At 70.0% G+C, this 55,849-nt stretch carries 51 protein-coding genes and 1 tRNA gene (2 of these 52 cut by a window edge); 23 read left to right on the top strand and 29 right to left on the bottom strand.

Translation table 11 applies throughout. The annotated features are described in order from the left end of the window. From F8O03_RS15070 to F8O03_RS15040, 7 genes are all read right to left on the bottom strand, one after another. Positions 1-2,456, bottom strand: partial view of an Ig-like domain-containing protein gene (locus F8O03_RS15070; RefSeq protein ID WP_151424587.1) — the start only. The gene continues 2,899 nt to the left of window position 1, outside the view; 2,456 of the gene's 5,355 nt are visible here — the first part of the coding sequence; it begins with the start codon at positions 2,454-2,456; its stop codon lies off the left edge, out of view. A 158-nt stretch (positions 2,457-2,614) separates the two neighbouring features. Further along, positions 2,615-3,406 (bottom strand): FHA domain-containing protein, encoded by a 792-nt coding sequence (locus F8O03_RS15065; RefSeq protein ID WP_244296313.1) that lies wholly within the window; start codon positions 3,404-3,406, stop codon positions 2,615-2,617. 26 nt (positions 3,407-3,432) lie between these two features. Then, positions 3,433-5,196 (bottom strand): serine/threonine-protein kinase, encoded by a 1,764-nt coding sequence (locus F8O03_RS15060; protein WP_167516605.1) that lies wholly within the window; start codon positions 5,194-5,196, stop codon positions 3,433-3,435. 2 nt (positions 5,197-5,198) lie between these two features. After that, a complete protein-coding gene (locus tag F8O03_RS18290) occupies positions 5,199-6,941 on the bottom strand; it encodes an FHA domain-containing protein (RefSeq protein ID WP_244296312.1) in 1,743 nt (580 codons plus the stop codon). Between the two features lie 2 nt (positions 6,942-6,943). Further along, positions 6,944-7,834, bottom strand: a complete 891-nt coding sequence (locus F8O03_RS15050) for a PP2C family protein-serine/threonine phosphatase (protein WP_244296311.1) — start codon at positions 7,832-7,834, stop codon at positions 6,944-6,946. A 131-nt stretch (positions 7,835-7,965) separates the two neighbouring features. Beyond that, the gene (locus tag F8O03_RS15045) at positions 7,966-9,621 is read right to left on the bottom strand and encodes an ABC-F family ATP-binding cassette domain-containing protein (RefSeq protein WP_151424585.1); all 1,656 of its coding nucleotides are present in this window, start codon (positions 9,619-9,621) and stop codon (positions 7,966-7,968) included. A gap of 246 nt (positions 9,622-9,867) precedes the next feature. Continuing rightward, a tRNA-Glu gene (locus F8O03_RS15040) sits at positions 9,868-9,943 on the bottom strand. 173 nt (positions 9,944-10,116) lie between these two features. Between F8O03_RS15040 and F8O03_RS15035 the strand changes: the two genes are divergently transcribed. After that, positions 10,117-10,779 (top strand): MBL fold metallo-hydrolase, encoded by a 663-nt coding sequence (locus tag F8O03_RS15035; RefSeq protein ID WP_151424584.1) that lies wholly within the window; start codon positions 10,117-10,119, stop codon positions 10,777-10,779. Between the two features lie 64 nt (positions 10,780-10,843). Here the strand turns inward: F8O03_RS15035 and F8O03_RS15030 are convergent, their stop codons facing one another. The 4 genes from F8O03_RS15030 to F8O03_RS15015 form a co-directional block, all read right to left on the bottom strand. Continuing rightward, a complete protein-coding gene (locus F8O03_RS15030) occupies positions 10,844-11,122 on the bottom strand; it encodes a DUF7218 family protein (RefSeq protein WP_151424583.1) in 279 nt (92 codons plus the stop codon). Positions 11,123-11,192: 70 nt separating this feature from the next. Continuing rightward, positions 11,193-12,074 (bottom strand): SDR family oxidoreductase, encoded by an 882-nt coding sequence (locus tag F8O03_RS15025; protein WP_104311249.1) that lies wholly within the window; start codon positions 12,072-12,074, stop codon positions 11,193-11,195. A gap of 205 nt (positions 12,075-12,279) precedes the next feature. Continuing rightward, positions 12,280-13,500, bottom strand: a complete 1,221-nt coding sequence (locus tag F8O03_RS15020; RefSeq protein ID WP_151424582.1) for an MFS transporter — start codon at positions 13,498-13,500, stop codon at positions 12,280-12,282. Continuing rightward, complete coding sequence (locus F8O03_RS15015) at positions 13,497-13,931, bottom strand: Lrp/AsnC family transcriptional regulator (protein ID WP_104252441.1); 435 nt, start codon at positions 13,929-13,931, stop codon at positions 13,497-13,499. Before F8O03_RS15015 ends, F8O03_RS15020 begins: the two co-directional genes overlap by 4 nt. 79 nt (positions 13,932-14,010) lie before the next feature. On the opposite strand from F8O03_RS15015, the gene F8O03_RS15010 reads away from it, so the two are divergent. Together F8O03_RS15010 and F8O03_RS15005 are read left to right on the top strand one after the other, a co-directional pair. After that, the gene (locus F8O03_RS15010; RefSeq protein ID WP_208851879.1) at positions 14,011-14,922 is read left to right on the top strand and encodes an AzlC family ABC transporter permease; all 912 of its coding nucleotides are present in this window, start codon (positions 14,011-14,013) and stop codon (positions 14,920-14,922) included. Continuing rightward, entirely contained in the window at positions 14,915-15,238 is a 324-nt protein-coding gene (locus F8O03_RS15005; RefSeq protein ID WP_151424581.1) for a branched-chain amino acid transporter permease, read from the top strand. The genes F8O03_RS15010 and F8O03_RS15005 overlap by 8 nt, the downstream gene beginning before the upstream one ends. Before the next feature lie 251 nt (positions 15,239-15,489). Here F8O03_RS15005 and F8O03_RS15000 read toward each other — a convergent pair whose 3' ends face one another. Both F8O03_RS15000 and F8O03_RS18150 read right to left on the bottom strand, forming a co-directional pair. Further along, positions 15,490-16,389: a CPBP family glutamic-type intramembrane protease gene (locus F8O03_RS15000; protein ID WP_151424580.1), complete on the bottom strand. Its 900-nt coding sequence runs from the start codon at positions 16,387-16,389 to the stop codon at positions 15,490-15,492. 161 nt (positions 16,390-16,550) lie between these two features. Then, a complete protein-coding gene (locus tag F8O03_RS18150) occupies positions 16,551-16,697 on the bottom strand; it encodes a hypothetical protein (protein ID WP_167516604.1) in 147 nt (48 codons plus the stop codon). A 97-nt stretch (positions 16,698-16,794) separates the two neighbouring features. On the opposite strand from F8O03_RS18150, the gene yczR reads away from it, so the two are divergent. The 3 genes from yczR to F8O03_RS18145 all read left to right on the top strand — a co-directional run bounded on the left by yczR (position 16,795) and on the right by F8O03_RS18145 (position 19,319). After that, complete coding sequence (yczR, locus tag F8O03_RS14995; RefSeq protein WP_151424579.1) at positions 16,795-18,261, top strand: MocR-like transcription factor YczR; 1,467 nt, start codon at positions 16,795-16,797, stop codon at positions 18,259-18,261. A 3-nt stretch (positions 18,262-18,264) separates the two neighbouring features. Next, complete coding sequence (locus tag F8O03_RS14990) at positions 18,265-19,095, top strand: Cof-type HAD-IIB family hydrolase (protein WP_151424578.1); 831 nt, start codon at positions 18,265-18,267, stop codon at positions 19,093-19,095. A gap of 86 nt (positions 19,096-19,181) precedes the next feature. Continuing rightward, complete coding sequence (locus tag F8O03_RS18145) at positions 19,182-19,319, top strand: hypothetical protein (RefSeq protein WP_167516603.1); 138 nt, start codon at positions 19,182-19,184, stop codon at positions 19,317-19,319. Between the two features lie 476 nt (positions 19,320-19,795). Here the strand turns inward: F8O03_RS18145 and F8O03_RS14985 are convergent, their stop codons facing one another. Beyond that, positions 19,796-21,439 (bottom strand): HNH endonuclease signature motif containing protein, encoded by a 1,644-nt coding sequence (locus F8O03_RS14985; protein ID WP_167516602.1) that lies wholly within the window; start codon positions 21,437-21,439, stop codon positions 19,796-19,798. Positions 21,440-21,811: 372 nt separating this feature from the next. Here F8O03_RS14985 and F8O03_RS14980 point away from each other — a divergent pair, with 372 nt between their 5' ends. Beyond that, positions 21,812-22,432 (top strand): GNAT family N-acetyltransferase, encoded by a 621-nt coding sequence (locus F8O03_RS14980; RefSeq protein ID WP_151424576.1) that lies wholly within the window; start codon positions 21,812-21,814, stop codon positions 22,430-22,432. A gap of 218 nt (positions 22,433-22,650) precedes the next feature. Here the strand turns inward: F8O03_RS14980 and F8O03_RS18140 are convergent, their stop codons facing one another. Continuing rightward, complete coding sequence (locus tag F8O03_RS18140) at positions 22,651-22,800, bottom strand: hypothetical protein (RefSeq protein WP_167516601.1); 150 nt, start codon at positions 22,798-22,800, stop codon at positions 22,651-22,653. A 375-nt stretch (positions 22,801-23,175) separates the two neighbouring features. Further along, positions 23,176-23,463: a hypothetical protein gene (locus F8O03_RS14975; RefSeq protein WP_151424575.1), complete on the bottom strand. Its 288-nt coding sequence runs from the start codon at positions 23,461-23,463 to the stop codon at positions 23,176-23,178. Between the two features lie 105 nt (positions 23,464-23,568). Here F8O03_RS14975 and F8O03_RS14970 point away from each other — a divergent pair, with 105 nt between their 5' ends. Further along, positions 23,569-24,840, top strand: a complete 1,272-nt coding sequence (locus tag F8O03_RS14970) for a DUF445 domain-containing protein (protein ID WP_151424574.1) — start codon at positions 23,569-23,571, stop codon at positions 24,838-24,840. A 123-nt stretch (positions 24,841-24,963) separates the two neighbouring features. Here the strand turns inward: F8O03_RS14970 and F8O03_RS14965 are convergent, their stop codons facing one another. From F8O03_RS14965 to F8O03_RS14955, 3 genes are read right to left on the bottom strand one after another with little or no spacing between them, the layout of a single operon-like run. Continuing rightward, a complete protein-coding gene (locus tag F8O03_RS14965; protein ID WP_151424573.1) occupies positions 24,964-25,902 on the bottom strand; it encodes a TAXI family TRAP transporter solute-binding subunit in 939 nt (312 codons plus the stop codon). Beyond that, entirely contained in the window at positions 25,896-27,554 is a 1,659-nt protein-coding gene (locus tag F8O03_RS14960; RefSeq protein ID WP_151424572.1) for a sensor histidine kinase, read from the bottom strand. The genes F8O03_RS14965 and F8O03_RS14960 overlap by 7 nt, the downstream gene beginning before the upstream one ends. Continuing rightward, complete coding sequence (locus F8O03_RS14955) at positions 27,551-28,213, bottom strand: response regulator transcription factor (protein ID WP_151424571.1); 663 nt, start codon at positions 28,211-28,213, stop codon at positions 27,551-27,553. Before F8O03_RS14955 ends, F8O03_RS14960 begins: the two co-directional genes overlap by 4 nt. 192 nt (positions 28,214-28,405) lie before the next feature. Here F8O03_RS14955 and F8O03_RS14950 point away from each other — a divergent pair, with 192 nt between their 5' ends. Continuing rightward, a complete protein-coding gene (locus F8O03_RS14950; protein ID WP_244296310.1) occupies positions 28,406-29,782 on the top strand; it encodes an MFS transporter in 1,377 nt (458 codons plus the stop codon). A 180-nt stretch (positions 29,783-29,962) separates the two neighbouring features. Here F8O03_RS14950 and F8O03_RS14945 read toward each other — a convergent pair whose 3' ends face one another. Then, positions 29,963-30,748 (bottom strand): SDR family oxidoreductase, encoded by a 786-nt coding sequence (locus tag F8O03_RS14945; protein ID WP_151424569.1) that lies wholly within the window; start codon positions 30,746-30,748, stop codon positions 29,963-29,965. Between the two features lie 259 nt (positions 30,749-31,007). On the opposite strand from F8O03_RS14945, the gene F8O03_RS14940 reads away from it, so the two are divergent. Further along, positions 31,008-31,805, top strand: a complete 798-nt coding sequence (locus tag F8O03_RS14940) for an SDR family NAD(P)-dependent oxidoreductase (protein WP_151424568.1) — start codon at positions 31,008-31,010, stop codon at positions 31,803-31,805. A gap of 42 nt (positions 31,806-31,847) precedes the next feature. Here F8O03_RS14940 and F8O03_RS14935 read toward each other — a convergent pair whose 3' ends face one another. Together F8O03_RS14935 and F8O03_RS14930 are read right to left on the bottom strand one after the other, a co-directional pair. Continuing rightward, positions 31,848-33,200 carry a 6-phospho-beta-glucosidase gene (locus F8O03_RS14935; protein WP_151424567.1) on the bottom strand — a complete coding sequence of 451 codons (1,353 nt, stop codon included), beginning with the start codon at positions 33,198-33,200 and terminating at the stop codon, positions 31,848-31,850. After that, positions 33,197-33,946 carry a DeoR/GlpR family DNA-binding transcription regulator gene (locus F8O03_RS14930; RefSeq protein ID WP_151424566.1) on the bottom strand — a complete coding sequence of 250 codons (750 nt, stop codon included), beginning with the start codon at positions 33,944-33,946 and terminating at the stop codon, positions 33,197-33,199. The genes F8O03_RS14935 and F8O03_RS14930 overlap by 4 nt, the downstream gene beginning before the upstream one ends. Positions 33,947-34,069: 123 nt before the next feature. Between F8O03_RS14930 and F8O03_RS14925 the strand changes: the two genes are divergently transcribed. The 4 genes from F8O03_RS14925 (at position 34,070) to F8O03_RS14910 (ending at position 38,470) form a co-directional block, all read left to right on the top strand. After that, positions 34,070-35,254, top strand: coding sequence for a PfkB family carbohydrate kinase (locus F8O03_RS14925; protein ID WP_244296309.1), 1,185 nt, complete (start codon positions 34,070-34,072; stop codon positions 35,252-35,254). Between the two features lie 54 nt (positions 35,255-35,308). Beyond that, on the top strand, positions 35,309-36,667 hold the full coding sequence (locus F8O03_RS14920) for an ABC transporter substrate-binding protein (RefSeq protein WP_151424565.1): 1,359 nt from the start codon (positions 35,309-35,311) through the stop codon (positions 36,665-36,667). 73 nt (positions 36,668-36,740) lie between these two features. Further along, the gene (locus F8O03_RS14915) at positions 36,741-37,655 is read left to right on the top strand and encodes a carbohydrate ABC transporter permease (RefSeq protein ID WP_104252523.1); all 915 of its coding nucleotides are present in this window, start codon (positions 36,741-36,743) and stop codon (positions 37,653-37,655) included. Further along, positions 37,652-38,470 (top strand): carbohydrate ABC transporter permease, encoded by an 819-nt coding sequence (locus F8O03_RS14910; protein ID WP_151424564.1) that lies wholly within the window; start codon positions 37,652-37,654, stop codon positions 38,468-38,470. Before F8O03_RS14915 ends, F8O03_RS14910 begins: the two co-directional genes overlap by 4 nt. Here the strand turns inward: F8O03_RS14910 and F8O03_RS14905 are convergent. The 5 genes from F8O03_RS14905 to F8O03_RS14885 are packed head-to-tail and all read right to left on the bottom strand — an operon-like array spanning position 38,460 to position 43,672. Further along, positions 38,460-39,314: a citryl-CoA lyase gene (locus F8O03_RS14905; protein ID WP_151424563.1), complete on the bottom strand. Its 855-nt coding sequence runs from the start codon at positions 39,312-39,314 to the stop codon at positions 38,460-38,462. The genes F8O03_RS14910 and F8O03_RS14905 overlap by 11 nt on opposite strands. Beyond that, positions 39,311-40,525: a CaiB/BaiF CoA transferase family protein gene (locus F8O03_RS14900; protein WP_151424562.1), complete on the bottom strand. Its 1,215-nt coding sequence runs from the start codon at positions 40,523-40,525 to the stop codon at positions 39,311-39,313. The genes F8O03_RS14905 and F8O03_RS14900 overlap by 4 nt, the downstream gene beginning before the upstream one ends. Beyond that, entirely contained in the window at positions 40,522-42,039 is a 1,518-nt protein-coding gene (locus tag F8O03_RS14895) for a tripartite tricarboxylate transporter permease (RefSeq protein WP_151424561.1), read from the bottom strand. Before F8O03_RS14895 ends, F8O03_RS14900 begins: the two co-directional genes overlap by 4 nt. Then, positions 42,039-42,689, bottom strand: a complete 651-nt coding sequence (locus tag F8O03_RS14890) for a tripartite tricarboxylate transporter TctB family protein (RefSeq protein ID WP_151424560.1) — start codon at positions 42,687-42,689, stop codon at positions 42,039-42,041. Before F8O03_RS14890 ends, F8O03_RS14895 begins: the two co-directional genes overlap by 1 nt. Continuing rightward, a complete protein-coding gene (locus F8O03_RS14885; protein ID WP_244296308.1) occupies positions 42,686-43,672 on the bottom strand; it encodes a Bug family tripartite tricarboxylate transporter substrate binding protein in 987 nt (328 codons plus the stop codon). Before F8O03_RS14885 ends, F8O03_RS14890 begins: the two co-directional genes overlap by 4 nt. A gap of 104 nt (positions 43,673-43,776) precedes the next feature. On the opposite strand from F8O03_RS14885, the gene F8O03_RS14880 reads away from it, so the two are divergent. The 4 genes from F8O03_RS14880 to F8O03_RS14865 all read left to right on the top strand — a co-directional run bounded on the left by F8O03_RS14880 (position 43,777) and on the right by F8O03_RS14865 (position 47,475). Then, complete coding sequence (locus F8O03_RS14880) at positions 43,777-44,577, top strand: IclR family transcriptional regulator (RefSeq protein WP_151424559.1); 801 nt, start codon at positions 43,777-43,779, stop codon at positions 44,575-44,577. Between the two features lie 74 nt (positions 44,578-44,651). Next, positions 44,652-45,641, top strand: coding sequence for a hydroxyacid dehydrogenase (locus F8O03_RS14875; protein WP_151424558.1), 990 nt, complete (start codon positions 44,652-44,654; stop codon positions 45,639-45,641). After that, complete coding sequence (locus F8O03_RS14870; protein WP_151424557.1) at positions 45,638-46,339, top strand: RraA family protein; 702 nt, start codon at positions 45,638-45,640, stop codon at positions 46,337-46,339. The genes F8O03_RS14875 and F8O03_RS14870 overlap by 4 nt, the downstream gene beginning before the upstream one ends. A gap of 140 nt (positions 46,340-46,479) precedes the next feature. Then, positions 46,480-47,475, top strand: coding sequence for a zinc-binding metallopeptidase family protein (locus F8O03_RS14865; RefSeq protein ID WP_151424556.1), 996 nt, complete (start codon positions 46,480-46,482; stop codon positions 47,473-47,475). 12 nt (positions 47,476-47,487) lie between these two features. Here the strand turns inward: F8O03_RS14865 and F8O03_RS14860 are convergent, their stop codons facing one another. Continuing rightward, entirely contained in the window at positions 47,488-48,096 is a 609-nt protein-coding gene (locus F8O03_RS14860) for a class I SAM-dependent methyltransferase (RefSeq protein WP_151424555.1), read from the bottom strand. A 61-nt stretch (positions 48,097-48,157) separates the two neighbouring features. Further along, positions 48,158-48,820, bottom strand: coding sequence for a carbonic anhydrase (locus tag F8O03_RS14855; protein ID WP_104252511.1), 663 nt, complete (start codon positions 48,818-48,820; stop codon positions 48,158-48,160). 202 nt (positions 48,821-49,022) lie between these two features. Here F8O03_RS14855 and F8O03_RS14850 point away from each other — a divergent pair, with 202 nt between their 5' ends. From F8O03_RS14850 to F8O03_RS14830, 5 genes are all read left to right on the top strand, one after another. After that, entirely contained in the window at positions 49,023-50,258 is a 1,236-nt protein-coding gene (locus tag F8O03_RS14850) for an ROK family transcriptional regulator (RefSeq protein WP_151424554.1), read from the top strand. A gap of 150 nt (positions 50,259-50,408) precedes the next feature. Next, positions 50,409-51,770, top strand: a complete 1,362-nt coding sequence (locus F8O03_RS14845) for an extracellular solute-binding protein (RefSeq protein ID WP_151424553.1) — start codon at positions 50,409-50,411, stop codon at positions 51,768-51,770. Continuing rightward, entirely contained in the window at positions 51,770-52,714 is a 945-nt protein-coding gene (locus F8O03_RS14840) for a carbohydrate ABC transporter permease (protein ID WP_151424552.1), read from the top strand. The genes F8O03_RS14845 and F8O03_RS14840 overlap by 1 nt, the downstream gene beginning before the upstream one ends. A 113-nt stretch (positions 52,715-52,827) precedes the next feature. Further along, positions 52,828-53,634, top strand: coding sequence for a carbohydrate ABC transporter permease (locus F8O03_RS14835; protein ID WP_244296320.1), 807 nt, complete (start codon positions 52,828-52,830; stop codon positions 53,632-53,634). 42 nt (positions 53,635-53,676) lie between these two features. Continuing rightward, positions 53,677-55,849: the 5' portion of an alpha-mannosidase gene (locus tag F8O03_RS14830; protein ID WP_151424550.1), read on the top strand. 881 nt of this gene lie beyond the right edge of the window; only the first 2,173 of its 3,054 coding nucleotides appear in the window; the start codon lies at positions 53,677-53,679; its stop codon lies beyond the right edge, outside the window.

The raw sequence follows: 55,849 nt of genomic DNA, 5'->3' as shown, positions 1-55,849 counted from the left end.
ATCTGCGCCTCGTCCGGGTGCGAGTCGTTCTCGAGCACGGAGACGCTCGTGTAGTCGCCGGCGCGAACCCGCCTGGTGTCGTCGACGGCGACGGGAGGCTCGTGCGTCACGGCCGGCTCGACCGGGACGACGACGATGTAGCCGACGGACGTCGCCGTGCCGTCGGTGATCGTGTACGGCAGCTCGATGGCCTGCTGGATGGCCGCCTGCGAGGAGAGGCGGACGATCGTGTTGTCGATGAGCTCGACGGCGAGCCCCGCGATGCGCGCCTCATCCGTCGTCTCGACGCTCTGCACGGAGAGCACGCCAGTGCCCGTGGATACGTCGTTGCCCAGCACGTCGACAGCGTTCGACTGGCCGGGACGCAGGTAGGCGAGGTCGCGGACAGCGGTCACCTGCGCAGGCTCCGCCGCGGGTTCCTCGACGTCGAAGCGGATGATCCCGACCGAGGTGGCGGCGCCAGCCGTGACGGTGTACTGCACGTAGGCGGTCATCGCGGTCTCGGAGGTGAAGGTCACCGTGCCGAGGTCGGGGTTGAAGCCGGCCCCTCCGGTCGCCGTGCCGAGCTCCGCGATCTCCACCAGACCGAGGGCCTGCCCGTTGGGTGAGAGGTCGTTGACGAGTGGCTGCGCGGTGACGGTCTCGCCGACCACGCCGCTCGCGTAGTCGGGCGTCCCGATCGGGCCGAGCGTGCCTGGCGCCTCGACCCGGATGCGCAGCTCGCCGGCTGCCTGCGAGGAGCCGTCGGAGACGAGATAGGGCACAACCCGCTCCCCCAGCTCCGCACTGGCGGCCGTGAACGTGATGCGTCCGTCTGGCGTGAAGCCGATGGCGTCGCCGACGGGTGCCGTGGCCCCCTGCAGGAAGATGGGGTCGCCGTCCGGGTCGATCCAGTCGGGGATGACGTTGTAGGAGATCTTCTGGCCGGCCTCGACGGCGACCGTGCTGGTCCTGTTCGTCGTGGGGGCCTGGTTCTCGGCGTCAGCGGGCTGGATCCGGATCGTGAGCCGCGCCTCAGCGACGCCGCCCTGCCTGCCGTCGGTCGCCGTGTAGGTGAGCGTCTGCTCGCCGGAGGCCCCGTCGGCGGCTCGGAACTGGAGGGCTCGCCCGTCGTCGATGAGGCGCAGCTCGCCGAAGGACTCCGGCACGTCCCCCGCGAGTCCGGTGATCGTGAGGATGTCGCCGTCGACATCCGAGTCGTTGTCGAGCACCGTCAGGTACCCCGTGGATCCGGCGCGCACGCCGAAGACGTCGTCCACCAGGTCGGGAGGCGTGTTCACCTCGCCCCGCTCGGCGAGTGTCGCCTCGAACGACTCCTCGGTCGCCTCGTTCTCCCCCTCGACGCCGTCGGCATCCTCGGGCGGCACGAGCTCGTTCCAGTTCTCGACGAGCCGCATGTTCTCCTGCGGCAGCCACACCTGGCCCGTCGCGACGTCGTTGAGCGCGACGACGTTGCGGTTGACCCGGAAGAGGATCTCGCCGAGCGGTGGCGTCGACATCGACTGGACCCGCGGCTCGCCGTCACCGCACGCGACCATCGTCGCGGCGGCCTGCGCCCACGCCGCGTGCGTGCATCCGCCGACCACCGCGGGACGCGCGGTGCCATCCGGCGTGGCCAGGGAGCCGTCGATGCCGGCGGACACGCTGACCGGGTCGCCGCCGTCCAGGGGCACCCGAAGGGCTCCGTCGACGGTCGCGAACACGACCTCGGGGGCCGCCGCGCCAGGCAGCTGCACGCGGAGGGCCGTCTCGGGGACCGGCCTGGCCTCACCGTCGACCAGCAGCGAGCCAGCCTCGCGGTCGAAGACCACCGGCTGCTCCCCGACAGCGGTCAGCTCGTACGCGCCGGGGGAACCCGCGAGGGGTTCCCAGCTCTGCTCGGCCCCGAGGCCCTCCATGCGCAGGATCTGCTGCTTCTCGGGCGAGACTGCCAGCACGGTGCCGAGCGGCGTGACGACGACCTGCGCGTCCGGGCCGAGCTCCGCGACCGGCTCCGCGGTCGCCGCGTCGAAGGCGAGCGGCTGCGCGGCGTCGATGAGCCACAGCCTGCCGGTGGCCGGGCCGAGGAGCGCGATCACGCCGCCCCCATACGAGCTGCGACTGCCGGCCGGCGTCAGGATGCTCTCCCGCAGGTCGGTGAGCGCCGGGTCGACCCGTCCGAGGGAGCCGCTCGTCTGGTCGTGCAGGAATACGGTGTCGCCGTCCTGCAGGATGCCCACGTCCGCGGTGACGAGGCTCACGCTCGCGTCGAGCTCCTGGATCTGCGCGTTCAGGCGCCCCGCCCGCAGTTCCTGGCTGTTCGAGACCCAGACGTCGCTGCTCTCCACCTCGATCTCGGCGGCCGCGAACCCCTCGTGGAGGAGCGCGAACAGCAGGGGTGTTCCCACGAGGAGGGCGAGGACGAGCGTCATCGCGAGCTGGCGGCGTCCCCTCGGCCTCGGCGCTGTTCGGCGCATGCTTCCCCACCCCCAGCAGAGCTCCTCAGCGCCTCACGCAAGGCGCACGGACATCATTGTGCACGAGGAGCGGACGCGGGCGCGACCGAGAGTGCTCCCCTTCGTCCTCCTGAAGGAGGAGAGGCTCCCCCGGACGACTGTGGCGGTTCCCCCCGTTCTCAGCGGCGGTCGAGGATGTCGAGGTCCTCCGGAGTCACGAGACGCGTCGAGATGGCGTACTCGACGAGGCGCGCGCGGCGGTTGGACGCGAGCTTGCTTCGCCCGCCCCGCAGTCCCGAGACGCCGAACTTGTCGAGCTTGTCGCACACGTTGTCGAGCTTGCGGTTGAAGGTCGGGAGCGTCCACCCGAGGCGAGCGGCCGCATCCGCCGAGCTCGGGATGACGCCGCGCCCCGGAACGGAGTTGCGCAGCACGTCCTCCGCCAGCGCGAGGATCAGCTCGCGCTGCGTCTCCGTGAGGTGGATGACGGCCTGCGTCGTGTTGCCGGACGGGGACATGTTGACGTGGGACGTGTTGTAGAAATCCGACGCCGAGTGGATGGCGAAGTCGTACGTCGTCGAACCGGCCGTGAACATGACCTGCATGTGCTGGAAGACGACGGGCAGCTTCGCGCCGGGCGACAGCCAGGACTGCACCTGGCCAGAGTCATCGGTGACCGTGGCCGAGAGCACCGAGCCCACGTTGGAGAGCCACCACATGCCGAACTCGGCCTGGAGCACGAGGAACTGCCGGTGCAGGTACGGGTTCTCGTCGATGACGAGGTCCGCGTCGCGGCCGATCGTGAACGGCGTCGCCGGGTCCAGCTCGTACCATTCCCCCACGAACTCGACGCGCAGCGGTCCGAGTGGCGGCACCTCGCTGACGACTCGCTCGTCGCTGTCGGAGATCTCGACGGCCTCTTCCGGGATCTCGCTCGCGTCGACCGCAGAGGTGTACTTGCTTTCACTCATGGGTCCATCATGGCGGATCAGCGCGCTCATTGCGGATAGCAGACATCGAGCGGTTCCGGACTGACCTTCCCGCCGCGCCTCACCTCGACCTCGATGCAGGACTGGGCGCCTTCCGGCACTCCCGGGATCACAACCCATGTCTCACTTGTCGTCGCGCCGTCCTTGCCGTTCTCTCCGGCGGTCCAGTAGTAGACGTCGCCGGGCTGGGGGTCGGGGTTCGACCACGAGAAGGTGACGGCTCCGTCCGGGCTGCGAACGGCGACGGGGGCCACGAGCACGGGAGGGAAGCCACCCGCGTCGATCGACACGGGTGTGGCGGTGGCGCGGCCGATCTGCTCGTCCCCTGGCGTGAGCATCCACGCGATGGCGGCGGCAACGCCGATGACGACGACGAGGCCGCCCGCGATGAGACCGACGAGGGTGTTCCGCGACGGCCTGCGTCTGGATGCCGCCGCGTTGGCCTCGCTGACGCCCGCCAGCTCGGCGGCCATCGTCGCCTCGCCCCTCGCATCACCGAGCTGCTGGCTTCCGGATGCGCCCCCGAACGAGGGCGCGATCGGCGTTGGACCAGCGGAAGCATGGCCAGGTGTCGTGATGCGGCGGGCTGTCGTCGGGCCGGAGTCATCGCTCGCCTGCGCGCCCGCGTGCTCGACGCCCCGGGGCTTCCGGCCGGTCCGTGGGCCGCTGGCGGTCTCGTAACGGGCCGCGAACCCACCAGGCGACTGCTGCGCTGCGACCCGGACGACCGCGCGTGCGGAGGTCAGCTCGGCCTTGCTCGCGCGGGCCCCTTCGTGGACCTGCGCGTTGACCAGCGAGACGGGCCGCAGGCTCGTCGCATCCGCATCCCCACCCCCGGTCGCGATGGGAGCGGAGATCGTCATGTTGGGCACGTCGATCGCGGTCGGCGCGTAGTTCAGCTCGAGTTCGACCCGCTGCAGCGCGTACGCGAACTCGACCGCGCTCTGGTAGCGGTGGGCGGGGTTGCGGGCCATCGCCTTGTGGAGCACGCTCACGAGCGACCGGGGGACGTCACCGCGGTCGATGGGTGAGATGGATCCGCGCTCGATGCGGGAGATGAGGTCGAGCGTCGAGTTCTTCTGCCCGGGGCGTTCGAAGGGGGTGTGCCCTGCGACCAGCGAGTAGACGGTCGCGCCGAGCGAGAAGACCTCGCTGCGCACGTCGGGCTTCGGCTCGTCCTCGAACATCTCCGGCGGGGACCATGGCACCGACAGTCCGCCTCCCCCTGCCGGGGCGGACTCGACGAGGTCGCCGGCGTCTGCGAGCTCATCGTCGACGGCGGAGGAGATGCCGAAGTCGGTGAGCGCCGGCCAGCCGAAGTCGTTCGTGAGGATGTTCGCGGGTTTCACGTCGCGGTGCAGGATGCCGACCGCGTGTGCGGTCGCGACGGCGCTCGAGATGCGCACCCCCGTTCGCAGCACTTCCTCGACGGGGATCCGCTCACGCTTGTAGCGTTCGGAGAGGCTGAGGCCCGACGCGAACTCCATCACGAAGTAGGGGCGACCGTCGCCCGCGACGTCGGCCTGGAAGATCGTGACGATGTAGGGGTGCGACGACATCTGCGCCATGAGGTTGGCCTCGCCGATGAAGGCCTGCCTGCTCGTCTCGCCGAGGTCGTCGCCGCCCAGCAGCACCTTGACGGCGACGAGCCTTCGTGGGAACTGCTGCTCGTAGAGGAAGACGTCGGAGAAGCCGCCGGAACCTAAGTGCTTTCGGTAGAGGTAGCCGGGAATCTCGGGCGGCTCCGCTGGCGTCCGTCGCTGCCCGGCCACCGTCAGTGGCTCGCCGTCATGGACAGGTTGCGCACGGTCAGGAAGATGCCGCTGCCGAGGTCGATGACCGTGTTCGGCATGACCGCCGTCGGCTCACCGGCTCGCAGCCGCTGCGGGCCACGGCCCGGCATGACGACGTCCGTGCCGTTGCGCGAGTGCAGGTCGGTGACGACGATGACGCCACCCTCGACGCTCATCAGCACGTGGTTGCGGGAGATGTCGGTCGCGCCCGTGAGCTTGACGTGGTGGGGCTCGACGCCCCCGGTCTGCTCCGCCCCCATGCTCGGGGCCCTGCCGAGCACCAGCGGACCCGCGAGCGCGACCGTGCCGCCGGTGGACAGCTCGACGACGTAGGCGGGTGCGTTCGTCGGGGTGGGATGCGCGGCTGCAGGCGCGGGCGCGACCGGCGGGGCGGAGGGTGCTGGCGCGGCGAGCGGGGCGGGCCCGACCTGCGGCGCGGGCGGAGGGGTCGGCGGGGCGAACGTCGGGCCCGCGCTCTCCGGGTGCGTCTCGAACGACAGCGCCTGCGCGAGCACCGTCTCACCGAGTTCGCCGAGCCCGACCTGGCTGGCACGGTCGCGCCTGAGGTCCTGGATCGATCCCCCGGCGACCGTGAGGCCGTCGTGCTCCCCGCTGTCGGGGCGGTCGGGGCGGTCGGAGCGGTCGAGGTGTTCCGGGCGGCCGAGGCGGCCCGCCGAGGCGACGTGCTGGGGTGGGACCGACCCGAGCTGAGTCGCCGCCGGGTCGGCGTGGTCCTGGGGTTCCTGGCGCGCGGCTCGGCGCGCGGATGCCGCCTGGCGGATGCGGCTCGCTTCGTCGCTCAGGATCGTGCGGCCGTCGTGCTCGCCGATGAGGTCGGCCTGCGCTTCCGTGTCGAGGATCGGCACTGGGAACGTCTGCGCGTCACGATTCGAGGGGTCCGCGTCCTCGTTCGTCTCGGGCCCCGCCTCACCTTCGGCTGCCGCCTCACCTTCGGCAGCAGGCTCGGCTTCGGCAGCAGGCGTGCCGAGCGCGGCCGATTCGTCGCGGGACGGCGCGTCCTCCTCGGGTGGCAGCTCGAGAATCGTCGCCTCGGGGAACGCCTCGCCGGGATTCGCCTCCGCGGTGTGCGGGCGTGGGGCCCCTTCGAGCTGCGCCTCGAGCGCCAGCGAGTGCGGCTGCACTGCCTCCCCGGGGCCGACGGCGCCGTCGAGGTCGGGGTCGGCGGTCGTCTCCACGGACTGGAGGCTCGGAGCCGATGTCTCGGCGACTTCGTCGTCGTGGTCCGCGAACAGCAGCTGGATCGGCACCTCGTCGAGTCCGTGCCCGTCGTCTTCGACGGTGACCTCGACGCCGCGCGCGGCCGGCAGCACGGCCTCGACCCAGGTGAGCGCCTCCCGCGCGCTGATGACGGCCGGCCGCATCCCGACCCGTGGTGCGTTGGGCAGCTCGACAACACGCAGCGGTCCCCGCGCGAGGACCCGGAGGCCGTTGCCGTCGCGGATCAGGTACACGAACGGGGCGACCTCGCTGAGCGGGCCGCTGCCGAGCATGGCCCCGAGCACACTGTCGTACGAGAGGGCGCCGTCGGTGAACGCCAGGCGGGCCGCGTCGACGGCTCCCGGGGCCGCGGCGTCTTCTGCCGCGTCGAGGCCCGGATCCGCGCGCTGCGAGGATGCGAGCGGACGCGGGAGCAGCAGCGCGTGGCGGCGCTGACGAAAGATGACGGGAGCGTGTGCCGTGACCTCGTGGGGTGCCTCGGTCATCGTTACCTCGGCGTCGTGTCTTCGAAGCTGTCGTCGGCCGGCGGGGCCGCGATCGGCCCCGTCGTCACGGTGGGCGCAGCGGACGCCTGGTCGGCGTTCGCGTATTCGGAGTCGATGACGACGACGCTGACGTTGTCGCGTCCGCCGACCTCGACCGCCGTCTGCACGAGCGTCTCGGCGAGCGTCAGCTCGGGCTCCGGGTCGGAGTGGTACTCGAGCATGACCTGCGAGATCTGCTCGTCGCTGAGCTCCTTCGTGAGCCCATCCGAGCAGACGAGGAACACCTGATGTCCGTGCACCGGCATGAGCCAGATGTCGGCCTCCACGTCGCTCTCGGAGCCGACGGCGCGGGTGATGACGTTGCGGTCGGGGTGGATGAGCGCGTCTGCGGCTGAGATGAGCCCCATGGCGACCATCTCCTGCACGGCCGAGTGGTCGACGGTGACCTGCACGAGCGCGCGGCCGTTCCAGCCGTACACGCGCGAGTCGCCGACGTTGAAGATCATCCAGTGCAGCAGCTCTGCGCCGAGGTCGGCAAGGTCGACGAGGGCGATGCCGGAGAGCGTCGTGCCCGCGACCGCACCTGGGCCGTCTGCCTCGGTCACGAGGTCCTGGACCGCACGGTTCGCGCGGTCGATGGTGCGCAGCACGCGGTCCGGCGTCGCGGGCTCCTCGACCTGGAACTCCTCGTCGAAGGTCGCGACCACGGTCTGGCTCGCGCGGTCGCCGTACGCGTGACCGCCCATGCCGTCGGCGACGAAGAAGACGGGCATGCGCGCGAGCACGGAGTCCTCGTTGACCTGGCGCACACTTCCGACGTCGCTGGCGGCACTCACGCGCAGCGCGACGGCTTCCTCCGCGCGCGCGTACGACGAAGCCAGTTCAGTATTCACAAATAGCACCTCTGGAACTCTGCCCGGGTGGCCTGCCCCGAAGGCACACCTTGTACGCGTAGATCGCGCGTGCATCCATTGTGGCATTGCGGCGGCCCTGCTGCGAGACCCGCCGCGACGCCATCCCGGCCTCACGCCTCTCCGACGACGCTGCCTGCCGAGTCGAGGCTGAGCCGTCTGGTCACCTCGAGCCTCCCGAGGAACCGCTCGTCGTGGCTCACGACGATGAGCGCTCCCCGATAGTCGCCGAGTGCGGTGACGAGTTGCGCGGTCGATTCCCGGTCGAGGTTGTTGGTCGGCTCGTCCAGCAGCAGGAGCTGGGCGGAGGGGGTCGCGAGCAGGAGCCGAACGAGCGAGACACGGAAGCGCTCGCCGCCGGAGAGCGAGGCCACGGGCCGTTCGACGACAGCTCCCCGCAGCAGGAACCGGGCGAGCTGCGCTCTGAGCTCCTGCACGGAGGTCTCCGGCGCCGCCCGCTGCACGTTGTCGAGCACGCTCGCCTCGTCGTCCAGACCGTCGAGGCGCTGGCGCAGGTAGCCGACACGGGTGGTGGATGCTGTGACCCACGCTCCCCCGCGCGTGCTGATGCGGGCAGTCCCCTCGGCGCCGCCCGCATCCGCCGAGGTGGCGATCGCGTCGAGGAGCGTCGTCTTGCCCGACCCGTTCGGACCGGTGAGGGCGATGCGCTCCGGCCCCATGATCACGATCGGCCGCAGCTCGTCTGCCGCGTCCGGCACCTCGAGGGTCGCGAGCCGACGCGAGGACGCGACGTCGGGGTCCGGCAGCTGGACGCGGATGCTCGCGTCGTCCCTCACGCGCTCCTCCGCCCGGTCCACGGCGGCACGAGCATCCGCGAGGCGCGCCTCGTGCTCACCTCGGAGCTTTCCCGCGGACACCTGGGCGCGCGCCTTCTGCCCGTTCATGAGGATCTTCGGTGCCCGCTTGTTGGCTTGCGCCTTCCTCCCGGCTCGGAGGCTGCCGGCGATCTTCGCCTCGGCCTCCCGACGGTCCCGCTGCTCGGATCGGAGCGTGCCCTCGGCCGATCGGAGGGCCTGAGCGGCCGCCGTCCGCTCGCGTTCGAGCTGCTCGAGGTAGGTGCTGTATCCGCCGCCGGTGAGGCTGATGTCCCCTCGCCGGAGCTCGGCGATCTGGTCCACGTGCTCGAGCAGCTCCTCGTCGTGGCTGGCGATGACGAGCGTGCCACGCCACGTTTCGACAAGCGCGGTGAGCCTGTCGCGTGCCTCCCGATCGAGGTTGTTGCTGGGCTCATCGAGCAGCACGATGGGCGCACCGCCCAGGCGAAGGCCGGCCACGGCCACGAGCATGGCCTCACCGCCGGACAGGCCACCGACGGTGCGCGTCAGCATCGCTTCGTCGAGGCCGAGTCCTCGCAGCTCGGCCTCGGCGCGCACCTCGATGTCCCAGTCGTCCCCGAGCACGTCATACGCGGCCGTGTCGATGGAACCGCCCTCGATGGCGCGCAGGGCCGCGATCTTCTCGTCGACTCCCAGGAGGGCAGTGACCGGGAGGGCCGTGTCGAGCGTCAGCTGCTGCGGCAGGTAGGCGACATCCGCGTCCGCCCGGATCGTGCCACCCGTCGGAGCGAGCTGGCCCGCCAGGAGACGCAGGAGGGTCGACTTGCCGCTGCCGTTGCGGCCGACGAGGCCGGTCCTCCCCGGTGGGAAGGCACCAGTGAGCGAGTCGAGTGCCCGCGTCCCGTCCGGCCAGCTCAGGCTGAGGCGCTCGAAGGCGAGCGGGGTGATGGTGTGAGGTGTCGACGTAGACACGATGCTCCCTGGTGGTTCAGTGCGCGCACTGACACCGGAAGCCTCAGAAGGTGGGTTCGACGGTCGTCAGCGCACAGTGTGCGTTGCGGGGGCGTCGAGAATCCTCACCGGCCTGCCAATCTGTCGGGAACAGGAACCATCCCAACGTATCCCCGAGCCGGGTGTCCGTCAACCGGGCCCGGGTGCTGGAACCTTCGCCGCGCATGCAGAAAGCCCGGTTCGAGATGTCTCGAACCGGGCTTTCGTTGGTGATCCCAGCGGGATTCGAACCCGCGCTGCCGCCGTGAGAGGGCGGTGTCCTAGGCCGCTAAACGATGGGACCGTTTTGGCAACTCGGATATTCTGGCACACGGCGCGAAGACAATGCAAGTCGGGTTTCGGGTACGGCGCGTCGCGCGTCGTTCCGCGGGTCCTGTGCGGCCGACCAGACGCGGGTTGCTAGCGTTGTCGCATCGTCGCGCGTCCCACGGAGGCCGCATCTCATTAAGGGGAAACATGCGCCTCACCAAGCTCGAGCACGCCGCGCTTTCGATCGAGAAGAGCGGGTCGCGGCTCTTCATAGATCCGGGCAAGTTCACGACCCCGATCACCGAGGCGGCGGGCACGGTCGCCATCGTCATCACGCACGAGCATGACGACCACTGGACCCCGGAGCAGCTGACCCGCATCCTCGCCAGGAACCCGAAGACCCCGATCTTCACGACGCCCTCCGCGGCCGAGAAGATCATCGCCGCGGATCTTCCGGACATCGGTGAGGTCATCGACGTCTCGGCCGGCGAGTCGGTGCTGGTCGGCGGTTTCGATCTCGCGTTCTTCGGCGGCGAGCACGCCGTCATCCACAGCTCGATCCCCCGCATCGAGAACGTCGGCGTGCTCGTCGAGCACGGGGCGCTCTACTACGGGGGCGACGCCTACAGCGCGCCGGAGGGCGTCGACATCGACGTGCTGGCCGTGTGCGCGAACGCACCCTGGATGCGCATCGCCGAGTCGATGGACTACATCGAGCGGGTGCGCCCCAAGCGAGTGCTGCCCGTGCACGAGATGCTGCTCGCCAAGGTCGGGAAGACGCTGGCGACGACCCGGCTCCGCGAGTCGGCGGAGCGCGCTGGCGCCCTGCTCGTCGACCTCCAGCCGTTCGAGACGCTCGAACTCGACTGACGGCGGCCGCCCCGCTCGGGACGGGCTCTCGCGAGCTCATCCTCAGCGGGGCGGGCGAGTCTGCTCAGTGGTCGCGGAGCATTCCGATGAGCTCGTCCTTGCGCTTGTCCGAGTAGCCCGTGAGGTCCAGCTCCTTCGCGCGCTTCCTGAGGTCCGCGACGGTCCAGTCCTCGTACGATCCGGATTCGCCGCCCTTCTTCCCGACCTCACCCCGCCCCTTCTTGGCGGCGGCATTCGAGATGCGGGCGGCTTTCTCCTTCGAATTGCCCTCGTCGCGCAGCTTCTCGTAGAGCTCCTGGTCCTTCAGGCTCGGCTGGTCGTCGGCGTCCGAGTTCTTGGGCATGGTCCGCTCCTCTCGCTTCGATCCGGGTGGGATTATCCGGGTGGGATTGCCTGTGCGGCGTCCGTCGACGTCAGAGGTTCTTGCCGCCCGTGACGGCGATGATCGCTCCGGTCGTGTAGGTGGCGTCGTCGGACGCCAGGTAGACGTAGGCGCCAGCCAGCTCGGCTGGCTGACCGGCCCGCCCCAGTGGCGTGTCCTGGCCGAAGCTCGCGAGCTTCTCCTCGTCCCAGCCAGTCGCCGGGATGAGGGGCGTCCAGATGGGGCCAGGGGCGACGGCGTTGACGCGGACGCCCTTCGGACCGAACTCCTTCGCCATCGACTCGGTGAGCGACACGAGGGCCGCCTTCGTCATGGCGTAGTCGAACAGGCCATCGCTGGGCTCGTAGCCCTGCACCGACGACGAGAAGATGACGGATGCGCCGGGCGGCAGGTGCTCTTCCGCGGCTCGAAGCGTGTAGATGGGCGCCTCGAGGTTCGTCTCGATGACGCGACGGATCTCCTCCGTCGGCGTCTCGCCGATGCTCGTCCGGTCGCGCTGGTAGGCGGCGTTGAGGACAAGCAGGTCGATGCCTCCGAAGGCGGCGACGGTCGCGTGCACGATCTCGGAGCAGTACTGCTCGTTCCGGAGGTCCCCGGGTAGGAGGAGCCCGGTCTCGCCGGCCTCGTTGATGAGGCGCGCGGTCTCCTGCGCGTCCGCCTCCTCCTCGGGCAGGTACGAGATGGCGACCTTCGCGCCCTCTCGTGCGTAGGCGAGGGCGACGGCGCGGCCGATGCCGGAGTCGCCACCGGTGATGAGGGCGCGGCGGCCCTTGAGGCGCCCGTGGCCCGTGTAGCTGCTCTCCCCGTGATCGGGGGCTGGCGTGGTCTCGGTGGTGAGGCCTGGCTGCTGCTGCTCCTGGCCGGGGAAGCCGGAGTCGCTGAAACGGTTTCTGGGGTCGGTGAGAGCGGTCATCGTTCGCCTCCGTCTGATCGGTGGTTCGTGGTGATCCTGGGTCTGGCATCGACGCGGCGGTTCGCGGCGCGATGTACCGACGACGCTAGGGATCGAACGTTGACGTTCCCTGATCAGCAGGTGCGTGCGCGCTCAGTGCGCCGCGCATCCGCGCAGCGTCGCGATCGTCAGCGGATGGAGCAGCGGCGGGGCCCGGTGGCGGGCGTCACCGGGTGCGTCGCGCGCTGAACGCGACCAGGGCAGCGCATCCGCTCGCCACGACGGCGACGGTCACGAGCAGGGAGGTCAGGCCGAACGTCGGCGCGAGCGCGGAGAGAATGGCTGGGAGGGCGAAGCCGATGTAGGTGAGCGCGTAGTACAGGCCGGTGAGGCCCGCCAGGTTGCGGGCGCCCGCCATGGCCTGCACCTCCACGAGGCCGGTGAGCATGCAGATGCCGTACGCCCCGCCGAGGAGCACGCCGGCCGCACACGCGAGCAGCGGGGACTGGACGGCGACGTTGGCGGCGACGATGAGCGCCCCGACAGCGAGGAGCCCGAGGCCGACCGAGCCGGAGGCACCCCCGACGCGCGCGGCGATGCGCGGCACGCTGGGCTGGATGAGGAACCCGACCGTGAGCGTGACGAGCGTGAGGAGGGCGGCGAAGGCGATCTCCAGGCCCCCGAGCCGCTCGACGACGATGGCCGGCGAGACGGCGAACGCGAGCGCGGGAGCCGCGAAGACCCACGGCGCCATCGGCAGGATGACCGTGAGGAAGCGGCGGCGGTGCTCGGGGGCGATGGCCACGTCGACGATCGGCCGGGGCTGTCGCTTCTCGCCCGGTCGAAGCGATCGCGGGCCGGCGGTCTCGGTGCCGCGGGCGAGCGCGATGGCGGCGATGGCCGTGAGCGCGAGCTGCACGACGTACGGGGTCACGGTCGGCCAGGGCGCCCACTGCGCGACGAGGCCGGCGACGACGGCGCCGAGGAGGAACCCTCCGGTGATGGTGAGCGAGGCACGCCTCGCAGCGACGGCGGGTGGCACGGTGCCGCTCGAGAGCTCGCGGATCCAGGTCGTGCCGACGACCATCGCGAAGGCCACCGAGACGCCGGACAGCAGGCGCCCGAGCATCATCGCGGTCGGGCTCGCGCTGCCGAGCGCGAGCACAAGAGCGGCGACGACGCTCAGCGCAACCGAGGCGATCATGACCGGCTTGCGACCGAAGCGGTCGGAGAGGGAGCCTGCGATGAGGAAACCGGGGATGAGTCCCAGGATGTACGCGCCGAAGAAGAGGTCGACCTGCAGCGCCGAATAGCCCTCGACCTTGCGGTAGAGGAGCAGGAGCGGCGTGAACTGGTTGCCGCCCCAGGCCATCATGAGGACGGCGGGGGCCGCGGCGATCCAGGCCCGCTCGCGTCGTGGCGCGGGCGACGGGGACGCGGCGCTCACCCCTTGAGCACCTTCATCGTGAAGTGCGAGGTGACGCGGTGGACGCCGGGGAGCCGCCAGATCTTCTCGCGCAGCAGCTTCTCGAAGCTCTCGAGATCGGCCACCTCGACGCGGATCGCGTAGTCGGGCGAGCCGAACATGCGGCGCGCCTCGGTCACCTCGGTGAGCTCGACGGCCTGCGACTCGAACGCCTCCACCGTCGAGTGCGCCTGGCTCGTGAGGTCGACGTCGATGAGCACCTTGAAGGCCCGTCCCACCCTGTCCGGGTTGACCTCGGCGTGATAGCCGAGCAGCACGCCGTCTTCCTCCAGGCGCCGCACGCGGCGCAGGCAGGGCGCGGGAGTCAGCCCGACGCGCTGCGCGAGTTCGGCGTTCGTGAGTCGGGCGTTCGCTTGCAGTTCTCGCAGGATTGCGCGATCGATGGTGTCCACACCTGATTATTGCCGAATCTGACACCGCGAGGCTCCAATTCGCTCTCGGCGTGCGCGCCCGACGTGCCAAGATCTCCGCATGACCACCGCAGACGCCGGAGCACGCGACGCTTCCCCTCCTGGGCCCGCAAGGGCGAGGCCCGGGAATGCGGATGCCGTGGGCACGCGCGCGGGCACGGGCATGGCCGCGGGAGCGGGAACGGGATCAGGAGCGGGAACGGATGCGCGCGCCAACGCGGCCGCGAACCGGGCCACGAGCCTGACCCCAAGCTTGGAGGTCCCATCGACCCGCGGTGCGCGCATCAGGGCGGGGCTGCGCGACTCGGTCGCGGCGGGCCTCGGCGTGGTGCCGCTCGGTGTGGCCTTCGGGGTGCTGGTGATGCAGGCTGGGCTGCCCTGGTGGGTCGCGCCGTCACTGTCGGTGCTCGTCTACGCGGGGTCGATCGAGCTCCTGCTCGTGGGCCTCATCGCTGCTGGAACACCGATCGCGACCATGGCGCTCACGACCTTCTTCGTCAACTTCCGGCACGTGTTCTACGCGTTCTCGTTCCCGCTGCATCTGGTGCGCGGACGCCTCGCCCGTCTCTACTCGATCTGGGCGATGACCGACGAGGCCTACGCGATCGTGACGCCCATTCCGTCGGCGCAGCGCTCGGCGACTCGACTCCTCACCCTGCAGCTCGCACTCCAGACCTACTGGGTCGGCGGGGGCCTGGCCGGCGTGGCGCTCGCGAGCATCCTCCCGGGCGAGATCAAGGGCCTCGAGTTCTCGCTGTGCGCGCTCTTCACGGTCCTGGCTCTCGACGCGATCCGCTCCCGCGAGGACGTGCCCTCGCTGCTCATCGCGGGCTTGAGCGTCTCGCTCGGGTTGCTCTTCGTGCCGGGCGCTCCGCTCTTCGCGGCGCTCATCCTCTTCGCCGTGGCGCTCGCGGTCCGCGCTCTCGTGGCCGCGCGGCGCGACCGGGGCGAGGTGCAGGTGAGCGATGTTTGACGTGTGGTGGTTCGTCGGGGCGCTCGCCGTCTGCGGCGGCATCACGTTCGCACTGCGCGCGGTGCCGTTCGCGGCCCTCAAGCCGTTGCGCGACTCGAAGACCGTGCAGCGGCTTGCCGTGTGGATGCCCGCCGGGATCCTCGCGATCCTCGCCGTCGTCACCTTCAGCGACTTCGCCGTCGAGCCACGCACATCCCTGTGGGCGGCGATCGCGCTCGCTGTGACGATCGGCGTGCACCTCGGGTTCGGACGCAGGACACTGCTCAGCGTCGGGCTCGGGACGGCGACGTTCGTCGTGCTCGTGAACGTCTTCTAGCCGATCACCCGCGCGGCCGGCACTCCCGCTCGCGCCCCCTGGGTTATCTCGACCGTCGATTCACCGCCGTCCCTGATGCGCTGCGGCGCTGTGCGCTCGCGGAGCCGCCCGACTCGCGGCCGCCAGAATCGCGGCCGCCAGACTCGCGGCCATCCGGCTCGCGGCCGCCCGGCTCGCGGCCGCCCGGCTCGCGGCCGTCATACCGGGCTGCCGTCGCGCGTGGATGCCATCTCTCTCTTCTCGCAGCCTTCTCACCTGGCAGCGCTGTGGCGTCGTCGCAGCCAGCTGAAGGTGACGACCGAGATGGTCGCGTATCCGGCGAAGAAGAGCAGCATGCCGAGGTCGTCCATCTCGAATTGGACGCTGTCGCCGCCGAGCACGAGGCGGTTCATGGTGAGCCACCCGAGGTGGGCGCCGATGCTCGTCCAGACGGTGGCGGATGCGGTGGCGTCGCGCGCGCAGATCAGGAGGTATCCGAAGGCGGTCAGCATTGCGTAGTAGACGATGGGGTCCTCACCTGCTGGGGCCAGGAGGATCTGGTCGCCCGCCCCGCGAGCTGCCGCGAGGGCCCCTTGGAGCGTGAGGGCCAAGACCGGGACGACGAGGAATGTCGCGATGTTGAGGAGGGTCGCTGCGGCGGGCGGGAAGGCATCGCGGAGGTTCGTGAGCGCGTAGCCGCGGATCGCGAGCTCCTCCGGGATGGCTTCGAGGAGGAGCGCGACGACCGTGTTCGCCCCGAGGAACCCGCGGAGCCGCACAGGGTCGAGGGCGATAAGGCTGATGACGCCGGTGACGTCGAGCGCCAGGAGCATGGCGACGCCGGCAGCGACGAGGGTGCCGAGCCCGAGGGCGAACCCCGAGGCGTCGGCCCGGAGGCCCGTGAGCCCGATGCCAGTCAGGGATCGGCGGTCCCACCGGCGCCGCAGGAGCAGGACGGCACCGACGACGACGAGCGTGACGCAGCACGCCACGAGCACGCGGGACCCGAAGCCGCTCGCGGCGGTCGCATCGACGCCGAAGAGCAGCGCCGAGACCTCGGTGGAGAGCACGAGCCCGGTGGCCATGACGGCGGCAGCCACCAGGGCTCGCGCGATCGCGGCCCCTCGGCCGAGCGTCGCAACTCGCCGTTTCCCGCGCTCTTCGCCTGCCATGCCGCCTCCCCCAGCTTGCGGCCAGTGTATTGGTCGCGGCGCCGGGCCACGGGCTTCCGTCCCCGGCCCAGGTCGTGAGCGTCGGTCGAGGATTGGGCCGTGAGCGCGGGTCGTGCTTGTGGGCGCTAGCCGGGGGCGGCCGGGCCGTGAGCGCGGGTTGACTAGCTCGGCTGGCGGGAGTCGTAACTGGACTGCATCGGGCGCGCCCGGTACCCATCCCGCATCATGACGATGAGGGTGCCCGTCACCCCGGCCCCGGCGATGAGGGTCGCGATGATCCCGATGACGATGAGCGGGATGAGTTCCATGGGCCACCTCCGTGACGTAGGGCGAATCGTGCTGGTGAGCACATCCAATCGTCGTATTGGCCTGGCCGTCGCGGTCCACTTCCCGCATACTGGATCCATGGAGTCGACTTCTGGTTCTCGTATCTCTGCCCGCACCCTGCTGTCCTTGGCGGGTGAGCTGCGCGACGATTCGGCGGCGTACGAGGCTCTGGCCGAGCGCATCCGCCTGCTGATCGTCGACGGGCGCATTCCGGTCGGCACTCGCCTGCCGTCCGAGCGGGAGCTTGCGGTGCAGTCCGGCCGGAGCCGCACGACGATCGTGGCCGCGTATCAGTCGCTGCGCGACAGCGGGCACGTGCTGAGCCGCCAGGGGTCCGGGAGTCGTGTGACGCTCCCCCGGCTCGGTCGGCAGGACTACCGTCCGAGTGGGGAGGGTGAGAACTTCGGCGTGGACTTCGCGCGGGCGGTGCCGCCACCGGTCGAGGGTCTCGCTGAGATCATCGCGGACGCGTCGAGTTCGATGCCGCTCGCGCTGGCCGCCCCGGGTTTCGATCTCCTGGGGACGCTGTCGTTGCGGTCGGCGATCGCCGACCGGTACGCGGCGCGGGGGCTGCCCACGACGGCAGATCAGATCATCGTGACGATGGGGGCGCAGCACGCGATCTCGTTGACGGCGCACACGCTGCTCACGCGGTCGGATGTGGTGCTCGTGGAGTCGCCCACCTACCCGCACGCCTACGAGGCGATGCGGCGAGCGGGGGCGAGGCTCATCGCGACGCCGGTCACGACGGGCGGGTGGGAGATCGATCACCTGGTCGAGACGATCGAGCGCATGCGTCCGGCGCTCGCGTATCTGATCCCGGACTTCCATAATCCGACGGGGGCGTCGATGCGGCCGGAGGATCGCGTGCGCGTGACGGAGGCGGCGCGTGCGGCTGGCACGATTCTCGTCGTGGACGAGACGACCGCCGACCTGTCGATCGACCGGCCGTGGGACGACGGCCCGTTTGCTCGCCACGCGCGGGGGGCGTCCCCGTTCTCCGGTTCGGGGGTCGTGACGGTCGGGTCGCTCAGCAAGGCCGCTTGGGCGGGCCTCCGGATCGGCTGGATCCGGGCTGATGCGGCGCTGATTCGCCGGTTCGTGCAGGCGCGTCCCGCGGGTGATCTCGGGACGCCGCAGATCGAGCAGCTTCTCGCGGAGCGGATCGTGCGGGCCCTGCCAGAGCTGCTGCCGCGGCGCCGGGAGCAGATGCGCCGGCACCGGGACGCGCTGCACGAGGCGCTGAGCCTGCATCTCCCGGAGTGGCAGGTGCCTTTGCCTGATGGTGGCCTGTCGATGTGGGTGCATCTCGCGCAGTCGGCGAGCTCCGCCATGACGTCGTTGTCGGAGGCGCGAGGGTTGGCGCTGGTCGCTGGACCGAAGTTCTCGATCGATGGGAGCCTGGAGCGGTTCCTGCGGGTGCCGTTCACGGCGCCGATCGCTGATCTGGAAGCGGGCACTCGGATGCTTGCCGATGCGTGGGCGCAGCTGTCGGCGCGTGACGTCCGGTCGATGGCGGATACGCGTCTTCCTGAGATGGTGTAGTCCATGGTTCTCTTCATCAGCGACATCGACGGCACCCTGCTGAGCGCGCAGCGGACGCTCTCTCCCAGAACGATCGAGGCGATCGCGGCAGTTCGGGCCGCTGGCCACCGCTTCGTGCTCTGTTCGTCGCGGCCCCCGGAGTCGATGCGGGTGCTCGAGCGCCTGTACGGCGGTATCGGCTCCCCCCTGGTGGCGTTCAACGGCGGCTTGGTGCTTTCCGGGAGCGGTGAGGTGCAGCACAATGTGCCGATCTCGCCCGCGGATGCGCGGTTCGTCGCCGAGCACTGCGAGGCGTCCGGCTTGCATGCGAGCTTCTTCGCCGGTGAGCACTGGTACGCCTGGGGCGAGGATGAGTGGACCGAGCGGGAGCGCACGCACACATGGGTGCGACCGGAGGCCGCTTCGGCGTTGGAGTTCGTCGCGTCTGGGCAGGTGGACGCGACTCCTCCGCACAAGATCATGTGCATGGGCGATCCTGCGCTGGTGGATGCGCTCGAGGTGGCGCTTGGTGCGCATTCCGGTGTTGTGAGCTACCGGTCGAAGGACACTTACTTGGAGATCGCGAGCGCGGACTGCTCGAAGGGCACGGGCCTGCTCGCGGTTGCGCAGCAGCTGGGCGTTGGTCGTGAAGACCTGTACTACTTCGGCGACAACTACAACGACCTGCCGGCGTTCGAGGTGGTCGGCCACCCGATCGCGGTCGCGAACGCGCGCGCTGAGGCGCTCGCGGTGGTCGAGTCGGTGATTCCGAGCAACACTGATGATGGGGTTGCGGTCTTCCTGGAGGAGTGGCTCGCGGGGGCGCGGATTGACGCGGCGCGACCAGTCCACTGACCCCCGAGTGGACCGCGACACGCCCGGGCGGATGCGATTGGATATGCAATATCCGGCACCCGCCGGCAGATCACGGAGGTGGACCCATGGAACTTCTTGGTATTGGTATCGGGGTTGTGGCGGTTGTCGCCTTCGCCGCTGAGACTGTTCGCGCTGTCCGCAAGGACGGCTATGCGCAGCGCCCCACGCGCTTCGGCTACAACACTCGTCAGCCGCAGCTCTAGTCGCGCTGCTGCATCCCGCTCCGTGTGAGCGGAGTTGGACAGCAACCGGTGCCGCCCTGGTCTTCGTGATCTCGGCGGCACTTTCGCGTTGCCGCGCCGACTGTCTGATCTCCCGCACCAAGCCCGAAGAGACCCGAGCCTGCCCAGCGGGCGGCTTCAGGGGCTTCGGTTGTTCCGGGTCTTCGGTCGCTCCAGGTCTTCGGTCGCTCCGGGCCTTCGCTCGTTCCGGGCCTTCGCTCGTTCCGGGCCTTCGCTCGTTCCGGGCCTTCGCTCGTTCCGGGCCTTCGTTCGTTCCGGGTCTTCGTTCGTTCCGGGTCTTCGGTTGTTGAGGGTCATCGCGTGGCGCGGGGCTTCGCGTACTGAGGGTCATCGCGTGGCGCGGGGCTTCGCGTACTGAGGGTCATCGCGTGCGGGGCTTCGCGTGCTGAGGGCTTTCGCGTGCTGAGGGTTTTCGATTGTTGAGGGGCCTCGCTTGTTTAGGGTCTTCGGTTGATCTGTGGGCGCGCGGCTTGGGTGGTGGCGGTGGTGTTGGTGGTGTTGGTGGTGGTGTAGCCGCGGCGGCGGGTGGTTCGTCGTGGGGCGTGGTGTCCGAGGGCGGGGACGACGTGCCAGCGCCCGCTGCTGCTTTGGGTGAGGGCGAGCCGTCCGCGGTGGACTTCGTGGTGGTGGAAGGAGCACAGCAGGATGCCGTGTCTCGCGTCGGTGGGTCCGCCTTCGCTCCAGGGCGTGGCGTGGTGCACTTCGCACCAGCGCACGGGTGCGCTGCAGCCGGGCGCCCGGCATTGCCGGTCTCGGACGGCGATGGCGCGTCGTTGGGCGGTGGTGAAGAGACGTTGTTTGCGGCCGAGGTCAAGGATCTCCCCGGTTGAGCTGTCGCGGGTCGCGACGCGGATGAACCCGTCGCACATCAGCTGCGCCGCGACGCTCGACGGGACTGGTTCGCCGGTGCGCTCCAGGTGCGGGACCTCGTCGGGACGTTCCGCGGTTCCGGCGATGCCGGCCGTGGTGGTCACGATGATGACGGTGGGCGCTTCACCGCCGGTGCGGGGCGCGTCGGGGGATTCGGCGTAGGCGCGGACGACCATCGTGAGCGCGTCGATGCGCTGCTGCTCGATCGACCGGGGGTCTACCGACGGAACCTCAGCGTCCCCGTCAGCGTCCCCGTCCCCGTTCCCCTCTTGGCCTCGGCGTCCGCCTGCGGTTCCCACTCCAGCTCGTCCACGGCCGTCGCTGTCTCCGAGCGCGTTGATTGCGCCGCCGAAGCTGTGGCCGCCACTGTCGGCAACTGACGGGAAGCCATCGGCACCAAGGGCCGGGGCGAGGGGTTCCCCGCACTCGGACGCCGCCGGGAACTCCACCTTGCGTCGGGGTGAGAGCAGCGCGTCGAACACCGACAGCAGCTGCTCGCCCTGCTCGGGCGTCGCCACGAACTTCCCGGCGACCGCGCCGTCGCTGCGGCGAGAGATCCACAGGCCTCGCTCCTCCGCGATCTTGTCGGCCCGCGGCTCGTCACCATCCGGGTCCAAATACGACACCCACGTCGCCGCCTGCACCTCCAGCACCTTCGGCACCGCCGGCTGCTCGTCCTCCGGATTCACCCCGCACGCTGACGCGACCAGCTCCACCTCGGCCCGCTCGAGCTCGTCGACGTCCACGCGGTTCCCGGTGTGATCCAGGCCCTTCGTGATCGCGGACGCCTGCGCGATCGACATGACCGCCGACCCCACCGCCCGAGACACGGCCGGATACCTCGCCGGGATCGTCTCGCCCGTGACGCTCATCCGCTCCCGCGTCGCCGCCGCCACCCGCACCAGCGTCGACGCCTCGAACGGCCGCACCGCGAGCACCTGCTCCACCATCGCCGTCAGGTTCCGGAACCCCGACTTCCGCGCCACCGACTCCGCCCGCGGCGACTCATCCTCCCGCCGCAGCAACTCGCCAGCGACCTCCACCAACGCCGCATCCAGAACCCGCCGACGAGCCGCCAACTCCCGGAGCGCGACCACGACCTCCCCACCCGGAAGACCCGCCAGCTGACACCGCGCCTCGAGCAGCGCATCCACCACCGCCGTCTCCACTGACGACTGACGACGCGCCTCCTGCTCCGACTCCGATGCCACGATAACCTCCCCCAAGATCACCACCAGCCTAGCACTGGACCGGGTCAAGAACCAGGTCTTGACCAGGGATTGTGGAAAAACATCGAAACTAGTTTCTATCACCGTCGCGCTCGCAAAGATCCCCTGATCGCCAGAGTGATTCCGTCGGAGACCCGGTGATCGCGGTTCCTCCACAAGCCCTCCGACCGCGCGCGACCTACGCTGACAGGATGACCTTCACGCCACGCATCGTCGCCCACGAGTCGCTCACGCGTGCCGACCTCGCGGCCCTGCGGTCGCTCTTCGATCGCGAGTACTTTGACGAACACGGGACGTGGGATCCCGACCACCCATACGGCTACTCGCCTGCTTCCATGCACGCCATCGTCGACGATGCCGCCGGGACTGTCGTGGCACACGTCGGATTCCAGCCCCGAGAGATCACGGTCGGCGATTCCAGCACCGGTCGCGGGCACGGGAGGAGTCCTCGTCGACGCCCGATTTCGCGGCCGAGGGCTGGGCGACCTGGCCATGTCGACCGCGCAAGCAGCCATGCGAGCGAACCAGGCCCTCGAGTACGGCTATCTCGGTTGCCGAGAGGAGGTCGTCCCGTTCTACGAGCGCACCGGCTGGCACCGCATCCGCGTGACAGAGCAGAGCGTCTCGCGCACGCCCGCGACGAGACGCACGCCCACGCCGGACGGCACGCCACCGCCGAGCGGGACTCCCGCGCCACGCGGCGCTCCCGAGACGAGCGGGACTCCCGAGACGAGCGCGACCCCCGAGACGAGCGCGACCCCCGAGACGAGCGCGACTCCCGAGACGAGCGGCGCTCCCGAGACGAGCGGCGCTCCCGAGACGAGCGGGACTCCCGCAATGAGTGGCACGCCTGCGACGAGCGGCACTCCCGAGACGGACCTCGAGCACGGCGCACCCGTGCTCATCTACCCGCTGCGAGGCGACGTCCACGCCTGGCCGCCTGGCCCGGTCGATCTGCGGGGCCGACCCTGGTGAGTGCGCGCGGACTCGAGAGCTGCTCTCCGCTGAGCGTCCACCGCGTCAGAACGTCCGGACTCCCCCAGCCAGCGGACCGTGATGACAGCACGCCCGCACTCCCTCAGCCGGCGGGGCCGTGATGGAAGCACGCTCGGGCCCCCTCAGCCTGTGGGGCCGTGACGGCACCGCGCTCGGCTGCATCCGCCGCCGCCCCGCGGCCGCTGGTTGTCAGCTCGCTAGGACGACGAGCTCGGCCCTTCGCCGGCATCCCGCGCCGCCGCCTGCGTCTCGAGTTCGCGGAGGCGCTTGAGCCGGGCCCAGGGGACGAACCCGATCCACATGACGGATGCGATGGCTGCGCCCATGATCATCGACGAGATATCCATGTCATTCACCCTACGAACTGCGTCCTCGCCAGCGCATCGGCTGCACGACGGACGTCGCCCTCGCATGCTGATGCAGCCGCGCGGTCCGAGGGCGACGCGCTGACTGCTCGAACGCGCTGACTGCTCGAACGCGGTGATCGCTCGAACGCCGTGATCGCTTGATCGCCTCACCGCCGACGTGAGCGGCTCAGCTGAGCACCGCGCGACCGCCGCACGCCCACCGCACCCAGCACGCACCGCCGGGTCGCCCTGCAGAGGACTCCGCTCATCTCGCGAACACAGCTCGGCCACCACACAACGCCGCCCGGCCAACACACGGCACCGCCCTGCCACAACACAGCCCGGCCACCACACGACCCGGGCGCCGCACCTCCCCTACTCGCCGCCCCATCGCCGGTCGCTGCGGTCGAGAAGGACGTAGACCGTGCGGATGAACGCGACGAGCGCCCCGACCCCGCACACGCCGCTGACGGCGATGGACGCCCACAGCACCACGCCGAGCGTCTCCTGGTGATCCGTGCCGACGGCGAGCTGCGTGGAGGCGAGCGTCGAGACGACGGCGCTGAGCACCCCGATGAGGAGGAACACGGTCCACCACATGAACGATGTCGCGGCGGACCCGTCTGCGGCGGACTTGAACGTGCGCTGGTGGTGCGGGCTCATGCGTCCAGTCTGCCGATCTGGTGCAGTCGATGAATCCCCGGAGACCCACGCGAGACCTGGGTCGGCGCGCAGTCGTCGCGCGCCGCCGCGTGCGAGGATGACCGCATGTCGCGCACCCCGACCGAGCTCCTGAGTCCTGCCGATCAGGAACGCCGTCGCAGCCTTCGGGTCATGAAGGCGGTCGCGTTGGGCGCCTTGCTGTTCATGGCGGTCGTGTTCGTCGTCGCGTTCGCGCTGCAGCGGGATGTGCCCGCGTTCGCGTACGTGCGCGCGGCGGCCGAGGGCGGCATGGTCGGCGCCCTCGCCGACTGGTTCGCCGTGACGGCGCTGTTCCGGCATCCCCTCGGCATCCCGATCCCGCACACGGCGATCATCCCGAAGCGGAAGGACGAGATCGGGCGGACCCTCGGCGAGTTCGTCGAGACCGAGTTCCTGCGCGGCGACGTGGTGCGCGCGAAGCTGCAGGCCACGTCGATCGCGTCTCGCCTGGGCGAGTGGATCGAGCAGCCGGAGCATGCGGAGCGCATCGCATCTGAGGCGTCGGTCATGGCGACGGGCGTGCTCGAGGCGCTCAGCGACGACGACGTGCAGGGCCTCATCGAGGGCCTCGCCCGCGAGCACCTCGTGGAGCCGCAGTGGGCGCCGCCCCTCGGCGAGTGGATGTCGCGCGTCGTCGCGACGGGCGCGCACCGGGGTGCCGTCGACCTCGCCGCCGACAGCGCCGCCGCGTGGCTGGCCGCGAACCAGAGCGCGTTCGATGGCCTCGTCTCGAAGCGCCTCCCCTCGTGGGTGCCGTCGGTCGCGACGAGGCTCGTCGACACCACGGCCTACAACGAGGCCGTGAAGTTCGTGGCCGCCGTGCGGGCCGACGATGCGCATCCGGCCCGCGCCGCCATCGACGGCTACCTCGCGCGCCTCTCCGACCAGCTGCAGCACGACCCCGAGCTCATCGCCCGCTTCGAGGGCGCGAAGGGGAACATCTTCGACAGCCCCCGCATGCGCGAGCTGGCGGCCGAGGCCTGGAACGCCGCGAAGACCGGCCTTCTGCGCTCGCTCGCCGATCCCGAGAGCACCCTTCGCACGCGCGTCACGGCGGCGCTCGTCGACATCGGCCAGCGGCTGACGACGGATGCGCAGCTGCAGCAGCGTGTGAACACGTGGGTCATCGACGCGGCCGTGTTCCTGGTCGACCGGTATCGGCATGAGATCTCGTCGATCATCTCGGACACCGTGGCGAGCTGGGATGCCGAGGAGACGAGCGAGAAGATCGAGCTCATGGTGGGCCGCGACCTGCAGTACATCCGCCTCAACGGCACGATCGTCGGAGCGCTCGCCGGGGTCACGATCTTCACGGTCGCGCACGCCTTCCTGGGCTGAGCTCGAGCTCGAGCTCGAGCTCGAGCCGACCGTGCCACCCCCGCCCCACGCCGCCCCACGCCGCCCCACGCCGCCGCCCCGCTCAGCGAAGCGGCCGAAGCGGCCTCACCGTGGCCCCGCCGACTACCCGTACAGCTGCCGGTACCGGCGCTGAGCCGCGGGGTGCAGCTCGACCGGGCTCGTGTCGATGAGGTTCGAGGCGGTCAGATACTGCACGCCGAGCGAGCCGTCCGGCACCAGCTTCGCGGCGTCCCCGATCAGCACGTCGACCAGGGCGCGGGCGACCTCGTCTGGCAGGTCGGGGCGCGCGAGCAGGTAGTTGGAGACGCCGATGGCCGGCACCGCCTCAGCGCTCCCGTAGGTGCTCGCCGGCACTGCGGTGAGCGTGTAGACACCGGGATGCTCCGCGTCGAGGGACTCGAGCGCGCTCGTGAGGTCGAGCAGATCGACTGCCGCGTCGAGGTCCTGCACCGCTGGCAGCGGCAACCCGCCCGACCAGAAGATCGCGTCGACGGTGTCGGCCTCGATCGCGGCGATTGCCTCGTCGAGGTACAGCTCGGACACCACGACGGCCCGGTCCCCCTCGAGCAGGCCGAGGGAGTCGAGCACACGCCTGGCGGTCAACGCCGCCCCGGACTGCGGGGCCCCGACCGAGACGCGCCGCCCGGCGAGGTCCTCGACGCCACCGACCGGCCCATCCCTGCGCACGAAGCACTGCAGGTAGTTCTGATACACGCGCCCGATCGCGACCTTGTTCTGGGCGTCGGTCGCGGCCGCGTCGGCGAGCACGATGGCCAGCTCGGCGTCTCGCGCCTGCAGCAGGGCCAGGTTGGCGACGCTGCCGCCGGTCGTCACGACCTCGAGCCCCGTCGTGCCGTTCCTGTCGAGTGCGTCGCGAAGCAGCTCGCCGAACTGGACGTAGGTGCCGCCCTGCTCGCCGCACGCCATGCGGATGCGCGTCGGCGCCTGCCCGAGCGAGCACCCGGCGAGGGAGAGGGTCGCGGCCGCCGCCGCACCTGCGCCGACTCCCAGCAGGAAGCCACGCCTCGTGACGCTCACCACGCGCGCACCAGACGCACTCGTGCGCGGAGCCCGCCCTCGGGCGCGCGGTCGTAGCCGACCGAGGCGCGGTTGGCCCTCGCGAGCTCCCCGACGATCGCGAGGCCGAGTCCCGTGCCCGGCTTCCCCCGATGGTCGGGTGAGCGCCAGAACCTCGTGCCGAGCTGCGCGAGCTCGTCGTCGCGGACGCCGGGCCCGTCGTCGCTGATCTCGAGGAGCGCGTGCCCGACTGCACCGTCGAAACCGTCGAATCCGTCGAAGCCGACGGACTCGCCGAATCCGTCGAAGCCGGCGGACTCGCCGAAGCTCGCAATCCCGCTCCGGGGCTCGGACACCCCGTCGTCCGCGGCGCCCCTGAACCCTCCCCGCGCAGCAGGCGGACGCGGCCCGCCGACCGGGCTCTGCCCGTGCGCCTGAGCTTGAGCCTGAGCCGACACCGACACCGACGCCGACGCCGACGCCGACACCTGCCCGGACCCGCCCCCGCGCTCGGGCCCCTTGAGCACGAACCGCATCGTGACCGTCGCCCCGTTGCCCGCGTACTTCCGCGCGTTGTCGAGGAGCGTCTCGACGATCTCCTCGAGGTCGCTCTTCCGGCATGCCACGCGCACCTCGCGCTCGTCGACGACGCGCAGCCGCATCCCCTCGTCGTGGAACCGCTCCTCGTGGGGCGCCGCGAGCATGACCGCGGACGTGACGTGCTCGCGGGCAGCCCCGTCGGCGAACCCCGTCCTCCGCCCGCTGGCCTCCGCCGTCGCGCGATGCTCCGCGTTGGCGAGCACGAGCATCCGGTCGACGACGTGCTCGAGCCGGTCCAGGTCGCCGCCGACCGCCGCCAGCTCGGCCTCGTCGGCGTCATCTCGCGGCAGGGCGTCGATGCGCAGGCGGATCGCCGCGAGCGGGTTGCGCAGCTGGTGCGACGCCTCCGCGACGAACCCGCGCTGCTGTTCGAGGGCGTCCTCGACCCCCCGCGACATGCGGGCGAACGACGACGACAGGCGCCGCAGCTCGAGCGGTCCGGTCGCCGCCGCCAGGTCCGGCTCGCGCTGCTCCGCGAGCGCGTTCGCGGCGTCGTCCAACGCGCGCACGGGGCGAAGCACCCAGCTCGTCCAGAACTGCGACGCAGCGAAGAGCAGCAGGAGCAGCAGGAGGCCCGCGAGCGCGACGAGCGCCCACCACCCCGTGATCTCGGCTTTCGCCTCCGCCTGGTCCACCTCGAGCAGCACGGCACCGGACGCCGCGCTCGAGCCGTTCGCGAAGGGCTCCGCGACGAGGTGCGTGTCGGCGCTCCACGGGTAGATGGTCGGGATGGATCGCTGGGGCACGGTGCGCGACGCGGCGAGCACGAGCGACGCGGCACGCGCATCCATGTCGACATCACCGGTCGAGGCGACGAGCGCGCCCTCGCTGTCGACGACCATGGCCGCCTCGCCGTAGACCTCGGCGAACCGCTCGAGGTAGCGGATGAGGCCGGCGGCGTCGTCGCTCGCGACGGCCGTCTCTGCACGCTGCACGATCTGGTCCATGGACGTCGCCCGCTGCAGGGTGAGCTGCTGGGTTCGGTTCACGGCGATGCCCTCGCTTGCGGGGATGATGATGGCGATCACCGTGAGCAGACCGAAGAGCATGAGGGGCAGCAGCACCTGCAGCCTCATCGGGCTGGCTTCGTCTCGAGCCGGTAGCCGAAGCCGCGGATCGTCGTGATCGCGACGGCCGGGAGCTTCTGGCGCAGCTGCGCGAGGTGCACGTCGAAGGACCGTGAGGTCGCCGCGTAGGCATCGCCCCACACCTGGTCGAGCAGCTCCTGCCTGCTGACGGCGCGGCCGACGCGCTTGGCGAGCACGGCGAGCAGCTCGAACTCGGTCGGCGTCAGCGACACCTCCTCGTCACCGACCGCGACGCGTCGTGAGAGGAGTTCGATCCGGGCCTCGCCGACGTGCACCACCTCCGGCTCGGCCGTCGGGGCTCGACGTCTGGCAACGGCGTCGATGCGGGCGAGCAGCTCGTGCATGCGCACGGGCTTCACGAGGTAGTCGTCGGCGCCGAGCCCGAGGGCGCGCACCGTCGAGCGCTCGTCGCCGCGAGCCGTGACCACGATGACGGGCACCTGGCTGACCTGGCGCAGACGCCTGAGCACCTCGAGCCCGTCCATGTCCTCGAGGCCGAGGTCGAGCAGCACGAGGTCGACGTCGCGATGCTTGAGGAGCACGTCACTGCCCCTGGCGACCTGCTGGCAGGCGTGATCGGCGCGCCCGAGCACGGCCGCGAGGGCGGCGGAGACGGACGCGTCATCCTCGGCGACGAGCACACGCATACCCCCAATGGTAGGCGCGCGCCGACGGGAGCCGCCGACACAGGCGAACGAACGGCGCCCACGTAAAGGGAATGTAAGGATCCGCCCGCCGCCCCTTGCGCACTGTCGAGAGTGGTCGAGTACACCCACACCGAGGTGGGGCCGGGGCTCCACCCCGCGGTCAGCAGCAGATCAACGACGATGGAGAAGTCAATGACGACGACACAGCAGCCGGGCAGCCTTCGCCGCTCGGTTTCCAACACCCTGAAGGGCTCGGCCGGCAACCTCGTCGAGTGGTACGACGTCTACGTCTACTCGGTCTTCGCCTCCTACTTCGAGTTCCAGTTCTTCGACTCCGAGGACAAGAACTCGCAGATCTACATCTGGGCGATCTTCGCCGTCACGTTCCTCATGCGCCCCATCGGCGCCTGGTTCTTCGGGCGCTTCGCCGACCGGCACGGGCGTCGACTCGCTCTGACCGTCTCGGTGTCGATCATGGCCGGATGCTCGTTCATCATCGCGCTCACCCCGTCGGCCGAGGTCATCGGTGCGGGGGCGGCGATCATCCTCATCATGTGCCGCCTCGTGCAGGGCTTCGCGACGGGTGGCGAGTACGGCACGAGCGCCACGTACATGTCCGAGGCCGCCATCCGCGGACGCCGCGGCTTCCTGTCGTCGTTCCACTACGTGACGCTCGTCGGCGGTCACGTGCTCGCCCAGGCCACGCTGCTCGTCATGGTGCTGGCCATGCCGACCGAGGCGATCTCCGAGTGGGGCTGGCGCATCGCCTTCGGCATCGGCGGCGTCGCAGCCATCGTCGTCTTCTACCTGCGCCGCACGATGGACGAGTCGCTCAGCGAGTCGGCCATCGAGTCGGTCAAGGACGGCACGTCTCGCTCCTCGGGCTCGATGAAGGAGCTCATCCTGCACCAGTGGCGCCCGCTCCTCCTCTGCTTCCTCATCACGATGGGTGGCACGGTCGCGTTCTACACCTACTCGGTGACGGGGCCCGGCATCGTGAAGAAGGCGTTCGCGGGCGACGACGTCGTCTCCGGCACGATCCTGAACCTCATCGCGCTCACCGTGCTCATGCTGCTGCAGCCCATCGGCGGCTGGCTGTCCGACATCGTCGGCCGCAAGACGCTCCTCGTGTTCTTCGGCGCAGGCGGCGTGCTGTACACCTGGTTCCTGCTCACGTACCTGCCGCAGCAGACCAACGAGCTCGCCGCGTTCGGCATCCTCGTCGGCGGCTTCGTGATCCTCACCGGCTACACGTCCATCAACGCCGTCGTGAAGGCCGAGCTGTTCCCGACGCACATCCGCGCCCTCGGTGTCGGCTTCGGCTACGCCATGGCGAACTCGCTGTTCGGCGGCACCGCGCCGCTCCTCTACACGGCAGCGGGCGAGGCTCAGCAGGTGCCGCTCTTCATCATCTACGTCACCATCGCCATCGCCGCCTCCCTCGTCGTCTACGTGTTCTTCCTCAACAACAAGGGCGTGAACTGGCTCGACGACGAGAAGGCCATGCGCGCCAGGGACGACGAGCGCGACGGCAAGCGCGAAGACCGCGAGGTCGCCGGCATCCGCTGACCCGCAACGGGGTCGCACCCAGACGGAGAGTGCAGGCTCGTTGCGCAACGAGCCTGCATTCTTCGTCTGGATGCACCTTCGTATGGATGCACCTTCGCATGGCCGCAGGCGGATGCACGCGGGCGGGACGGATGCCGGGGCGAGCGTGAGCGGGGCACGGGCGGGGCGCGGGTGCGCGGGTCAGATGAGCGCGGGGCGGCGCGCGCTCTCGGCTCCCCCGTCGGCGTAGATGACCTGGCCGGTCACGTAGCCGTTGTCCTCGCTGGTGAGCCACGCGAGGAGGTTCGCGACGTGGCTCGGGTCGCCCGTCAGCTGCCCCTCAGGGACTGCCTCCTCACGCCCGAGCGCGGCGCGACTCTCGCATGTCTCGAGCGCGCCCGCGGTCATGGACATGAACGCGCGCCCCGGAGCCACGACGTTCAGGGCGATGCCCTCGCCACCCCATTCCGGCTGGGTCGCGGCGCGCCTCGCCCAGCGCGAGACGGACTGCTTCGACGTGGTGAAGAGCACGGACCAGCCGAGGGGCGTCACTGCCGATGCCAGCTCGTCCGCGTAGGCGAGGGCGGCGTCCTCGTCACCCGTCTCGATGAGGTCCAGCAGCTGGCCGTCGACCTCCTCGAGCGCGACGAGCGTGGCGACGACCGCGGCACGAGGAGCATCCGATAGCGCCAGCAGGGGCCGCAGGCCCTCGAGCGTGGCGACAGCCCCGAAGTGATTCACCGAGACCGTCTCCGAGGCGGGCCGCATGCGGTCTGCGATCGCGAGCGCACCGTCGACGATGCCCCCGCTGAGCTCGGTGGCCTGAGCGATGAGCTCTGCCCGGCCCTCGGCGCTCGTGAGGTCGACGTTGATGTCGGCTCCGGCGAGGTCGACGCCGATGACTCGGTGCCCGTCCTCCCTGAGCTTCAGCGCCGCCGCCTTGCCGATGCCGGTTGCCGAGCCTGTGACGACGTACGTGCGAGTCATGGGTGAGGGTCCTTCGCGCTGGGTGAGCCTTCGCTCAGTGACAGAGGAGCCGCAGAGCTACGCGGCGGACCGTGCCCAGGAACACAGTTCAGGAAAGCCGAGGCGTGGGCGCCGAGGGTGGCTCCAGCCTAGAACTGAGGCGAGTGTCCTCCTCGAATTTAGTCCACTTCAGTAGGCCGCCGAGCAATGCTCGGAGGTTGACGACGCATCGGGACCCCGCGCGCAGGCTTCGCCGGAAGCACCCCCGTACATTGGCCGCATGACTTCTCAGAAGCCTCCCCTCCGCTTCGGATCGCAGACCGTGCTCGTCACGGGCGCGAGCTCAGGCCTCGGTGCCGAGTTCGCGCGCCAGCTCGCGTCCCGCGGCAGCGATCTCGTGCTGGTCGCCCGCCGTGAGGCGAAGCTCGCGGACCTCGCGGACGAGCTGAGAAGACGGTACGGGGTGACCGTGACGACGATCGCCGCCGATCTCGGCGAGGTGGGGGCCGCATCCACGCTCAAGTCCGAGCTCGAACGCCGAGACGTGCACGTGACGAGCCTCATCAACAACGCCGGGTTCGGGACGAGCGGGGCCTTCCATGACGAGGACCCGGAACGCGTGCGCGAGGAGATCGCGCTCAACGTGGCGGCGCTCGTCGACCTCACGCAGGTGTTCATCGGGCAGCTCCGGGAGGGTGATGGCTTCCTCGTCAACGTCGCGAGCGTCGCCGGATACCAGCCGACGCCCGGTTTCGCGGTCTACGGGGCGACGAAGGCCTTCGTGCGGAGCTTCACCGAAGCGCTGTGGGCAGAATCCGCGAGCACCGGCCTGAGGGTCCTCGCACTTTCGCCTGGGCCGACCTCGACGGAGTTCTTCGACGTCGCGGGCGAGAGCATGGGCTCGGGACTGCCGCGCATGACGGCCAGCCGCGTCGTGGCGATCACGCTGCGCGCCCTCAGGAAGAGCGACCCGGGACCGTCGGTCGTCCCCGGTCCCACCAACACGGCGCTCACGATCGCGTCGAAGTTCGCGCCTCGCAAGCTGCTGCTGCGCGGGATGAACCGCGCGTCGCGATGACGGACCGCGAAGGCCCGGCAGCGCGACGCGGGTCGAGTGCGATCAGTGGAGGAGGCGCCCGATACTCGTGAAGTGCTGGCTGTAGCCGTCGACGAGCTTCCGCGCCACTGCGACCGAATCGACGAGCGGGTGCGCGGCGAAGCCACGCCAGGCGAGCTCGCGGGAGCCGCGAGTGGCTGCTTCGATCACGAGCTGCTCGGCTGCCTTCACCTGGGTCATGAGCCCGAGCATCTCCCCTTCGACGGGGGCGATCGGCCACGGATGCACGCCGTCGGCATCGACGACGCAGCCGACCTCGACCACCGCGTCCTCAGGCAGGGCGGGGACGAGTCCGCCGTTGCGCACATTGAGGATCATGGTCGCCGGCGTTCCCGACGAGAGGGCCGCCATCAGATCGAGGGCGACGCTCTCGTAGCCGCCTCCGGCGACATCCTCGACGTCGCGCTCCTCGCCCTCTTCGCGACTCTCGGCCATATAGCTCGCCTCGCGATCGTCACGGGTGCGCGTCCAGGACTCGAACGGGTCAGTGCCGGGGTTCGCGAAGAACGCACCCTGCTGCGCGTCGAGGTACTCGCCCCTCGTGGAAGCGGCGGCGCGGATGCTCTCGTTCGCTTCGCGGGTGAAGGAGTAGTAGTAGAGGTACTCGTTGGGCAACGCGCCGAGGGCCCGCACCCAGTCGAAGCCGAGGAGACGCGCCTCCTCGATCCGCTGCAGCGAGGCGTCGGAGGCGAGCAGCTCCGGCAGGCGCTCGACCCCGTCGACCTCGAGGGAGCGCAGCCAGCCGAGGTGGTTCAGCCCGACGTAGTCGAAGGCGACCTCGGAGGATGCGCTGGCACCGGGGCGCGGCGCTCCTGCCCCCGCGACGGCCGCGGCTCGCCGCAGCAGACCGATCGGGGTGTCGCAGATGCCGACGACGCGATCGCCGAGCACGCCGCGCATGGCTTCCGTGACGATGCCTGCCGGGTTGGTGAAGTTGATGACCCACGCCTCAGGCGCGACTCGACGGATCGTCTCCGCGAGCGAGACCATGAACGGGATCGTGCGCAGCGCGTAGGCGAGCCCGCCCGGGCCGACCGTCTCCTGCCCGAGCACGCCGAGCTCGAGGGCGATGCGCTCATCCGCCACCCGACCGGCTGTGCCGCCCACGCGGACGGCGCTGAAGACGAAGTCGGCGCCCTGCAGCGCCTCCTCGAGGTCGGTCGTCACCGTGATCCTCGGCGCGAAACGACGCTCGCTCGCGATGCGCTCGACGATCACGCGGATGATCGCGAGCCGCTCGGGTGAGATGTCGTAGAGGCTCAGCTCGTCGATGCGGACGGGGGCCTCGTCGGAGGCGACCGCCTCGAACACCTGGGGAACGCGGAACCCTCCGCCTCCGATGATCGTCAGCTTCACGAGAACATCACCTCTACTTCCGCCTCACGGAGCACGGCGAGCGTCGCCGGGTCCGCTTGTCTCTCCGTCACGACACCCGTGATCTCGCTGGCCCCGCAGACCCGCAGCAGCCCGACCCCGGGAAACTTGGTCGCATCCGCGAGCACGACGGTCCGCTGCGACGACGCGATCATCGCGAGCTTGACGGGAACCTCCGTCCCGGTCGTGTCCGAGACCGTGCCGTCCGGGCGGATGCCGCTGGTGCCGAGGAAGCAGACGGTGGCCCGGATCTGCGCGAGCGCCTGCTCGGTGAGCACGCCGACCATGGAGCTGTAGTTCTTCCGGACGACCCCGCCGAGCACGATGAGCTCGACCGTGTCGTCGTCGCGCAGCGCATCGACGACGGCGAGGCTCGAGGTGATGACGGTGATGCGTCGGCCGCGCAGCTCTCTCGCGAGGTGGGCCGTGGTCGTGCCGATGTCGATGAGGACGACGTCGCCGTCGCGCACCAGCTCGGCGGCTCGGGCCGCGATGGCGCCCTTCTCGGAGCTCTGGTGCGTCGCGACCTCGGCGAAGGGAACCCGGTCGGGCTCGACGCTGCCGCCGCCTCTGACACGACGGAGCAGGCCCTCCGCGCTGAGCGCGTTGAGGTCGCGGCGCACCGTCGACGGCGAGACCCCGAACTGCACGGCCAGCTGCTCGACGGTGACCTGCCCGTCTGCGCGCAGCGACTGCAGGATGCGAGCCTGGCGGGTCGTGGTGAGCATGCGAGGCATCGTAGCAGTCACGAGCGCGCAGCATTCAAGCGCGAGTGAGCACGACTTGACGCACGAACGATCACCGCGCAGGATGTGTGAGCAACACCGCTGTTGCACCCGAGAGGAGCCGCGATGGACTCCGCACGCGACCCCATGTCGCCCCCGATCCAGGCGCCCGCCCCGTTCCAGGCGCCACAAGCAGGAGCGACGGCGGATGCACGCTTCGACGTCGTGCTCGCCGGCTCCGTCTTCTTCGACATCGTCTTCACCGACCTGCATGGTGTGCCGAGCGCCGGCACCGAGGTGTGGGCAGACGGCATGGGGTCGACGCCGGGTGGCATCGCGAACCTGGCGGTCGCCGCCAGCCGTCTCGGGCTCACGACCTCCCTCGCGTCGGTCTTCGGCGACGACGTCTACGGGCGCTGGTGCTGGGAGCTCCTCGAGGAGCACGAGGGCATCGACCTGAGTCGCTCGCGCCGCTTCGAGAACTGGCACACCGCCGTCACCGTCTCGGTGGCGCAGCACGGCGACCGCAGCATGATCACCCACGGGCACCCGAGCCCGATCTCGAGCGACGCGCTGCTGAGCGACGGCATCTCGAGCCGCACCGCGCTCACCGAGCTGGGCGTCATGTCGAGCCTCGAGCAGGAGCCGTGGTGGCTGCGCGCTGCCGGCCAGGGCACCCGCATCTTCGCCGACGTCGGCTGGGACGACACGGGCGCGTGGGACCCGGCCGTCCTCGAACCGCTCTCCTCCTGCTACGCGTTCCTGCCGAACGAGCGAGAGGCAGTCGAGTACACGCGCACCGAGTCGCCGCTCGCCGCAGCCCGCGCGCTCGCCGCGCACGTGCCGTTCGTCGTCGTGACCTGCGGCAAGGACGGCGCGATCGGCATCGACTCCGCGACGGGCGAGGAGGTCCGGGTGCCGGCCGTGCCGGTTCGCGCGTACGACGCGACGGGGGCTGGAGACGTGTTCGGCGCATCCTTCGTGCTCGGGACGCTGCGCGACTGGCCGCTCGAGCAGCGCCTCACGTTCTCCGCGCTGTGCTCCGCGCTCGCCGTGCAGCAGTTCGGGGGCTCGCTCGCCGCACCCGGCTGGGGTGACATCGCTGACTGGTGGGAGGCGACGCGAGCTTCCGGCGATGCCGACCTCATCCGGCGCTACGGCTTCCTGCAGGATGTGCTTCCCCCCGAGCGTGCCGGCGCGGTGCGCCGTGCGGAGGCGACCTTCCGCCTCATCGACCATTTCCCTCCCGGAAGGCACACCATCTCGGGCGCGCAGGGTGCCGCCCCGCGCGACGAGCGTCCCGCCGGCTGACGCCCAAGCGATATCTTTACCCTCTGCTCCCCCGCTGCGATAGGAAGGCCCAACATGTACGAGAAGCACCGGAGAACCGCGGCGGCCGCAGGCGGCTTGGCGCTCGTCCTCGCACTGGCGGGCTGCGCGCCGGGCACCGGCCAGACGGACGGCCCGGCCGAGCCGGCAGGCGACATCAGCACCGACATCTCGCAGGTCGGGGACGTGACGCTCACCGTCTGGGACCAGGAGGTGCGCGGCGGGCAGAACGAGCAGATCGAGCAGTTGAACGCGGCGTTCGAGGAGCTGTATCCGAACGTGACGATCGAGCGGAACTCGCAGGCCTTCGACGACCTGGCGACGACGCTGCGCCTGGCGCTCACCGACGACAACGCGCCCGACGTCGTGCAGGCCAACAACGGCCGGAACACGATGGGGGCGTTCGTCGAGGCCGGGCAGCTGCGCCCGCTCGACGACTACGCGGAGGCGTACGGCTGGTTCGACCGCTACCAGGAGTCGATCCTGCAGTACTCGACGTACAGCGAGGACGCGAAGGTGTTCGGCGAGGGCAACCTGTACGGCCTCCCCCAGGTCGGCGAGGTCGTGGGCATCTTCTACTCGAAGGCGAAGCTCGACAAGCTCGGCATCGAGGTGCCCGGCACCTGGTCGGAGTTCGATGCAGCACTCGCGACAGCGAAGGCGGCGGGCGAGACGCCCATGCAGCTCGGCAACATCGAGCAGTGGCCGGCCGGGCACGTGTTCGGTCCGCTGCAGGGTGGCTACGTGGATGCGGAGACCGTCACGAACCTCGGGCTCGGCAACCCCGGCGCGAGCTGGACGACTCCGGAGAACGTGGAGGCGGCGTCCGCACTCAAGGGCTGGGTGGACGACGGCTACTTCAATGCTGGCGTGAACGGCACCGACTACGACGCGGCCTGGCAGGCGCTTGCCGAGGGCAACGGCGTCTTCCTCATCGGCGGCTCCTGGCTCGCGGCCGACCTCGAGGCGACCATGGGCGACGACCTCGGCTTCTTCGTGCCGAAGACGGATGATGGCGCGCTGGCGACGACCGGCGGCACCGGCCTCCCGTTCGCGATGACCTCGGCAGCCGACAACACCGATGTCGCCGCCGCGTACATCGACTTCCTGACGAGCGATGACGCCATGCAGATCCTCGCCGACACGGGCAACCTGCCCGTGAACAAGTCCGCTGAGCTCGCGCCGGAGTCTGGTGTCTTCGCCGACATCTACGGGGCGTTCGGCGAGGTCACCGAGTCGGGCAGCGTGCTCCCCTACCTGGACTACGCGACGCCGACCTTCGGCGACACGATCGGCCAGTCCCTGCAGGGGCTCATCGACGGACAGCTCACGCCAGAGCAGTTCACCGAGGCCCTCGAGACCGACTACGCGGCCTTCACTGCAGCGAACGAGTGAGCCGAGTGTCGTCGCAGCTGAGGAGCATCCGTCTGGGCCTGGCCGCGCGAGTGCGGCCCGAGCGTCTCCGCGGATGACGGTCGAGAACCCCACGGCGCGCAAGCGCCGCCCAGCGAGGGGTGCCAGCCGTGGCACCCCCGCCTGGGTGCCGTTCGCGTACCTCGCGCCCGCGTTCCTCCTCTACGGCACGTTCCTGCTGTTCCCACTCGGTCGGGCCGTGCAGTTCTCGTTTTTCGAGTGGGACGGGCTGGGCGCATCCACCTTCGTCGGCTTCGACAACTACGTGCAGATCGTGCAGGACGAGCGGCTGCGTGAGGCGTTCGGGCACGCGTTCGTGCTCATCTTCTTCTACGCGATCCTGCCGCTCGCGGTCGGGCTCATGCTCGCGGCCATCCTGACGCGCGCGAAGGTGCGGGGCCTCGGCTTCTTCCGCACCCTCATCTTCCTGCCGCAGGTCATCGCGATGGTCGTCGTCGCCGTCACGTGGCGGCAGATCTACGCGCCCGACGGACCGCTCAACGGGCTGCTGCGCCTCGTGGGGCTCGAGAGCTGGACGCGGGCGTGGCTCGGCGACTACACCTTCACCCTGCCAGCCGTGGGGCTCATCGGCTCGTGGGTGTCGCTCGGCCTCGTGACCGTGCTGCTCATGGCCGGCATGAGCCGCGTGCCGAAGGAGCTGTACGAGGCCGCGAGGCTCGACGGCGCGGGACCCGTGCGCGAGTTCTTCTCCATCACCCTGCCGTCGGTGCGTGGCGAGATCACGGTCGCCCTGACCCTCACGATCGTCGCCGCGCTCAAGACCTTCGACCTCATCTACGTCACCACGAGCGGCGGGCCCGGCACATCGACGACCGTGCCGAGCTTCGAGGTGTACCGGCGGGCGTTCGAGCTCGGCGAGGTCGGGGCCGCCACGGCAGTCGGCGCTGTGCTCACGCTCATCGTCTTCGCCATCAACTTCGTCGTGAACCGGATCGGGGACCGCGCATGAACGTCTCCGTCTTCGAGAAGGTCGCCAACTACCTGATCCTCGGCGTCTTCGGGCTCGTCATCCTCGGACCGATCAGCGTCATCGTGGCGCTCGCGTTCGGTCCGGAGAACGCGACCGTCGCCCAGGAGGGGCGCATCTTCCACTGGGAGAACTTCCCCACGGCCTGGGAGGTCGCCCGCTTCGGGCAGTACATGCTCACGTCGGTGGTCGTCGCGGCGATCGTGGTGGTCGTCGCCGTGCTCGCGTCCATCCTCGCCGGCTACGCGCTCGGCACCATGAAGTTCCGCGGCGCGACGTCGATCTTCTACCTGTTCCTCCTCGGCATCATGGTGCCGACGGAGGCGTTCATCGTGCCCCTCTACTTCGACCTGCGCACCGTCGGGCTGACGAACACGGTGTGGGGGGTCGCGTTCCCGCAGATCGCCATGTCGATCGCGTTCGGCACGTTCTGGATGCGCACCTACTTCCGCTCCTCGAGCCAGGCCCTCATCGACGCGGCCAAGCTCGACGGAGCCGGGTCCATGCGCATCCTGTGGCAGGTGCTCGTGCCGATCGGCCGGCCCGCCATCCTCACGCTGGTGCTGCTGACGTTCATGTGGACCTGGAACGAGTTCCTCATCCCCCTCGTGATGTCGCCCGACGGCAGCGTGCGCACGGCGCCTCTCGGCCTCGCCTTCTTCCAGGGCCAGTACACGCAGGGCACGGCGCTGCTCGCGGCGGGCGCCATCATGGTCGCGCTGCCCGTCGTGGTGCTCTACATCTTCCTGCAGCGCCACTTCATCCAGGGGATGCTCGAGGGGGCGGTCAGGGAGTAGCTGGCCGGTGTGCGCGGGGCACGGCGCGCGTCGCCTCGCCCGTGTAGTCGGCGAGCAGGGGCGGCGGCAGCGGGCCCTTGATGCGCTGGCCCGCCTGCTTCTCCTCCCAGGCGTGGGCGAGGATCCCCACGGAGCGCGACAGCACGAAGAGGCCCCTCGCGAGCTCCGGCTGGACGCCGAGCTCGGCGTACACGATGGCGGAGATGCCGTCGATGTTCATCGGGATGCGCCGCTCCCCCCGCTCGAGCGCGCGCTCGAGCGCCAGACCGGCGGCGAGGTAGCGACCCGAGATATCACCCCTCGCGACGGCCTCCTCGACGAGCCGCAGCAGCGGGTCGCGGCGCGGGTCGCGGGGGTGGAACCGGTGCCCGAAGCCCGGCACGAACGCGCCCCGGCCCTTGTGATCGGCGATCGCCTCGCGGGCGAGCTGCTCCAACGCGATCCCTTCGGACTCGTGCCGCTCGACGAGGTCGTTGAGCAGCTGGACGCACTGCTGGCCGGCACCGCCGTGCGTGTCGCCGAGCACGTTCACGCCGTTGGCGACGGCCGAGTTGAGGCCCACGCCGCAGGTCGCGGCCATGCGCGCGCTGGCGATCGACGGCGCCTGGGGGCCGTGGTCGACGCTCGCGACGAGCGTCGCCTCGAGGAGCTCGGACACGGCCCTCGTCGGGAGCGCCCCGGTCGTGAGGAGCCAGATCGTGCTCACGAACCCGACGTTGCCGATGACCTCCTCGATCGGGTAGCCGCGGAGCTCGATCTCCCCTGGGGCGATGCGGGTGACGCTGGTGCTCCACCATGCGGTCGCGTCGTCGACGGTGGGCTGGTGGCCGGTGGTGCTGCTCATACGGCTCGCTCCTCGTGAAGTGCTCGGATCTGCCCGTCGTCGTAGCCGAGCTCGTGCAGGATCTCGTCGGTGTGCTCGCCGAGCCCCGGTGGCGGGACGGTCGGGGCGCTCGGTCGGTCATCGAGGCGGATGCCGTTGCCGAGCACCCGCAGGGTCTCGCCGTCGCGCCCGGGGAAGGGCAGGTCGTGCACGAGCTCCCGGTCGACGATCTGCGGGCTGGCGAGCATCTCCGGAACGGTGAGGACGGCAGCCGCCGGCACGCCCCGTTCCGAGAGCAGGTCCTCCCAGTGCGGCGTGTCGTGCGCGCTCAGCGCCTGCTCGATCTCGCGCGTGAGCTCCGCCCGGAAGCGCTTGCGATCCTCCCGGTCCCGGAAGCGCGGGTCGTCGGCCAGCTCGGGTCGGCCGATCGCCGCGACGAGCGCGACGAACTGCTCCTGCTTGTTCGCTGCGATGTTGAGCGCCCCGGTCGCCGTCTGGAAGGTCCCGGACGGTGCGGCCGTGCCGTTGTCGTTGCCGAGGGCGCGTGGCACCTGGTCGGCGACGAGGTGGTTCGACACGACCCACCCCATTGCGGTGACGGCGGTCTCGAGCATCGACACGTCGATGCTCGAGCCCACCCCGGTGCGCTCGCGTCCGTGCAGTGCGGACGAGATCGCGAACGCGGCCGCGAGCCCGCCGAGTGTGTCGGCGATCGGGTAGCCGGCCCGGAGCGGGGAGGTCTCCGGGGTGCCGGTGACGCTCATCATCCCGGACCCGCCCTGGATGATCTGGTCGTAGGCGGGCTTGGAGCGCAGCGGTCCCGTCTGGCCGAAGCCGGAGATGGCGCAGTAGACGAGCCTGCTGTTGATGGCCCGCAGCGCATCCCAGCCGAAGCCGAGCCGCTCGAGCACGCCTGGCCGGAAGTTCTCGCAGAGCACGTCCGCCTCGGCGACCAGGCGCCGCATGACCTCCCGGCCTCCGTCCGACTTCAGGTCGAGCGTGATCGAGCGCTTCTGGGCGTTCTGCGCCAGGAAGGAGACCCCCATCAGGCTGCCGTTGAGCTCGGAGTCGGCGCCGAGCCTGCGGGCGAGGTCTCCCCCGTCCGGCACTTCGACCTTGATGACCTCCGCCCCCATGAGGGCGAGCTGGTAGCAGGCGTACGGCCCTGCCAGCACGTTGGTCATGTCGAGCACGCGGACTCCCGCGAGTGGGCCTGATGGGGTCTCGGTCATACCGTGACTTCCTTTCTCGCGGCGAGCTTCGCGCGGACGACCCGCACGATGACGAACGCCACGGTGAGTGCGAGGACGGAGTAGAGGGTGATCGTGATGGGGCTGTCGATGAGCACGCCGGGGTCGCCCTCGCTGACCGCCATCGCCCGGCGGAACTCGGTCTCGGCGAGCGGCCCGAGGATGATCGCGATGAGCATCGGGGCGACGGGCAGCCCGTAGCGCCGCATCGTGAATCCGATGAGCCCGATGACGACGACGAGCACGAGGTCGAGGATCTTGCCGCTCGTGGCGTAGACGCCGAGCATCGCGAAGAGCGTGATGCTCGCGTACAGGTAGTGGCGTGGGATCTTCAGCAGCTTCGCCCAGAGCGGCGCGAAGGGGAGGTTGAGGATGAGGAGCACGACCATGCCGATGAAGAAGCTCGCGAGCAGCGCCCAGACGAGTTCGCTGGAGCGCTCGAAGAGCAGCGGCCCTGGCTGGAGACCGTACTGCCGGAACGCCGCGAGGAGGATCGCCGCGGTGGCCGAGGTGGGCAGGCCGAGCGCGAGCAGCGCGCCCATGGCGGTTCCCGCTGTGGCGTTTCCAGCTGCTTCAGGGCCCGCGACACCCTGGATGGCGCCGAAGCCGAACATCGGCTTCTTGCGACGTTTGTCGAGCCGACGCTCGGCGCCGTACGAGAGGAACGTCGGCACCTCGGCGCCGCCGACGGGGATGATGCCGAAGGGGATGCCGATGGCGGTTCCGCGGAGCCAGGCCGGCAGCGCCTGACGCAGCTCGCGCAGCGACAGCCAGAGGCGTCCCTTCGACTGGATGAGACCGGTGTCGTCGGAGTAGCCGCGACGTCCCGCGACGGCGAAGACCTCGCCGAGCGCGAGCAGGCCGACCGTGATGACGACGATGTCGATGCCGTCGAAGAGCTCGGGGATGCCAGCCGTGAAGCGCGATGTGCCCGAGATCGAGTCGATGCCGACGACGGAGATGGCAAGGCCGAGGACGAGCGCCGCGAGACCGCGGATGATGGACTGCGTCACGACCGCCGAGATCGCGATGAACGCGAAGATGGCGAGTGCCAGGTACTCGGCTGGGCCGAACAGCGTCGCGAGTTCCGCGAGTCGAGGCGCGAAGAAGACGACGAGGATCGACGCGAGGATGCCGCCGATGAAGGCTCCGATGGCCGAGGTGGCGAGGGCCTGAGCCGCTCGTCCGTTCTTGGCCATGGCATGGCCTTCGATCGATCCGGCGATCGCCGTGCTGTTGCCTGGCGTGTTCATGAGGATGCCGGCGATCGAATCGCCGAAGAGCCCACCGAAGAGCACGCCAGCGAACATGATGAAGGCGCCGATGGGGTCGAGCGAGAACGTGACGGGGAGGAGGAGGGCGACGGCCATCGCCGAGCCGAGGCCGGGGAGGACCCCGACGGCCGTGCCGAGCACGGCGCCGATGAGGACCCAGAGCATGTTGATGGGGGTCAGGACCGTGAGGAACCCTTCCCCGAGGTTTGCGAGCGTATCCATCAGAGGACTCCTACGAAGATGCCGGGAGGAAGGTTGAGGCCGAGCCCGATCGAGAACGCGATCTGCACGATGGACGACATCGCGAGCGCGAGGAAGATGTCGAACACGGGTCGGCGGCTGCCGAGGGCCCTGGAGATGCCCCAGAAGAGGAAGGCGCCGGAGAGCAGCCAGCCGAGCGGGGTGAGCGCGGCGATGAAGACGATCGTCGTGCCGAGGGCGCCAAGCAGGGAGCGGATGTTGGTGCGCGGCCTGATGTGCTCGGCCGCGAGCTCCTTGTCCTGCACGATCGCGAGCTCGTCGCGGTCGAAGTCGGAGAGCTCCTCGACCTCTTGGTCGACGACCCTCTTCTCGCCTCGGAGCTCGGCCAGGTCCGGCTCTGCCACTCGCTCAGGTTCCGGATTGCGGATGACGTCGATGGCCAGGAAGGCCGCCACGATGAAGATCGCGACCGAGATGATTGCCGGGAACACCTGCGGGCCCGGCTGCGAGACGTTGCTCGGCACGGCCATCGTGACGGTGCCGATGACGAGGCCGATCCCCACGAGGGTGAGGATTCCGGGCACGACGAGTCCGGTGCGGCGGCGCCACCAGCCAGGGCTCGCGGTGGTGTCGTGCTGCGTCCACGCTGAGGTGGGGATGACGCCGGTCATAGTCCGAGCTCCTCGATGATCTGGTCGACTCTCGCCTGGTCTTCTTCGATGAAGGCGGCGAATTCGTCGCCCGTGAGCACTGCTGGCTCCCAGTTGTTGCGTTCGAGCGTGTCCTGCCATTCGGGAGTGGCGACCATCTCCTCGAAGATCGAGACGAGCTGGTCGCGTTCTGCGTCCGTGATGCCGGGAGGGGCGACGATGCCTCGCCAGTTGGGGAGGTGGACGTCGACGCCCTGGTCCATGAGGGAGGGGATGTCGATGCCGTCGACGGGCGCTTCCGCAGACACGGCGAGCGCGCGGAGGTTGCCCGCCTCGATCTGGTCGCTGAACTCGTTGTAGCCGCTGACGCCGACGGCGACGGTGTTCGAGAGCAGCGCGGTGAGCACCTCGCCGCCGCCCGCGTATGAGACGTAGTTGAGCTCGGCCGGGTCGATGCCGACATCCTCCGCGACGAGACCGGCGAGGAGATGGTCGGTGCCGCCGACGCCGCCACCGCCCACGGCGAGCGCGTGCGGGTCCGTCTTCCAGTCGGCGATGAAGTCATCCAGGGTCTCGTATGGCGAGTCCGCGGGCACGATGAACACCTCGTAGTCCTCGGCGAGCCGCACGATCGGCGTCGTGTCGGAGAGGTCGACGGCGGAGTCGTTGACGTTGATCGCGCCCATCATGACCGTCCCCGTCATCATGAGGTTGGTCGGGTCGGCCCCGAGGCCAACGAACTGCGACAGTCCGATGGTGCCTCCGGCGCCGGGCACGTTGACGACCTGGACGTTGTTGACGATCCCGTCTGCGCGCAGCGCCTGCTGCGCCTCGCGTGCCACACCGTCCCATCCACCGCCAGGCGCTGCCGGCGCCATGAACGTGAGCTTCGTACTCGGGTCGGTCCCGGTCGTCGAGTCGCTGGCGTCGAACGCCGCGATCCCGACGAGCACGGCGGTCGCGGCGATGCCGAGTCCGCCCATGAGCTTCCGTCTTGCTGTCACGATCACTCCCTTGTGATTGACTTGTCCACACAGCGGACACTTCTGTCCACCAGATGGTACGCTAGTGTGACCGGGCAAGCAAACGATCCGAAGCCGGAGACCCCATGACAAGCGCCGACGACGCACCCGCCCAGCGGTCAGAGCCGGGTGGCATCCGCGCCGTGAGCCGGGCCCTCGACGTGCTCGACTGCTTCGAGAACGAAGGCCAGTCACTCGCCGTCGCCGACATCGTCCGCCGCTGCGAGCTCCCGCGCACGACCGTGCTCCGCCTCGTCGATACCCTCGTGGGCGAGCGGATGCTGCAGCTGCTGCCCGACGGCCGCGTGAGCGTCGGCCCCCGCATGATCCGCTGGGGAGCCTTCGCGAAGGCAGCCTGGTCCGCCCCGGCCGCCACGCTCGACCGACTCCGGGAGCTTGCCGAGCAGACGGGTGAGACCGTGAGCCTCTACGTCCGCCGCGACCTCAAGCGCGTCGCCATCGCACAGGCGCCCGGCCGACACACGATCCGCCACGTCGTCCAGGTCGGCGACGAGCTGCCCATCTGGCTCGGCGCCGCATCGACAACCCTCCTCAGTGGAGAACGACCCGACGTCCTCGACGCGGTGCTCGCGCAGCTCGATGCCGACGAGGACATCGACGTCGACACCGCCGCGCTGCGCCGACGTGTGGACAAGATCCGCGAGCAGGGCTGGGGCCTCAGCCACGGCGAGCGGGAGTCCGGCAACAGCGGGCTAGCGATGCTCGTGCCCGAGAACCCGGACCGGCCGCACCTGCAGCCCGTCGTCGTGGTGCTCGGCGGACCCACGGCCAGATTCGTCGACGCTCGCATCCCCGAGTTCGTCGACGCGCTCCGCACCTGCGTGCGCGATGTGCCACGCACCGGGTTGCCGCCAGCCCTCGAATGACCTCGCGGTGCGGTCCGAGACCGCCCGCGCCCACAAGCCAAGCAGGACCTTGAACCGACGAAGGAGACGGTGCGATGAGCGCAACGGTGTTCGTGACGGCCCCACGACTCGGTCAGGCCGGGGTTCGAACCCTGGAGGACGCCGGAAGCAGGATCATCTACTTGCCTGACGGCGGCGGTCGCACCGAGGTCGAGGAGATCATGGCCAGCGAAGCGGTCGACGGGGTCATCTCCCGCACCGTCGAGCTGTCCGCCGCCGCCATCGAGGCCAGTCCGCGGCTCCGGGTCATCTCGAAGCACGGCGTCGGCGTCGGCAACATCGACGTCGACGCGGCGACCGCCCGTGGAATACCGGTGTTCACCACGCCGGGGGCCAACGCCCAATCGGTCGCCGAGCTCACGATCGCGCTCATGTTCAACGCCGCACGCCGAGTGTCCTGGATGGACGCGGAGATCCGAGCGGGACGCTGGAGCAGAGCCCAGGACGGGCGGCAGCTGGCGGGCGGGACGCTCGGCCTCGTCGGTGCAGGCCAGATCGGGCAGCGGGTCGCGCGCACCGCGGCGGCGACGGGGATGCGCGTGCTGGCCTTCGACCCGGGGTTCGGACTGGACTCCCCCGTCCCGGAGCTGGCCATGGTCGGCAGCCTCGAAGAGCTGCTCGGGCAGGCCGATGTGCTGAGCATCCACGTGCCGCTCAGCGAACGGACGCGCGGCCTCATCGGCGCCCCTCAGCTCGCCCTGCTGCCTGCGGATGCGATCGTGCTGAACACGGCACGCGGGGAGGTCATCGACGAGCCCGCCCTCGTCGAGGCGCTTCGCAGCGGCCAGCTCTTCGCTGCGGGCCTCGACACCACCTGGTCGGAGCCCATGGAGCCGGGCAACCCGCTGCTGGACTGCCCGAACGTGGTCGTCACGCCTCACGTCGGCGGCTCGACCCCGGCGGCCCTGGAGGCCATGGCACTGGCCGCCGCCCGGAACATCCTCGGCTGCCTCGAGGGCACTCCCCCGGACGCGCGGTCCTGCGTGAACCCCACCACTCTCTCGATCGAACGGAGCAACGCATGACCGAGCAGGACCCCACCGCGGCACCCGCCTGGCCGACCGGCTACTTCATCGGCGAGCGTGCACCCGACCTCCCGGCATCGCTGATCGACGCGTTCCGTGAGATCCCCGTCGCCGTCGCCGGCGACTGCCTCGGGCGCTCGGTCGGCGCGCTCGGCCTCCACGCCTACCATGGCGACGCGCCGCTCTCGGGGCAGGCCGTCACCGTGAAGATCCGGCCAGGCGACAACCTCATGGTCCACAAGGCCATGATGGATGCCCACGCGGGCGACGTCATCGTGATCGAAGGCGGCGGCGACCTCAGCCAGGCGGTCATCGGGGGGCTCATCCGCACGAGCGCCATCGCCAAGCGGCTCGGGGGCTTCGTCATCGACGGGGCCCTCCGCGACGTCGCCGAGTGGCGGGAGGGCGGCATGCCCGCCTACGCGCGCGGCCACACGCACCGCGGGCCCACGAAGGACGGGCCGGGCCAGATCAACGTGCCCGTGTCCATCGCGGGCCTCGTCGTGAACCCGGGCGACCTGGTGCTCGGGGACCTCGACGGCGTCCTCGCCGTTCCTGCGCAGCGAGCGGAGTCGCTCCTGCAGGACGCACGCAGGCACCTCGACCGCGAAGCACGCATCCGGAAGCACAACGAAGAAGGCACTGCCGATCCCGAGCGCTTCAACGCGCTCCTGCGACAGAAGGGCCTCCCTGTCTGACGCCGCACCCTGCCACGTGCCGCGACCGCGCCGCCCGAGCGTCGGCTTGTCAAGGGCCGGGACCTCCCACCCAGCCCCGCGTACAGTGATCCGTCGGTCGTCGCGGCACCCCCGAGCCGCGGCCCAGGAGAGGCTTCCCCGTGCGACGGTTCCACTGCGATGTGTGCGAGAACGAGGTCTTCTTCGACTCGGTGTCCTGCGAGCGCTGCTCGTCGAAGCTGGGCTACATGCTCAGCCTCGACGACGTGCTCGTCGAAGGTGGCGACGCGGCGGCCGACGCGGGCCTGCGGCGGTGCGGCAACGCCGAGCTCGCCGGATGCACGTGGCTGACGGCGCAGCCTGGCGGGCTGTGCGAGAGCTGCCAGCTCACCCGCACCCGGCCGAGCGACGCCGACGCGAAGGGGCTGCGCCTCTTCCCCATCGCCGAGGAATCGAAGCGCCACCTCGTCCGCGACCTCACCCGCCTCGGGTTCGCGACCCGCCCCGAGGAGAGCGGGGAGCCCGCGACCGTCGGCCAGGCACCCGTCTTCGACCTGCTCTCGAGCGTGTCAGAGAGCGTCACGATCGGCCACGCCAACGGCGTCATCACGATCGACCTCGCCGAGGGCGACGACAGCTACCGCGAGCAGGTGCGGCAGCGCCTCGCCGAGCCGTACCGCACGATGCTCGGGCACTTCCGCCACGAGAGCGGGCACTACTACGAGTGGCAGCTGGTCGAGCAGACCGACCGCATCGACGAGGCACGGGAGCTGTTCGGCGACGAGCGCGCCGACTACCAGGCCGAGATCGACCGGCACTACGACCAAGGCCCTCCCGAGGGGTGGCAGCGCGACTACCTGAGCAGCTACGCCACGATGCACCCCTACGAGGACTTCGCCGAGACGTGGGCCCACTACCTGCACATCCAGGACACGCTCGAGACGGCCGTGGCCTTCGAGCTGCTGCCCGCGCCGGAACCGGGCGCGTCGGCCCGCGACGTGGTCCTCGACAGCTGGATGCCGTTCGCGACGGCCATGAACGTCGTCAACCGCTCGCTCGGGCAGCGCGACCTCTACCCGTTCGTGCTGCCGGACACGGTCATCGAGAAGCTCGCGTTCATCCACTCGCTGCGCGAGCCCTCGAGCATCCCCGCCTGACCGGGGTCACCCTTAGGCGCCGGATGCGCGCGTCGCGACGATCGCGCCGTGCGGCCGGGCACCCGTATCCGTTCGGGCGTGCGCGTGCTCGATGATGAACCCGGCGTCGTCGAGCAGCCGCGCGAGGTCGGCGATGGGCCAGGTGAAGGCCGTCGCGACCTTGTGCCCGAACGGTTCGACGGCTGACCCCTCGAAGAAGCCGAGCAGCAGCCCGCCACCCGGGCGGATGCACCTCGCCAGTTCCGCGAAGGCGGCCGGCAGCCCGGACGGCTCCGTGTGGATGAGCGAGTACCAGACGAGCGCGCCGCCGAGGCTCGCCGACGGGACCCCGAGCGCCTCCGCCGTCCCCTGGCGATACGCGCAGTCGGGGTGCCGGTGCGCCGCGATGTCGACGAACTCCTGAACGGGGTCGATGCCCTCGATGTCGACGCCGAGCTCACGCAGCCACGCCGTCCAGTGCCCGGGACCGCAGCCGACGTCGAGCACCGGGCCGTCGATCGCGCTCGCCCACCGCTCGACGAGTGCACGATCTTCCGCCGCCGTCGCCGAGATGCTGCCGAGCAGGTCCGCGTACTCCCGCGCCCGACGCCCGTACGCCTCGAACGCCTGCTGTCCCCTCATTCCGTCGCTCCGGAGCGACCGCGGGAGGCGACTCGTGAGGCGCCGTCCATGGCGACGAGCCCTAGCGGGTGATGGTGAGCTGGCCGATCGCGGTCACGGGCGCGACGCGGCCGTCGGACAGCTCGTACTGGCAGCCGACGATGCTGAGCGCGCCGCTGGCGACGGCGTCACTGATGACGCGCGAGCTGCGCACAAGCGCGTTGATCGTCGAGTACAGGTGGCGGCGACCGACGGCATCCGCGTCGATCTGGGCTTCGTCGACGTACGGCGTCGACTGGTCGCTCGTGAACCACTCCTCCTGCACGGAGGGCTGGATGCGAGCGAGCTCGTCCTTGATGGCGGGCGTCACGTCGCGCGGGTGCGCAGTGGTCTGGTTGATGGCCGCCTTGACGGCACCGCAGGAGCCGTGCGCGAGCACCACGATGACCGCGACGCCGAGCTCGGCGACCGCGAACTCCATGGTGGCCGTCGTGTTCTCGTTGGCGATCTGCCCCATGTTGCGGGCGACGAAGAGGTCGCCGAGGCCGCAGTCGAAGAGGATCTCGGCGGCGACGCGCGAGTCGGAGCAGCCGAGGAACGCGGCGTTCGGCGCCTGGCTTCCCGAGATCTCGGTCCGTCGGGCCGCGCTCTGCTGCGGGTGCAGCAGGTCGCCCTTGATGAAGCGCTCGTTGCCCTGGACCAGGTCATCCCACGCCTGCTGGGGGGTGACTCTTGCTGCCGTCATCGTTGCTCCTTCGTGCTGAAACCTGTGACTGCCGGGGGTGCATCCGGTGCCGGATGCGCGAGCCACGTCTGGGGCGTGGCGCCGTCCAAGCGTACTCACCCTCGGGGCGCACGATCCTCCTGAGGAATCGCCAGCCGTCAACGATGCTCCGGAAAGTGTGAGAACGTCAGTTCCCAAGATCAGGGTCGATGGGAGGTGGCGCGTGCGCCGTGGACACAATCTGGGTGCGGTCGGCGAGTTCAACCAGGCCGTCATCCTCGACCTCATCCGCCGCGCACCGGACGGCCTGAGCCGGGTCGAGGTCGCGCAGGCCAGCGGCCTCTCCGCGCAGACCGCCTCGAACATCACGCGCCGCCTCATCGACGGCGGCCTCGTGCGCGAAGGCGAACGCCTCATCACGGGGCCGGGGAAGCCGCGCACGCTGCTGCGCCTCAACGCGTCGAGCCGGTACACCGTGGGCGTGCATCTCGACCCGACCGTGATCACCTACGCCCTCCTCGACCTCGCCGGTTCGGTCGTGGCAGATCATCGCGCACGCACGCCGACGGCACCGGACCCCGCTGGCGTCATCGCCGACATGGCGCACGAGATCTCGGCGATCCTCGAACGCCAGTCGATCCCCCGCGAGCAGGTGCTCGGCGTCGGCATCGCCGCCCCCGGCCCCCTCGACGCCTCCCGCGGCAACGTCCTCGACCCGCCGATGCTCGACGGCTGGGACGTCGTGCCGCTTCGGGATGCGCTCAGCCAGGCGACCGGCTTCCCGGTTGTCCTCGAGAAGGACGTCACTGCGGCCGCGATCGCCGAGCTCTGGGTCGACTCGGGCCCGCGGCGAGACAACTTCGCCTTCTTCTACTACGGCACGGGCATCGGCATCGGGCTCGTCATCAACCACGAGGTGCTGCGCGGCGCGAGCGACAACGCCGGCGACATGGGCCACATCATGGTGCAGGCGGATGGACCCGTCTGCTCGTGCGGGAGGCGCGGCTGCGTGGGCGACCTGGTCGTCCCGCACCGCATCGTGCAGCGGGCGCTCGCCGCGGGTCTGATCGCCGCCGACTCCCCCGTGGATCGCGCCGACTTCGACGACGTCGACCGCCTGTTCACGGAGTTCACGGTGCTCGCCATGCGGCACGACGCCGTCTCGCGAGAGATCGTCATGGGGGTCGCGACGCAGATCTCGCGAGCCATCGTCTCCATCGTGAACCTCCTCGACGTCGACACCATCGTCTTCGGCGGCCCGTTCTGGCGACGCATCGAGCCTGCCCTCCTCGGCGCCATCCGCCACCTCGTGAACACCGACCCGGCCCTCATCCCCAAGCACCCGATCCACATCGAGAACTCCGGCATCGGCGAGGACGTCGCCGCCATCGGGGCAGGCTGCCTCGTGCTCGATCAGAGCCTCGCGCCGCACACCTCCGCGCTGCTGATCTCGCGCTGACCGGCTCCGCCTCGTCCCCTCCGGCGCATGTTCGGGGGCTTGCAAGAATGTCTTGACACGAGTTAATCCAATCGGTTTACTTATGGCAGGCCGAAGGCCCGACACCGATGTCGGACCGCACGGAGAACGGTCGTGGAGCAAAGGAGCACCATGAAAAATCGCACACTCGGGGCCGTGGCAGTCGCCGCCGCCGCCGTGCTTGCACTCTCTGCCTGCGCTGAAGGTGACTCGGGCGGAGGCGACTCGAACACCCTCAAGGTCGCCTACCAGAAGTTCGGGCAGTTCACGCAGATGGACGACCACATGCAGAAGGTCAAGGCCGAATACGAGGCGGCCAACGAAGGCATGACCGTCGAGCTCATCCCGATCGAGGCGCAGGAAGCCGACTACTTCGCGAAGCTCGCCCTCATGAACCGCTCCCCCGCGACGGCTCCGGACGTCATGTACGAGGACACGTTCATGGTCAAGACCGACGTCGAGGCCGGCTACCTCGCTCCCCTCGACGACTACGTCGCCGACTGGGCCGACTGGGAGCAGTTCCCCGAGAACGCCCGTCAGGCTGGGCTCGGCGACGACGGCAAGGTCTACGGCATTCCGATGGGCACCGACACCCGCGCCCTCTGGTACAACCAGGACATCCTGAAGGCCGCAGGCGTGCAGGTGCCGTGGGAGCCGAAGACCTGGGACGACATCATCGCAGCCGCAGAGGCCGTGAAGGCCCACGACCCCAGCATCCGCCCCTTCAACATCTACTCGGGCAAGGCCATGTCAGAGGGCGCCTCGATGCAGGGCTTCCAGATGCTGCTCACCGGCACCGAGGACGAGCTGTTCAACACCGACGAGCAGAAGTGGGTGACGGGCTCGCAGGGCTTCATCGACTCCCTCACGTTCGTCGGCGACATCTACCAGGGTGGCCTCGGGCCGACCCCGCAGGAGGCGCTCGACAAGAACGTCGGCACGAACATCAACACCGACTGGATCCCGAGCGGCCAGCTCGCGATGAGCCTCGACGGCTCATGGGTGAGCGGCACCTGGCTCGAGTCGGGCTCCAAGCCGTGGCCGGAGTGGTCGGACGTCATGCAGGTCACGCCGATGCCGACGCAGGACGGGCAGGACCCGGGCGTCACGAGCATGTCGGGCGGATGGACGCTCGCCATGGGTGCGGGCACGAAGAACCCGGATGCGGCGTGGGACTTCATCAGCCTCGCCCTCAACCAGGAGAACGCGCTGAGCTACGACGTCGCGGCCAGCCAGGTGCCGGTGCGCACCGACGTCGCCGAGGCGCCCGAGTACACGGACGCCAACCCGACCTTCGGGTTCTTCGCGGACCTCGTGCCAGACACGAACTTCCGCCCGGCGAACTCCGACTACTCGCAGGTCTCAGCGGCGATCACGGTGGCCATGGAGGCCGTCATGACCGGCCAGCAGACGCCTGAAGAGGCTGCCGCCGCCTACGACAAGGCCGTCATCGGCATCGTCGGCGAAGAGAACACGACGTCGGCGTCGAGCTGATGACCGCCACCCTCACACCGACCTCGGGGGCGCCCCGCGCCCCCGAGGCCGGGAGGCCAGCACCGAAGCGACGCAAGGCGGTGACACGCCTCACGCGCGGCGTGCCGCTGCTCCCCGCCGTCGGCCTCCTCGCCGTCTTCCTGCTCGGCCCCGTCATCTCGTCGTTCTACGGCTCCTTCACCAACTCGTCGCTGAGCGGTGTCGGTGCCTCGAGCGCAGAGTTCGTGGGCTTCCAGAACTACACCGATCTCTTCGCGAGCCCCGACTTCCCGAAGTCGGTGCTCATCACCCTCATCTTCCTCGTCGCCTCCGCGATCCTCGGGCAGAACGTGCTCGGGCTCGGCCTCGCCGTGCTCATGCAGTCGTCGAACAAGGTCGTCCGCAGCACGGTCAGCACGATCGTCGTGACCGCCTGGGTGCTGCCGGAGATCGTGGCCGCCTTCGCCGCCTACGCGTTCTTCAGCGACGCGGGCACGCTCAACACGATGCTCGCGGCCATCGGCATCACCGGCCCGAACTGGCTCTACACGCTGCCGCTGCTGAGCGTGATCCTCGCCAACACGTGGCGCGGCACCGCCTTCTCGATGCTCGTCTACCGCGCGGCACTCAACGACGTGCCACCGGAGATCACCGAGGCGGCCGAGGTCGACGGCGCGAAGGGGTGGCAGCGCTTCGTCCTCATCACGCTGCCCATGATCCGCCGCAGCATCTCGACGAACCTCATGCTCACGACCCTGCAGACGCTCTCCGTCTTCGCGCTCATCTTCGTGATGACCAACGGCGGGCCAGGCACCGACAGCACCACGCTGCCGCTGCTCGCCTACCAGGAGGCGTTCCGCTTCGGCCAGCTCGGCTTCGGCACCGCCATCGCCACCATGCTCCTGCTCGTCGGCGCGCTCTTCTCGGTCGCCTACATCAGGGCCCTCAAACCGGAGGTGGACTGACCATGACAACCCACGCATCCGTGGCCGCGGCTGACCCCGCGCCCACCACCAGGTCCATCGCGACCGGCAGCCACCACGTCGAGACGAGCGCGGCCGCCCCGAGGGGGCGCGCGATGCGCTGGTTCGCCAACATCGTGCTCAGCGTCATCGGCATCGTCTTCCTCCTCCCCCTCGTCTGGCTCGTCCTCGCGTCGTTCGACTCCACCGCGACCCTGTCGGTGAAGTGGCCGGAGGCCCCGTCGCTCGCCAACTTCACGGCAGTCCTCACCCCGGAGATCTCGCTGATCCCGCTCTGGAACAGCCTCGTGCTCTCCGGCGGATGCGCGATCGTGACGGTGCTCGCGGCGATCCTCGCCGCGTATCCGCTCTCCAGGTACAAGTCGCGCATCAACAAGCCGTTCCTGTACGGGGTGCTGTTCGGGACCTGCCTCCCGATCACGGCGATGATGGTGCCCGTCTACGCACTGTTCGTGGCGTTCAACCTCATCGACAACATGTTCGGCACCATCCTGTTCCTCGCCGCGACCTCGCTGCCCATGGCGATCTGGATGATGAAGAACTTCATGGACTCGGTGCCCGTCTCCCTCGAGGAGGCGGCCTGGACGGACGGCGCCTCCGCCATGGCGACGCTGCGACTCATCGTCGTGCCGCTCATGCGGCCAGGCATCGCCGTCGTGTTCATCTTCGTCTTCATCCAGACGTGGGGGAACTTCTTCATCCCCTTCATCCTGCTGCTGAGCCCAGACAAGCTGCCCGCCGCGGTGAGCATCTTCTCGTTCTTCGGCCAGTACGGCGCAGTCGCCTACGGGCAGCTGGCCGCCTTCTCCCTCCTCTACTCCGTGCCGGTCCTGGCGCTGTACGTGCTCGTGTCCCGCCTCGGCGGCGGCTCGTTCGCGCTCGCCGGCGCCGTCAAGGGCTGACCCTCGACTCCCAACGTCTCCTTCAACGCAGAAAGGCGCTTCATGCCTGACCCCACGCAGTTCGTCGACCTCCGCATCCGCCGGTTCGTGTCCGAACGACTCACCCCCGCCATCTACCGCGAGCGCCAGCAGCTCACGGTCACCTCGTGGGACGTGCCGGGCGAGCCCGTTCCGTTCGCCGAGGCCGTCACCCAGCAGTTCGCGCCCTTCCGGGTCGGCGACGAGTGGAGCCGCCCGTGGGGAACCACGTGGTTCCACATCACCGGCACGGTTCCCACCGACTGGGAGATGACGGATGCTCGCGTCGAGGTGCTCGTCGACCTCGGCTTCGTGAGCGGCCACCCCGGCTTCCAGGCCGAGGGCCTCGTGTGGACCCCCGAGGGGCACATCCTCAAGGCCATCGAGCCCCGCAACACCGCGGTGCCGCTGGAGATCGGGCCAGGCGACAGCATCGACCTCTATATAGAGGCCGCTTCGAACCCGGATGTGCAGGGCGAGTCGGTCTACGCGCCGACCCCCATGGGCGACCTCGCCACGTCCGGTGATGCCCCGATCTACCGCACCCGGGTCCTCGACATCGGCCTGCGCGACGTGCCCGTGTGGGAGCTCGCGCAGGACGTGTGGACGCTCGACGGCCTGTGGCGCGAGCTGGGCGAGGAGCAGCCGCGTCGCGCGGAGATCCTGCGCGGACTCGAGCGCCTCATCGACACGCTCGACCCGGACGACATCTCCGGCACGGCGCAGGCCGGGCGCGAGGTGCTCGCGCCGCTGCTCGCCTCCCCCGCCTACGCGAGCGCCCACCACCTGGTCGCCGTCGGGCACGCGCACATCGACTCGGCCTGGCTGTGGCCCGTGCGCGAGACGATCCGCAAGTGCGCCCGCACCTTCTCGAACGTGCTGTCGCTCATGGACGAGAACGACGACTTCCTGTTCGCCTGCTCGTCGGCGCAGCAGTTCGCGTGGATGAAGGAGCACTACCCGGACCTGTTCGAGCGCATCAAGGTGCGGGTCCTCGAGGGACGCTTCGTGCCCGTCGGCGGCATGTGGGTGGAGTCGGACACGAACCTCCCTGGCGGTGAGGCCATGGCCCGCCAGTTCGTCGCGGGCAAGGGCTTCTTCATCCGCGAGTTCGGCATCGAACCGCCAGAGGTGTGGCTGCCGGACTCCTTCGGCTACTCGGCTGCGCTCCCTCAGATCGTCAAGGCCGCAGGGTCGAAGTACTTCCTCACGCAGAAGCCGTCGTGGAACGAGACGAACGTCATGCCCCACCACACCTTCAACTGGGAGGGCATCGACGGCTCGCAGGTGTTCACGCACTTCCCACCCGTCGCCACCTACAACTCCGTGCTCTCGCAGGAGGAGCTGCACAAGGCCCAGCGCGACTACAAGGAGAAGGGCGAGGCCAACTCGTCGCTCGTGCCGTTCGGATACGGCAACGGCGGCGGCGGGCCGACGCGCGAGATGGTCGCGGCGGCCGAGCGGACCCGTGACCTCGAAGGCTCCCCGACCGTGGAGATGACCAGCCCGCAGGCGTTCTTCGAGCAGGCCGAGGCCGAGCTCGAGCAGCCGCCCGTCTGGTCGGGCGAGATCTACCTCGAGTTCCACCGCGGCACCTACACCTCGCAGGCCCGCACGAAGCGAGGCAACCGGCGCAGCGAGCACCTGCTGCGCGAGGCCGAGCTGTGGGCGAGCGCCGCCGCGATCCGCACGGGCGCCGAGTACCCGTACGCCGAGCTCGACTCGGCCTGGCAGACGGTGCTGCTGCAGCAGTTCCACGACATCCTGCCCGGGTCGTCCATCGCCTGGGTGCATCAGGTCGCGGAGGAGCACTACGAACGGGTCGCGGGTGAGCTCGAGACGCTCATCGCGTCGGCGCTCGGCTCGCTGACGGGAGAGGGTGAGACGGCGCTGCTCGCGAACGCCGGACCATACGCGGTCGACGGCGTGCCAGCCCTGGGCGGCGGCGCATCCGGTGCCGGAGCGGCCTCGGGCACCGAAGCTGTCGCTTCCGTCACCCTCACGCGCTCCGGCGACGATCTGGTGCTCGACAACTCGCTCGTGCGGGTCACGATCGACGCCGACGGACTCGTCTCGTCGCTCTTCGATGTCACCGCCGACCGCGAGCTGGTTCCGGCCGGCGAGCGCGCCGCCGAGCTGTGGGTCTACCGCGACACCCCCGCACAGTGGGACGCGTGGGACATCGACGTGCACTACC

The sequence above is a fragment of the Pseudoclavibacter terrae genome, from assembly GCF_008831075.1.
GTDB classification, from domain to species: domain Bacteria; phylum Actinomycetota; class Actinomycetes; order Actinomycetales; family Microbacteriaceae; genus Pseudoclavibacter; species Pseudoclavibacter terrae.
This window is presented reverse-complemented; position numbering and strand designations above follow the sequence as displayed.

Excerpts from the sequence above, each read along its gene's own strand:
- F8O03_RS15065 (WP_244296313.1), bottom strand. The coding sequence starts at position 3,406 with ATGAGTGAAAGCAAGTACACCTCTGCGGTCGACGCGAGCGAGATCCCG.
- F8O03_RS18290 (WP_244296312.1), bottom strand. The coding sequence starts at position 6,941 with ATGACCGAGGCACCCCACGAGGTCACGGCACACGCTCCCGTCATCTTT.
- F8O03_RS15035 (WP_151424584.1), top strand. The coding sequence starts at position 10,117 with ATGCGCCTCACCAAGCTCGAGCACGCCGCGCTTTCGATCGAGAAGAGC.
- F8O03_RS15030 (WP_151424583.1), bottom strand. The coding sequence starts at position 11,122 with ATGCCCAAGAACTCGGACGCCGACGACCAGCCGAGCCTGAAGGACCAG.
- F8O03_RS15025 (WP_104311249.1), bottom strand. The coding sequence starts at position 12,074 with ATGACCGCTCTCACCGACCCCAGAAACCGTTTCAGCGACTCCGGCTTC.
- F8O03_RS15010 (WP_208851879.1), top strand. The coding sequence starts at position 14,011 with ATGACCACCGCAGACGCCGGAGCACGCGACGCTTCCCCTCCTGGGCCC.
- F8O03_RS15005 (WP_151424581.1), top strand. The coding sequence starts at position 14,915 with ATGTTTGACGTGTGGTGGTTCGTCGGGGCGCTCGCCGTCTGCGGCGGC.
- F8O03_RS15000 (WP_151424580.1), bottom strand. The coding sequence starts at position 16,389 with ATGGCAGGCGAAGAGCGCGGGAAACGGCGAGTTGCGACGCTCGGCCGA.
- F8O03_RS18150 (WP_167516604.1), bottom strand. The coding sequence starts at position 16,697 with ATGGAACTCATCCCGCTCATCGTCATCGGGATCATCGCGACCCTCATC.
- yczR (WP_151424579.1), top strand. The coding sequence starts at position 16,795 with ATGGAGTCGACTTCTGGTTCTCGTATCTCTGCCCGCACCCTGCTGTCC.
- F8O03_RS14990 (WP_151424578.1), top strand. The coding sequence starts at position 18,265 with ATGGTTCTCTTCATCAGCGACATCGACGGCACCCTGCTGAGCGCGCAG.
- F8O03_RS18145 (WP_167516603.1), top strand. The coding sequence starts at position 19,182 with ATGGAACTTCTTGGTATTGGTATCGGGGTTGTGGCGGTTGTCGCCTTC.
- F8O03_RS14980 (WP_151424576.1), top strand. The coding sequence starts at position 21,812 with ATGCCGCCGGGACTGTCGTGGCACACGTCGGATTCCAGCCCCGAGAGA.
- F8O03_RS18140 (WP_167516601.1), bottom strand. The coding sequence starts at position 22,800 with ATGGATATCTCGTCGATGATCATGGGCGCAGCCATCGCATCCGTCATG.
- F8O03_RS14975 (WP_151424575.1), bottom strand. The coding sequence starts at position 23,463 with ATGAGCCCGCACCACCAGCGCACGTTCAAGTCCGCCGCAGACGGGTCC.
- F8O03_RS14970 (WP_151424574.1), top strand. The coding sequence starts at position 23,569 with ATGTCGCGCACCCCGACCGAGCTCCTGAGTCCTGCCGATCAGGAACGC.
- F8O03_RS14960 (WP_151424572.1), bottom strand. The coding sequence starts at position 27,554 with ATGAGGCTGCAGGTGCTGCTGCCCCTCATGCTCTTCGGTCTGCTCACG.
- F8O03_RS14955 (WP_151424571.1), bottom strand. The coding sequence starts at position 28,213 with ATGCGTGTGCTCGTCGCCGAGGATGACGCGTCCGTCTCCGCCGCCCTC.
- F8O03_RS14950 (WP_244296310.1), top strand. The coding sequence starts at position 28,406 with ATGACGACGACACAGCAGCCGGGCAGCCTTCGCCGCTCGGTTTCCAAC.
- F8O03_RS14945 (WP_151424569.1), bottom strand. The coding sequence starts at position 30,748 with ATGACTCGCACGTACGTCGTCACAGGCTCGGCAACCGGCATCGGCAAG.
- F8O03_RS14940 (WP_151424568.1), top strand. The coding sequence starts at position 31,008 with ATGACTTCTCAGAAGCCTCCCCTCCGCTTCGGATCGCAGACCGTGCTC.
- F8O03_RS14930 (WP_151424566.1), bottom strand. The coding sequence starts at position 33,946 with ATGCTCACCACGACCCGCCAGGCTCGCATCCTGCAGTCGCTGCGCGCA.
- F8O03_RS14925 (WP_244296309.1), top strand. The coding sequence starts at position 34,070 with ATGGACTCCGCACGCGACCCCATGTCGCCCCCGATCCAGGCGCCCGCC.
- F8O03_RS14920 (WP_151424565.1), top strand. The coding sequence starts at position 35,309 with ATGTACGAGAAGCACCGGAGAACCGCGGCGGCCGCAGGCGGCTTGGCG.
- F8O03_RS14915 (WP_104252523.1), top strand. The coding sequence starts at position 36,741 with ATGACGGTCGAGAACCCCACGGCGCGCAAGCGCCGCCCAGCGAGGGGT.
- F8O03_RS14910 (WP_151424564.1), top strand. The coding sequence starts at position 37,652 with ATGAACGTCTCCGTCTTCGAGAAGGTCGCCAACTACCTGATCCTCGGC.
- F8O03_RS14905 (WP_151424563.1), bottom strand. The coding sequence starts at position 39,314 with ATGAGCAGCACCACCGGCCACCAGCCCACCGTCGACGACGCGACCGCA.
- F8O03_RS14900 (WP_151424562.1), bottom strand. The coding sequence starts at position 40,525 with ATGACCGAGACCCCATCAGGCCCACTCGCGGGAGTCCGCGTGCTCGAC.
- F8O03_RS14895 (WP_151424561.1), bottom strand. The coding sequence starts at position 42,039 with ATGGATACGCTCGCAAACCTCGGGGAAGGGTTCCTCACGGTCCTGACC.
- F8O03_RS14890 (WP_151424560.1), bottom strand. The coding sequence starts at position 42,689 with ATGACCGGCGTCATCCCCACCTCAGCGTGGACGCAGCACGACACCACC.
- F8O03_RS14880 (WP_151424559.1), top strand. The coding sequence starts at position 43,777 with ATGACAAGCGCCGACGACGCACCCGCCCAGCGGTCAGAGCCGGGTGGC.
- F8O03_RS14875 (WP_151424558.1), top strand. The coding sequence starts at position 44,652 with ATGAGCGCAACGGTGTTCGTGACGGCCCCACGACTCGGTCAGGCCGGG.
- F8O03_RS14870 (WP_151424557.1), top strand. The coding sequence starts at position 45,638 with ATGACCGAGCAGGACCCCACCGCGGCACCCGCCTGGCCGACCGGCTAC.
- F8O03_RS14860 (WP_151424555.1), bottom strand. The coding sequence starts at position 48,096 with ATGAGGGGACAGCAGGCGTTCGAGGCGTACGGGCGTCGGGCGCGGGAG.
- F8O03_RS14855 (WP_104252511.1), bottom strand. The coding sequence starts at position 48,820 with ATGACGGCAGCAAGAGTCACCCCCCAGCAGGCGTGGGATGACCTGGTC.
- F8O03_RS14845 (WP_151424553.1), top strand. The coding sequence starts at position 50,409 with ATGAAAAATCGCACACTCGGGGCCGTGGCAGTCGCCGCCGCCGCCGTG.
- F8O03_RS14840 (WP_151424552.1), top strand. The coding sequence starts at position 51,770 with ATGACCGCCACCCTCACACCGACCTCGGGGGCGCCCCGCGCCCCCGAG.
- F8O03_RS14835 (WP_244296320.1), top strand. The coding sequence starts at position 52,828 with ATGCGCTGGTTCGCCAACATCGTGCTCAGCGTCATCGGCATCGTCTTC.